Source organism: Pseudomonas sp. CCOS 191 (assembly GCF_001007005.1).
GTDB classification, from domain to species: Bacteria; Pseudomonadota; Gammaproteobacteria; order Pseudomonadales; family Pseudomonadaceae; genus Aquipseudomonas; species Aquipseudomonas soli.
On sequence record NZ_LN847264.1, the window covers coordinates 4,840,358 to 4,897,083 of the forward strand.

General features: G+C 63.3%; 55 protein-coding genes (3 of these 55 only partly in view). 25 read left to right on the forward strand and 30 right to left on the reverse strand.

Annotation, left to right across the window (positions count from 1 at the left end; genetic code table 11):
* Window positions 1-77, forward strand: partial view of a lysylphosphatidylglycerol synthase transmembrane domain-containing protein gene (locus tag CCOS191_RS21580; RefSeq protein WP_046856932.1) — the end only. It extends 916 nt beyond the left edge of the window; only the last 77 of its 993 coding nucleotides appear in the window; its start codon lies beyond the left edge, outside the window; its stop codon occupies window positions 75-77.
* On the opposite strand, the gene CCOS191_RS28485 is transcribed toward CCOS191_RS21580, so the two are convergent.
* On the reverse strand, window positions 1-216 hold the 5' portion of the coding sequence (locus CCOS191_RS28485) for a hypothetical protein (protein ID WP_082120475.1). The gene continues 18 nt to the left of window position 1, outside the view; the window shows 216 of its 234 coding nt (coding positions 1-216); its start codon is at window positions 214-216; the stop codon falls past the left edge of the window. The genes CCOS191_RS21580 and CCOS191_RS28485 overlap by 95 nt on opposite strands.
* A 15-nt stretch (window positions 217-231) precedes the next feature.
* A complete protein-coding gene (gene purU / locus CCOS191_RS21585) occupies window positions 232-1,083 on the reverse strand; it encodes a formyltetrahydrofolate deformylase (protein WP_046856933.1) in 852 nt (283 codons plus the stop codon).
* Window positions 1,084-1,384: 301 nt separating this feature from the next.
* Here purU and mvaT point away from each other — a divergent pair, with 301 nt between their 5' ends.
* Entirely contained in the window at window positions 1,385-1,762 is a 378-nt protein-coding gene (mvaT, locus tag CCOS191_RS21590) for a histone-like nucleoid-structuring protein MvaT (RefSeq protein ID WP_028690229.1), read from the forward strand.
* Between the two features lie 73 nt (window positions 1,763-1,835).
* Here the strand turns inward: mvaT and sbcB are convergent, their stop codons facing one another.
* The 3 genes from sbcB to CCOS191_RS21605 form a co-directional block, all read right to left on the reverse strand.
* A complete protein-coding gene (gene sbcB, locus CCOS191_RS21595; protein WP_046856934.1) occupies window positions 1,836-3,266 on the reverse strand; it encodes an exodeoxyribonuclease I in 1,431 nt (476 codons plus the stop codon).
* A 61-nt stretch (window positions 3,267-3,327) separates the two neighbouring features.
* Window positions 3,328-3,687: a PilZ domain-containing protein gene (locus CCOS191_RS21600; RefSeq protein ID WP_046856935.1), complete on the reverse strand. Its 360-nt coding sequence runs from the start codon at window positions 3,685-3,687 to the stop codon at window positions 3,328-3,330.
* A 123-nt stretch (window positions 3,688-3,810) separates the two neighbouring features.
* Window positions 3,811-4,197, reverse strand: coding sequence for a tetratricopeptide repeat protein (locus CCOS191_RS21605; protein WP_023631127.1), 387 nt, complete (start codon window positions 4,195-4,197; stop codon window positions 3,811-3,813).
* 181 nt (window positions 4,198-4,378) lie between these two features.
* Here CCOS191_RS21605 and pyk point away from each other — a divergent pair, with 181 nt between their 5' ends.
* Complete coding sequence (gene pyk, locus CCOS191_RS21610; protein ID WP_023631128.1) at window positions 4,379-5,833, forward strand: pyruvate kinase; 1,455 nt, start codon at window positions 4,379-4,381, stop codon at window positions 5,831-5,833.
* Between the two features lie 114 nt (window positions 5,834-5,947).
* Here pyk and CCOS191_RS21615 read toward each other — a convergent pair whose 3' ends face one another.
* Entirely contained in the window at window positions 5,948-6,868 is a 921-nt protein-coding gene (locus CCOS191_RS21615; RefSeq protein WP_046856936.1) for an iron-sulfur-binding ferredoxin reductase, read from the reverse strand.
* Between the two features lie 325 nt (window positions 6,869-7,193).
* On the opposite strand from CCOS191_RS21615, the gene CCOS191_RS21620 reads away from it, so the two are divergent.
* The gene (locus CCOS191_RS21620; RefSeq protein ID WP_046856937.1) at window positions 7,194-8,717 is read left to right on the forward strand and encodes a fumarate hydratase; all 1,524 of its coding nucleotides are present in this window, start codon (window positions 7,194-7,196) and stop codon (window positions 8,715-8,717) included.
* Window positions 8,718-8,799: 82 nt separating this feature from the next.
* Here CCOS191_RS21620 and CCOS191_RS21625 read toward each other — a convergent pair whose 3' ends face one another.
* From CCOS191_RS21625 to CCOS191_RS21655, 7 genes are all read right to left on the reverse strand, one after another.
* Entirely contained in the window at window positions 8,800-9,390 is a 591-nt protein-coding gene (locus CCOS191_RS21625) for a hypothetical protein (protein WP_046856938.1), read from the reverse strand.
* A gap of 156 nt (window positions 9,391-9,546) precedes the next feature.
* The gene (locus tag CCOS191_RS21630; RefSeq protein ID WP_046856939.1) at window positions 9,547-10,125 is read right to left on the reverse strand and encodes a DJ-1/PfpI family protein; all 579 of its coding nucleotides are present in this window, start codon (window positions 10,123-10,125) and stop codon (window positions 9,547-9,549) included.
* 236 nt (window positions 10,126-10,361) lie between these two features.
* Entirely contained in the window at window positions 10,362-11,519 is a 1,158-nt protein-coding gene (locus CCOS191_RS21635) for a phospholipase D-like domain-containing protein (RefSeq protein ID WP_046856940.1), read from the reverse strand.
* A 1-nt stretch (window position 11,520) separates the two neighbouring features.
* Entirely contained in the window at window positions 11,521-12,102 is a 582-nt protein-coding gene (locus CCOS191_RS21640; RefSeq protein WP_023632820.1) for a YceI family protein, read from the reverse strand.
* Window positions 12,103-12,146: 44 nt separating this feature from the next.
* Complete coding sequence (locus CCOS191_RS21645) at window positions 12,147-12,443, reverse strand: hypothetical protein (RefSeq protein WP_046856941.1); 297 nt, start codon at window positions 12,441-12,443, stop codon at window positions 12,147-12,149.
* Entirely contained in the window at window positions 12,440-13,516 is a 1,077-nt protein-coding gene (locus CCOS191_RS21650) for a serine hydrolase domain-containing protein (RefSeq protein WP_046856942.1), read from the reverse strand. The genes CCOS191_RS21645 and CCOS191_RS21650 overlap by 4 nt, the downstream gene beginning before the upstream one ends.
* Before the next feature lie 145 nt (window positions 13,517-13,661).
* A complete protein-coding gene (locus CCOS191_RS21655) occupies window positions 13,662-14,549 on the reverse strand; it encodes an acyl-CoA dehydrogenase (protein WP_046856943.1) in 888 nt (295 codons plus the stop codon).
* Window positions 14,550-14,682: 133 nt separating this feature from the next.
* Between CCOS191_RS21655 and olsB the strand changes: the two genes are divergently transcribed.
* Together olsB and CCOS191_RS21665 are read left to right on the forward strand one after the other, a co-directional pair.
* A complete protein-coding gene (gene olsB / locus CCOS191_RS21660; protein WP_046856944.1) occupies window positions 14,683-15,438 on the forward strand; it encodes an L-ornithine N(alpha)-acyltransferase in 756 nt (251 codons plus the stop codon).
* Entirely contained in the window at window positions 15,438-16,226 is a 789-nt protein-coding gene (locus CCOS191_RS21665; protein ID WP_046856945.1) for a lysophospholipid acyltransferase family protein, read from the forward strand. The genes olsB and CCOS191_RS21665 overlap by 1 nt, the downstream gene beginning before the upstream one ends.
* A 16-nt stretch (window positions 16,227-16,242) precedes the next feature.
* Here CCOS191_RS21665 and CCOS191_RS21670 read toward each other — a convergent pair whose 3' ends face one another.
* Window positions 16,243-16,821 (reverse strand): acyl carrier protein phosphodiesterase, encoded by a 579-nt coding sequence (locus CCOS191_RS21670; RefSeq protein WP_046856946.1) that lies wholly within the window; start codon window positions 16,819-16,821, stop codon window positions 16,243-16,245.
* 152 nt (window positions 16,822-16,973) lie between these two features.
* On the opposite strand from CCOS191_RS21670, the gene CCOS191_RS21675 reads away from it, so the two are divergent.
* Together CCOS191_RS21675 and CCOS191_RS21680 are read left to right on the forward strand one after the other, a co-directional pair.
* The gene (locus CCOS191_RS21675; protein WP_046856947.1) at window positions 16,974-17,276 is read left to right on the forward strand and encodes an ArsR/SmtB family transcription factor; all 303 of its coding nucleotides are present in this window, start codon (window positions 16,974-16,976) and stop codon (window positions 17,274-17,276) included.
* A gap of 24 nt (window positions 17,277-17,300) precedes the next feature.
* Window positions 17,301-18,350 carry an alkene reductase gene (locus CCOS191_RS21680; protein WP_046856948.1) on the forward strand — a complete coding sequence of 350 codons (1,050 nt, stop codon included), beginning with the start codon at window positions 17,301-17,303 and terminating at the stop codon, window positions 18,348-18,350.
* A 53-nt stretch (window positions 18,351-18,403) separates the two neighbouring features.
* On the opposite strand, the gene CCOS191_RS21685 is transcribed toward CCOS191_RS21680, so the two are convergent.
* The 6 genes from CCOS191_RS21685 to CCOS191_RS21710 all read right to left on the reverse strand — a co-directional run bounded on the left by CCOS191_RS21685 (window position 18,404) and on the right by CCOS191_RS21710 (window position 28,424).
* Entirely contained in the window at window positions 18,404-20,587 is a 2,184-nt protein-coding gene (locus CCOS191_RS21685; protein WP_082120476.1) for an autotransporter outer membrane beta-barrel domain-containing protein, read from the reverse strand.
* A gap of 152 nt (window positions 20,588-20,739) precedes the next feature.
* Window positions 20,740-22,914, reverse strand: a complete 2,175-nt coding sequence (locus tag CCOS191_RS21690; RefSeq protein ID WP_046856949.1) for a hypothetical protein — start codon at window positions 22,912-22,914, stop codon at window positions 20,740-20,742.
* A 60-nt stretch (window positions 22,915-22,974) separates the two neighbouring features.
* A complete protein-coding gene (locus tag CCOS191_RS21695) occupies window positions 22,975-25,092 on the reverse strand; it encodes a hypothetical protein (protein WP_156177681.1) in 2,118 nt (705 codons plus the stop codon).
* A 484-nt stretch (window positions 25,093-25,576) separates the two neighbouring features.
* A complete protein-coding gene (locus tag CCOS191_RS21700) occupies window positions 25,577-26,401 on the reverse strand; it encodes a hypothetical protein (protein ID WP_046856951.1) in 825 nt (274 codons plus the stop codon).
* Between the two features lie 87 nt (window positions 26,402-26,488).
* Window positions 26,489-27,484, reverse strand: coding sequence for an NAD-dependent epimerase/dehydratase family protein (locus CCOS191_RS21705; RefSeq protein WP_046856952.1), 996 nt, complete (start codon window positions 27,482-27,484; stop codon window positions 26,489-26,491).
* Between the two features lie 49 nt (window positions 27,485-27,533).
* Window positions 27,534-28,424: a LysR family transcriptional regulator ArgP gene (locus CCOS191_RS21710; protein ID WP_046856953.1), complete on the reverse strand. Its 891-nt coding sequence runs from the start codon at window positions 28,422-28,424 to the stop codon at window positions 27,534-27,536.
* A gap of 124 nt (window positions 28,425-28,548) precedes the next feature.
* Between CCOS191_RS21710 and CCOS191_RS21715 the strand changes: the two genes are divergently transcribed.
* The 9 genes from CCOS191_RS21715 to CCOS191_RS21755 all read left to right on the forward strand — a co-directional run bounded on the left by CCOS191_RS21715 (window position 28,549) and on the right by CCOS191_RS21755 (window position 42,073).
* Window positions 28,549-29,148, forward strand: a complete 600-nt coding sequence (locus CCOS191_RS21715) for a LysE/ArgO family amino acid transporter (protein WP_038705505.1) — start codon at window positions 28,549-28,551, stop codon at window positions 29,146-29,148.
* A 238-nt stretch (window positions 29,149-29,386) separates the two neighbouring features.
* A complete protein-coding gene (locus CCOS191_RS21720) occupies window positions 29,387-29,983 on the forward strand; it encodes a superoxide dismutase (protein WP_046856954.1) in 597 nt (198 codons plus the stop codon).
* Window positions 29,984-30,316: 333 nt separating this feature from the next.
* Window positions 30,317-32,368, forward strand: coding sequence for a putative bifunctional diguanylate cyclase/phosphodiesterase (locus tag CCOS191_RS21725; RefSeq protein WP_046856955.1), 2,052 nt, complete (start codon window positions 30,317-30,319; stop codon window positions 32,366-32,368).
* A gap of 159 nt (window positions 32,369-32,527) precedes the next feature.
* Window positions 32,528-33,862 carry an imelysin family protein gene (locus CCOS191_RS21730; RefSeq protein WP_046856956.1) on the forward strand — a complete coding sequence of 445 codons (1,335 nt, stop codon included), beginning with the start codon at window positions 32,528-32,530 and terminating at the stop codon, window positions 33,860-33,862.
* A 192-nt stretch (window positions 33,863-34,054) separates the two neighbouring features.
* The gene (locus CCOS191_RS21735; RefSeq protein WP_046856957.1) at window positions 34,055-35,482 is read left to right on the forward strand and encodes a di-heme oxidoreductase family protein; all 1,428 of its coding nucleotides are present in this window, start codon (window positions 34,055-34,057) and stop codon (window positions 35,480-35,482) included.
* 18 nt (window positions 35,483-35,500) lie between these two features.
* Window positions 35,501-36,565: an imelysin family protein gene (locus tag CCOS191_RS21740; protein WP_046856958.1), complete on the forward strand. Its 1,065-nt coding sequence runs from the start codon at window positions 35,501-35,503 to the stop codon at window positions 36,563-36,565.
* A gap of 2 nt (window positions 36,566-36,567) precedes the next feature.
* Window positions 36,568-37,665, forward strand: a complete 1,098-nt coding sequence (locus CCOS191_RS21745) for a DUF1513 domain-containing protein (protein ID WP_046856959.1) — start codon at window positions 36,568-36,570, stop codon at window positions 37,663-37,665.
* A gap of 219 nt (window positions 37,666-37,884) precedes the next feature.
* Window positions 37,885-39,027 carry an efflux RND transporter periplasmic adaptor subunit gene (locus tag CCOS191_RS21750; protein ID WP_046856960.1) on the forward strand — a complete coding sequence of 381 codons (1,143 nt, stop codon included), beginning with the start codon at window positions 37,885-37,887 and terminating at the stop codon, window positions 39,025-39,027.
* Window positions 39,028-39,040: 13 nt separating this feature from the next.
* Window positions 39,041-42,073 carry a multidrug efflux RND transporter permease subunit gene (locus tag CCOS191_RS21755; protein WP_046856961.1) on the forward strand — a complete coding sequence of 1,011 codons (3,033 nt, stop codon included), beginning with the start codon at window positions 39,041-39,043 and terminating at the stop codon, window positions 42,071-42,073.
* An 866-nt stretch (window positions 42,074-42,939) separates the two neighbouring features.
* Here CCOS191_RS21755 and hisC read toward each other — a convergent pair.
* From hisC to CCOS191_RS21805, 10 genes are all read right to left on the reverse strand, one after another.
* Complete coding sequence (gene hisC, locus CCOS191_RS21760) at window positions 42,940-43,989, reverse strand: histidinol-phosphate transaminase (protein WP_046856962.1); 1,050 nt, start codon at window positions 43,987-43,989, stop codon at window positions 42,940-42,942.
* Between the two features lie 2 nt (window positions 43,990-43,991).
* The gene (hisD, locus tag CCOS191_RS21765; RefSeq protein ID WP_023630428.1) at window positions 43,992-45,314 is read right to left on the reverse strand and encodes a histidinol dehydrogenase; all 1,323 of its coding nucleotides are present in this window, start codon (window positions 45,312-45,314) and stop codon (window positions 43,992-43,994) included.
* Between the two features lie 126 nt (window positions 45,315-45,440).
* Window positions 45,441-46,076, reverse strand: a complete 636-nt coding sequence (gene hisG / locus CCOS191_RS21770; RefSeq protein ID WP_023630427.1) for an ATP phosphoribosyltransferase — start codon at window positions 46,074-46,076, stop codon at window positions 45,441-45,443.
* Window positions 46,077-46,169: 93 nt separating this feature from the next.
* Window positions 46,170-47,435: a UDP-N-acetylglucosamine 1-carboxyvinyltransferase gene (murA, locus tag CCOS191_RS21775; RefSeq protein ID WP_046856963.1), complete on the reverse strand. Its 1,266-nt coding sequence runs from the start codon at window positions 47,433-47,435 to the stop codon at window positions 46,170-46,172.
* Window positions 47,436-47,458: 23 nt separating this feature from the next.
* On the reverse strand, window positions 47,459-47,698 hold the full coding sequence (locus CCOS191_RS21780) for a BolA family protein (protein ID WP_023630425.1): 240 nt from the start codon (window positions 47,696-47,698) through the stop codon (window positions 47,459-47,461).
* Between the two features lie 118 nt (window positions 47,699-47,816).
* Window positions 47,817-48,119 (reverse strand): STAS domain-containing protein, encoded by a 303-nt coding sequence (locus tag CCOS191_RS21785; protein WP_046856964.1) that lies wholly within the window; start codon window positions 48,117-48,119, stop codon window positions 47,817-47,819.
* Entirely contained in the window at window positions 48,116-48,769 is a 654-nt protein-coding gene (locus CCOS191_RS21790; RefSeq protein WP_046856965.1) for an MlaC/ttg2D family ABC transporter substrate-binding protein, read from the reverse strand. Before CCOS191_RS21790 ends, CCOS191_RS21785 begins: the two co-directional genes overlap by 4 nt.
* Before the next feature lie 9 nt (window positions 48,770-48,778).
* Window positions 48,779-49,264: an outer membrane lipid asymmetry maintenance protein MlaD gene (gene mlaD, locus CCOS191_RS21795; protein WP_046856966.1), complete on the reverse strand. Its 486-nt coding sequence runs from the start codon at window positions 49,262-49,264 to the stop codon at window positions 48,779-48,781.
* The gene (gene mlaE, locus CCOS191_RS21800; protein WP_031315029.1) at window positions 49,264-50,061 is read right to left on the reverse strand and encodes a lipid asymmetry maintenance ABC transporter permease subunit MlaE; all 798 of its coding nucleotides are present in this window, start codon (window positions 50,059-50,061) and stop codon (window positions 49,264-49,266) included. Before mlaE ends, mlaD begins: the two co-directional genes overlap by 1 nt.
* Window positions 50,061-50,870 carry an ATP-binding cassette domain-containing protein gene (locus tag CCOS191_RS21805; RefSeq protein WP_023630420.1) on the reverse strand — a complete coding sequence of 270 codons (810 nt, stop codon included), beginning with the start codon at window positions 50,868-50,870 and terminating at the stop codon, window positions 50,061-50,063. Before CCOS191_RS21805 ends, mlaE begins: the two co-directional genes overlap by 1 nt.
* 245 nt (window positions 50,871-51,115) lie before the next feature.
* Between CCOS191_RS21805 and CCOS191_RS21810 the strand changes: the two genes are divergently transcribed.
* The 8 genes from CCOS191_RS21810 to ptsN form a co-directional block, all read left to right on the forward strand.
* A complete protein-coding gene (locus CCOS191_RS21810; RefSeq protein WP_038707430.1) occupies window positions 51,116-52,090 on the forward strand; it encodes a KpsF/GutQ family sugar-phosphate isomerase in 975 nt (324 codons plus the stop codon).
* Window positions 52,091-52,615 (forward strand): KdsC family phosphatase, encoded by a 525-nt coding sequence (locus CCOS191_RS21815; protein WP_046856967.1) that lies wholly within the window; start codon window positions 52,091-52,093, stop codon window positions 52,613-52,615.
* A gap of 8 nt (window positions 52,616-52,623) precedes the next feature.
* Entirely contained in the window at window positions 52,624-53,196 is a 573-nt protein-coding gene (lptC, locus tag CCOS191_RS21820; protein WP_046856968.1) for an LPS export ABC transporter periplasmic protein LptC, read from the forward strand.
* Window positions 53,183-53,707 (forward strand): lipopolysaccharide transport periplasmic protein LptA, encoded by a 525-nt coding sequence (gene lptA, locus CCOS191_RS21825; RefSeq protein WP_023629083.1) that lies wholly within the window; start codon window positions 53,183-53,185, stop codon window positions 53,705-53,707. The genes lptC and lptA overlap by 14 nt, the downstream gene beginning before the upstream one ends.
* Window positions 53,708-54,433 (forward strand): LPS export ABC transporter ATP-binding protein, encoded by a 726-nt coding sequence (gene lptB / locus CCOS191_RS21830; protein ID WP_023629084.1) that lies wholly within the window; start codon window positions 53,708-53,710, stop codon window positions 54,431-54,433. It begins immediately after the preceding gene.
* A gap of 174 nt (window positions 54,434-54,607) precedes the next feature.
* Window positions 54,608-56,104, forward strand: coding sequence for an RNA polymerase factor sigma-54 (locus CCOS191_RS21835; protein ID WP_023629085.1), 1,497 nt, complete (start codon window positions 54,608-54,610; stop codon window positions 56,102-56,104).
* A 78-nt stretch (window positions 56,105-56,182) separates the two neighbouring features.
* Window positions 56,183-56,491, forward strand: a complete 309-nt coding sequence (gene hpf / locus CCOS191_RS21840) for a ribosome hibernation-promoting factor, HPF/YfiA family (RefSeq protein WP_023629086.1) — start codon at window positions 56,183-56,185, stop codon at window positions 56,489-56,491.
* A 12-nt stretch (window positions 56,492-56,503) separates the two neighbouring features.
* On the forward strand, window positions 56,504-56,726 hold the 5' portion of the coding sequence (gene ptsN / locus CCOS191_RS21845; RefSeq protein ID WP_046856969.1) for a PTS IIA-like nitrogen regulatory protein PtsN. Its footprint extends 242 nt past the window's final position; 223 of the gene's 465 nt are visible here — the first part of the coding sequence; the start codon lies at window positions 56,504-56,506; the stop codon falls past the right edge of the window.

Below are 56,726 nucleotides of genomic sequence, written 5' to 3' on the forward strand. Positions count from 1 at the left end.
TGCTGGCCGGGGGGCCGGTGTTCCTTTGTCTGCTGGCGCGTCCATTGCTGGAACGTCGCCGTCGACAGACGGGTTGAGCCGCCTCCAGAGTTCGGCGGCACCCGCAAACTCGGTGCCGTCCTCATCGCTCAACGCATCGGGGTCGAAACGGGCCAGGCAGCCCTCGCCCAAGGTCGGTGGCGCCGAAGCGCCGGCCTTGTCACGTGGATCCGCCATATGCCGACCCTCGACTCAGTTGAACACCACGGTCTTGTTGCCATGCACCAGGACGCGGTCTTCGAGGTGATAGCGCAGGCCACGGGCCAGGACCATCTTCTCCACGTCACGACCGAAGCGGACCATGTCCTCGATGCTGTCGGCATGGCTGACACGCACCACGTCCTGCTCGATGATGGGGCCGGCGTCGAGCTCCTCGGTCACGTAGTGGCAGGTCGCGCCGATCAGTTTCACGCCACGCAGCGCCGCCTGGTGGTAAGGCTTGGCGCCCACGAACGACGGCAGGAAGCTGTGGTGGATGTTGATGACCTTTTCCGCGTATGCCTGGCACAGCTGCGGCGGCAGGATCTGCATGTAGCGCGCCAGCACCACGGCATCGGCGCCGCACTCCTCGACCAGACGCGAGACTTCGGCAAACGCCGGCTGCTTGTCCTTCGGATCGACCGGCACATGGTGGAACGGAATACCGTGCCATTCGACCATGCTGCGCAGGTCGTTGTGGTTGGAGATCACGCATGGGATCTCGCAGTCCAGCTCGTCGGTGTGCCAACGGTGCAGCAGGTCTGCCAGGCAGTGCGACTCGCGGCTGGCCATCAACACCACGCGCTTCTTCTGTGCCGAATCGGTGATCCGCCAGGTCATGGAGAACTCTTCGGCGATCGGCGCGAAGGCCTCGCGGAAAGCCTCGATACCGAACGGCAGGGACTCGGCACGGATCTCATGACGCATGAAGAACCAACCGCTCTGCTCGTCGGAATGATGGCTGGCTTCGTTGATCCAGCCATTGTAGAGGGCCAGGAAATTACTGACTTTCGCCACGATGCCGACGCGGTCGGGGCAGGCAATCACCAGTCGATAGGTGCGCATGAGAGAGACTCCAGAACTTCGCAAAGGCGCATATTCTAGCGGCCTGCCGGGGAAAACGCAGTAATCATCTTTACCAGACCCCCTTGCCTGGAGGGCTTGATCGCACAGGGCCATTCCCTTTTTCTCAAGGGGGTAATCGGCATTGCCCCAGGAAATTTGTAAATTTTTCTTAACCTAATGACCGTGAAGTCATGCCCTACAATTAATTGAGTCTTCAATTTTAAATTGTTTACTTGAGAGTATCGTCTGTCTATTATTGCCCCACTGTCTCTCTCTCTGAACATGTACTAAGGAACACACCATGTCCCTGATCAACGAGTACCGCGCCACCGAAGAAGCTATCAAGGAACTTCAGGCCCGTCTGGCCAACCTGTCGCAAGACGGCAAACTGCAAAAAGAGCTGGAGTTCGAAAAGAAGCTGCGCGAGCTGATGGCCGAAAACGGCAAGTCGCTGCGTGACGTGATCGCCCTGCTCGATCCGGAAAGCAAACTGAGCAAAGCACCGCGCGGTGCAGTGAAGACCACCGGCACCAAGCGTGCACGCAAGGTCAAGCAATACAAGAACCCGCACAACGGCGAGGTTATTGAAACCAAGGGTGGCAACCACAAAACCCTGAAAGAGTGGAAAGCCAAGTGGGGCGGCGACGTCGTCGAAAGCTGGGCAACCCTGCTGGACTGATACCCTTAACGGGCGTATTGGTTTCAACATGAAAACGCCGGCACTTGCCGGCGTTTTTGTTTATCTGCACATTTCAAAGCTGGTATTGCACTTTCAGTTGTCGGATATGGCCCTGCCAGGCTTCCAGTACCTGGCGCCCTGCCTCGCTGGCGTCTGCCAGGCTGGCTTGGCATGCCTGCTCGAAATTGGCCAGGGTGTTCGGCGCACCAAAGGTAGGGTCTGTAAGACGTTGCTGACAGAATGCATGCCAACGTGCGCGCTCTTGTTCATCAAGGGTGTCGGAAAAGTTTCGCGCCCGATAGCGGAACAACAATTCCGGCATGCGCGGATCATCGAACATCCACTGCCCCTTGGCCAATTGCGCCGGATCGGAACAGCGCACTTGCTCGCTCAGGCGTTTGTCCCGCTCACCGAGGAAACCGTCATACAACTGTTGTTCCGGGTCTTCGCTGGCTGCAAAGCCCTCTTCCTGATAGATGATGTCCAGCTTGTCTCGCCAAACAGTTTGCTGGTTGGCCAACTGCTCCGCCTGTGCCTGCAGCACCGGCAACTCGAGCCCCAACCGTTGTTGATCGGCTGGGCGCAGTACCGATAGCGGCGCCAGCACCGGGCAGCGATTGATATGCACCAACTTCAGCGGCACCGGTAGTTCGCCCTGGGCCATCTCTTCATGCCGCGTGTACAAACGCTGACGCAATGCTTGCGCACTCTCCTGGAGCAGAGGCGAATTATCCTGTTGCAAGTCGCAGACTATCAGCGCGTTGCGATTACGCGGGTGCCAGGCCAATGGTAACACCACACCGATATAGTTGCGCTGGGCCGAGAAACGTCCGGATACATGTACCAGAGGCTGCAATAGACGGATCTGCTCCATGACCTTGTGCTTGCTGCGCAACTGGAACAACCAGTCATACAACCTGGGCTGCCGGTCACGAATCAACCGGGCCAGGGCAATGGTCGCCCGCACGTCGGAAAGCGCTTCGTGGGCATGGCCATGGTCGATGCCATTGGCCTTGCTCAACAGCTCCAGGCGCAAGCTGGTGCGCCCCTCCTGCTGTGGCCAGACGATGCCCTCCGGGCGCAGCGCATAGGCCGTACGCACCACATCAATCAAGTCCCAGCGGCTGTTGCCACCCTGCCATTCACGGGCATAGGGGTCGAAGAAGTTGCGGTAGAGGCTGTAACGGGTGACCTCATCGTCGAAGCGCAACGTGTTGTAGCCGGCGCCACAAGTGCCGGGCCGGGCCAACTGCTCATGGATCCGTGTCATGAATTCGGCCTCGCACAGCCCCTGGCTGGCCAGCTGCTGCGGAGTGATGCCGGTCACCAGGCAGGCCGCCGGGTGCGGAAGGATATCGTCGGAGGGGCGGCAATAGAGGCTGATAGGCGCCTCGATCTCGTTGAGGTCGAGGTCGGTGCGCACGCCGGCCACCTGCAGCGGGCGGTCGCAGCGTGGATTGATGCCGGTGGTTTCGTAGTCGTGCCAGAAGATGCTGGAGCTCACGGGGTCTTCCTGTAACAAGGTCGACCAGAGTCTAACGGCACGCGTGAGGGCTGGGCCAGCCTCACGCAGAGGCGTTCATGGGCCGGAAGCTGAAGAAATCGCGCAGCGAGCGAACAAAGCCGTCGTATTCCTGCGGCGCCTGCAACAGCATGAAACCGGCATCGAAATGCCCGGGCGTCTCATCTTCGCGGCACCACAGGCAACTGGCGGTCAGGTTGATGAACTGCAGGCCACCGCCGGCAAGGGGTACACGCAGTTGCAGCTCGAAGTCCGGCCCCACCAGCACCGGCAACTGGCTGATCAGCATCAGGCCGTCTTCGGAAGCGTTGCCCAGGTAGCCGATCTGCTGGTCGGTGCAGCGGTTGAAGACCTTGAGCACGCAAGGCAGTTGATGACGTTCTATATGTCGCTCGATAAACATGATCGAAGTGAAGTCCTGTACCTGGAGCCAGGAAGACAAGGTACTGGCGATGATCGTTACAACTCTCCAACAGATTAGCCCAGTCCGACGGACGGACTACATGAAATCATCGACACCTTGGGATTAACGCCAAGGTGTAGTGTTCACCGGGCTGGCCACCGCCGCTTCGCTGCCGCGCAGGTGGCCGAGCTTCTCCAGTGTCTGCAGGCGTGCCTGGGCGCGGTAGGCGTATTCGTTGCGCGGGTACTGCTGGATCAGGTACTGGTAGGTCTGCGCCGCGTCGACGTAGAGCTTCTGGCGCTCCAGGCACTGGCCACGCAGCAGCGACACTTCCGGGTGGATGAACGGCCGGGCACGGCTGGTGCGGTCGACCTGCGACAGCTCCAGCATCACCTTGGCGCAGTCGCCACGGTCATAGGCGCGATAGGCATTGTTCAGGTGGTGGTCCATGGACCAGCGGGTGCAGCCGACGACACTGGCCGCCATGGTCAAAACGATCAGGGTGCGCATGGGAACTCTCCTTTGATGGGCACTGTATCGGCCTTTCACGACAAATCTTCACAGGCTTTTGCAAGCATACCGCGACCGTTCAAACGCCACCCTCGCGACCGTACAGGTAGTGCAACGGAACAATGACTACAGCGCAATTGAGGAGTAGCCTTTCGCTGCGCTTCACTATAGGAGTCTGTGCATGACCATCCGCCGTACCAAAATCGTCGCCACCCTTGGCCCCGCCAGCAATTCGCCGGAAGTGATCGAACAGCTGATCCTCGCCGGCCTGGACGTGGCACGCCTGAACTTCTCCCACGGCACCCCGGACGAGCACAAGGCCCGCGCCCGCCTGATCCGTGACATCGCCGCCAAGAACGGCCGCCATGTCGCGCTGCTGGGCGACCTGCAGGGTCCGAAGATCCGCATCGCCAAATTCGCCAACAAGCGCATCGAACTGAAAGTCGGTGACAAGTTCACCTTCTCCACCGCTCACCCGCTGACCGAAGGCAACCAGGATATCGTCGGCATCGACTACCCCGACCTGGTCAAGGACTGCGGCGTCGGTGACGAACTGCTGCTCGACGACGGCCGCGTGGTCATGCGCGTCGAAACGGCCACCGCAGACGCCCTGCACTGCGTGGTGATCATCGGCGGCCCGCTGTCGGACCACAAAGGCATCAACCGCAAAGGTGGCGGCCTGACCGCACCGGCCCTGACCGAGAAGGACAAGGCCGACATCAAGCTGGCCGCGGAAATGGACCTGGACTACCTGGCCGTGTCGTTCCCGCGCGACGCCAGCGACATGGAATACGCCCGCAAGCTGCGTGACGAAGCCGGCGGCAGCGCCTGGCTGGTGGCCAAGATCGAACGCGCCGAAGCAGTGGCCGACGACGAGACCCTCGACCAGCTGATTCTCGCCTCCGACGCTGTCATGGTGGCCCGTGGCGACCTGGGCGTTGAAATCGGCGACGCCGAACTGATCGCGATCCAGAAGAAGATCATCCAGCACGCCCGCCGCAACAACAAGGCGGTGATCGTGGCGACCCAGATGATGGAGTCGATGATCCAGAACCCGATGCCGACCCGCGCCGAAGTGTCCGACGTGGCCAACGCCGTGCTCGACAACACCGACGCGGTGATGCTTTCGGCCGAGAGCGCCGCCGGCAGCTACCCGATCGAGGCGGTCCAGGCCATGGCCCGCATCTGCTCGGGCGCCGAGAAGCACCCGACCAGCCAGAAGTCCAGCCACCGCCTGCACACCACCTTCGAACGCTGCGACGAGAGCATCGCCCTGGCGGCCATGTACACCGCCAACCACTTCCCCGGCGTCAAGGCGATCATCGCCCTCACCGAAAGTGGCTACACCCCGCTGATCATGTCGCGCCTGCGTTCGCACGTGCCGATCTTCGCCCTGTCGCCGCACCGCGCCACCCAGGCCCGTGCCAACATGTTCCGCGGCGTCTACCCGATCGCCTTCGACCCGGCTTCGCTGCCGGCCGACAAGGTCAGTCAGGCGGCGGTCGACGAGCTGCTCAAGCGCGGCCTGGTGGAGCAAGGCGACTGGGTCATCTTGACCAAGGGTGACAGCTACCACACCATCGGTGGCACCAACGGCATGAAGATCCTGCATGTCGGTGATCCGCTGGTCGGCTGATCTGCCAGCAAAAGCCATCGCCGGGCAAGTCGGGTCGCCGCATCGCCGCTCCCACAGATATCGAGTGGGAGCAGCGATGCGGCGACCCGACTTGCCCCGCGATGCGTTCAGGCCTCAGGCGTGTTCGCTGAAAACATCCGCCAACACCTGATTCCGCGGTACCCCGGCAATGAACAGTCGACGGGCGAACCGCTCGACACTCCCCGGCGCCCCGCACAGCAATGCCATGGTCTGGCGCGACGCCAGGCGCAAACCGGCCAGCGCCTCATCCAACTGCTCGGCCAGCACCAACTCCACGCTCACCCCTTCCAACGCCTGCAACGCCTCCGCCAGGTAGTGCCCGGCTGGCGTGCGCGCCACATGCAGCAGCCGAATCTCGCCCTGATGCCCCTGGCGCAGCGCCTCGCGCAGGATGCCCCACAAGGGTGCCAGCCCGGTGCCCGCCGCCAGCAGCCACAAAGGCCGCGCCTGCCAGTCAGGGTCATAGTGCAGCGCCCCACCGCGCAGCTCGCCCAGCCTCAACGCATCGCCTGCGTGCAACTGCCGGGCCCTGTCGCAAAACGCGCCGGGGCGGCTGCAATCCAGGTGAAACTCCAGCGCCTCATCCTCTCCCGGCAGGCTCGCCAGCGAGTAGGGTCGGGCCACGTCGCCGCACCACAGCACCAGGTGCTGGCCAGCCTGGTAGCGCAGCGTCCGGCCTGGGCGCAGGCGCAGGCGCAGCACGTCGCCGAACCAATCCAGTGCAACCACCGTGGCCGGCAGGCCATCCTGCAGCGGATCGAACAGCGCCACCCGCAGGTCGCCGGCCACCGAGCACTGGCAGGCCAGGCGCCAGCCCTCGTCGCGCTGGGCCGCACTCAGGGCCTCGGGCCTGGCATCCACGGGCAGGCCATCGAGGCAACGCACCATGCAGGCGTGGCAGCTGCCGGCGCGGCAGCTATAGGGCACATTCAGGCCTGCCTCGTTGAGGGCATCGAGTAGATTACTGCCGCTTGGCACTGCCCATTGGCGCTCGCCCACGCAAAGTTCGGGCATTGTCAGGTTTCTCATTCGATTCAAGGTTTTCCAGGGGCGCTTTGCGCCCCATCGCCGGCAAGCCGGCTCCCACAGGGGCTGTGCGTTGCCGGCGAAACGCTCCCGATACAACAGCATCGCATGTCATCAGCAAAAAGGATGCCCCTTCCCTGCCGACCTTGGTCCAGACCACGTGCAGGTGTTTCCGCAGGCGGGGCACGGTATACTGCCGCGCCTTTTTGTGCCGGCCCGACCAGCCGGCGCCTTGCCAGGCGTTCCTGACATACAGGTGTGCACTGTCGGAATGCCTTTTCGAATGTTCCCGTCTTTAAGAGGAGCGCGCTGCATGACCGTGATCAAGCAAGACGACCTGATTCAGAGCGTCGCCGACGCCCTGCAATTCATCTCGTACTACCACCCCGTCGACTTCATCCAGGCGATGCACGAGGCCTACCTGCGTGAAGAGTCGCCTGCCGCGCGTGACTCGATCGCCCAGATCCTGATCAACTCGCGCATGTGCGCCACCGGCCACCGCCCGATCTGCCAGGACACCGGCATCGTCACCGTGTTCATCCGCGTCGGCATGGACGTGCGCTGGGACGGCGCCACCCTGAGCGTCGACGACATGATCAACGAAGGTGTGCGCCGCGCCTACAACCTGCCCGAGAACGTCCTGCGCGCCTCGATCCTGGCCGACCCGGCCGGTGCCCGCAAGAACACCAAGGACAACACCCCAGCCGTCATCCACTACTCAATCGTCCCAGGCGACAAGGTCGAGGTGGATGTCGCGGCCAAGGGCGGTGGTTCGGAAAACAAGTCGAAGATGGCCATGCTCAACCCGTCCGACTCGATCGTCGACTGGGTGCTCAAGACCGTCCCGACCATGGGCGCTGGCTGGTGCCCGCCTGGCATGCTCGGCATCGGCATCGGCGGCACCGCCGAGAAGGCCGCGGTGATGGCCAAGGAAGTGTTGATGGAATCCATCGACATCCATGAGCTGAAAGCCCGTGGCCCGCAGAACCGCCTCGAAGAGATCCGCCTGGAGCTGTTCGACAAGGTCAACCAGCTGGGCATCGGCGCCCAAGGCCTGGGCGGCCTGACCACCGTGCTCGACGTCAAGATCATGGACTACCCGACCCACGCGGCCTCCTTGCCGGTGTGCATGATCCCCAACTGCGCCGCCACCCGTCACGCCCACTTCGTGCTCGACGGCTCCGGCCCGGCCGAGCTGGAAGCGCCGTCGCTGGACGCCTACCCGGAAATCGTCTGGGAAGCCGGCCCAAGCGCTCGCCGCGTGAACCTCGACGCGATCACCCCGGAAGAAGTCGCCAGCTGGCAGCCGGGCGAGACCATCCTGCTCAACGGCAAGATGCTCACCGGCCGCGACGCCGCGCACAAGCGCATGGTCGAGATGCTCAACCGTGGCGAAGAGCTGCCGGTGGACCTCAAAGGCCGCTTCATCTACTACGTCGGCCCGGTCGACCCGGTCGGTGACGAAGTAGTCGGCCCGGCCGGCCCGACCACCGCCACGCGGATGGACAAGTTCACCCGCCAGATCCTCGAGCAGACCGGCCTGCTGGGCATGATCGGCAAGTCCGAACGTGGCCCGACCGCCATCGAGGCGATCAAGGACAACAAGGCCGTGTACCTGATGGCCGTCGGCGGCGCTGCCTACCTGGTGGCCCAGGCCATCCGCAAGTCGAAGGTGCTGGCCTTCGCCGAGCTGGGTATGGAAGCGATCTACGAGTTCGAAGTGAAGGACATGCCGGTCACCGTCGCGGTGGACAGCAAGGGTGAATCGGTGCACATCACCGGCCCTGCGCTGTGGCAGAGCAAGATCGCCGAAAGCCTGGCGGTGGAAGTGAAGTAAAGCACCGCTCACTGTCAACGGAACGCCCGGCCCACGCCGGGCGTTTTCGTTTACGGCGCTCGCTTGAGCGACTCAGCAAAGATCATGCAGGCAGCGCCTTGAGCCAGAACGACATGATCTTGGCCGACTGCGCCTGCTCGTCGAGATCCCGCCAACGGTAGGCAGTACGCAACGACGGTTCATGCAGAAAGCCACGGTTGCGCCAGAAACCTTGCAATGGCTTGTAGTCCGCCGGGCGCCGCGGGTGCCCGGAGGGGCGCTCCACCGCACAAAACGCACAGGCATCGAACTCGGCCAGCTTGTGCGCATAGGACTCGCGCTCGATGAAAAAACGTACGCCCAGCCCCCGCCCACGGTAAGCCGGCAGCAGCACCGATTCACCGAAGTAATAGATCGAGGCCGGATCGCGCCCCTGGGCAAGGAAGGGTTGCTGCAACTCGGGATCGGCATCCACCAACGGCAAGCCGGTGGCGGCGCCGACCACCTGACTGCCGTCGAGTGCCAGCACCACCAGGCTGCGCCCGGATTCGGCGTAGCTGGCCAGGTAATCCGCCTGGTGGCTCAAGGAGCTGTCCAGCAGATAGGGAAACTCACGAAACAGCGTCAGGCGTAGGCACGCGAGGTCATCGATGTAAGGCGCTATGGCGGCGCCATGGAGCAAACGTATTTCCATGCGGGGCGGTCCTCCTGTCGATGGCCATGACTGAGACCCACCCTAGCATCCCCCCTGCCCTGCGGCCTTTCCCCTACGCGACAGGTATTTCTCCATGACCGCTACCGAGTGGCTGCGCGCCCGCCACGTGACCGCTCGCACAGCGTTACGTCCGTCTTATTGAATCCGCGTTCCCAACACCTTGAGAAACGCCGCCAGCCACGTCGGATGCGCGGGCCAGGCCGGCGCCGTCACCAAGTTGCCGTCCACATGCGCCTGGTCCACCGCGATATCGATGAACTGCCCACCCGCCAGACGCACTTCAGGTGCGCACGCCGGGTAGGCACTGCACTCGCGCCCTTCCAGTACCCCGGCCGCAGCCAGCAACTGCGCGCCATGACACACCGCGGCGATAGGCTTGCCCGCATGATCGAACGCCCTGACCAGTTCCAGTACCTTGTCGTTCAGGCGCAAGTATTCCGGCGCCCGCCCGCCCGGGATCAGCAAGGCGTCGTAGCTCTCGGCGCGCACCTGGACGAAGTCGTAGTTCAGGGCGAAGTTGTGTCCGGGCTTCTCGCTGTAGGTCTGCTCGCCCTCGAAGTCGTGGATCGCCGTGCGCACCGTCTGCCCGGCGATCTTCTCCGGGCACACGGCATGGACGGTATGGCCGACCATGGCCAGGGCCTGGAACGGCACCATCACTTCGTAGTCCTCTACATAGTCGCCCACCAGCATGAGAATTTTCTTCGCCGTCATCGCATCCACTCCATCGGTTGTCTGGGAACAGTTCCAGCACGATAGTCTGCTTTGCGTGACGGCGATATACGTCGCTAGTGTCCTGTCTCGGAAATAAGCTGTTCACTTTTGGCGGCGTCTTGGGCGCCCGGCCCGCGTTGCCACTTCTCGCCATAGCCCTGCTATGACTCGTCGCGGCGCCTTGGCCGAACACCCAAGCCACTCGCCAAAAGAGAACGTATTTCCGAGACAGGACACTAGTCGCGGCGATCCAGCAGATTGGCCACCAGCCGGTCCAGCCAGCCCCACAGGCGCTGTTGCACCCGACGCCACAGTGGACGAGCATGCCAGCGCGCCAGGTCGACCTCCAGGCTCTGGGCGAAATCGCGCTCGAAGCTGGCGGCGACAGCAGCACTGAGCGGCGGATCGATGGCTTCTACGTTGGCCTCGAGGTTGAAGCGCAGGTTCCAGTGATCGAAGTTGCACGAGCCAACGCTGACCCAGTCGTCCACCAGCACCATTTTCAGGTGCAGGAAGCACGGCTGGTACTCGAAGATCCGCACCCCGGCACGCAGCAGCCTTGGGTAATAGCGGTGCCCGGCATAGCGCACCGCCGGGTGGTCGGTGCGCGGGCCGGTGAGCAGCAGGCGCACGTCGATCCCTTTCTGCGCGGCACGGCGTAGCGAGCGCCGCACGCTGAAGGTCGGCAGGAAGTACGGCGTGGCCAGCCAGATGCGCCGCTGGCCGCTGTTCAGGGCGCGCACCAGCGCATGCAGGATGTCCTTGTGCTGGCGGGCGTCGGCATAGGCTACCCGGCCCATGCCCTGGCCCTGCGCCGGCACCTGGGGCAGGCGCGGCAGGCCGAAGCCCTCGGGCGGGCGCCAGGCGGTACGGCGCTGGTTGGCGTGCCACTGGCGGTCGAACAAGAGTTGCCAGTCGGTGACGACCGGCCCCTCCATGCGCACCATCACTTCGTGCCACTCGCTGGTGTCGGCTTCGGGTGTCCAGAACTCATCGGTAACCCCGGTACCGCCGACCACCGCCCAGCGCTCGTCCACCAGCAACAGCTTGCGATGATCGCGATAGAGGTTGCGCAGGCCCCGGCGCCAGCGCAGGCGGTTGTACCAGCGCAGCTGGACACCCGCCGCCAGCAGGCGCTCACGCAAGGAGGAGGTAAAGGCCAGCGAGCCATAGTCGTCGAACAGGCAACGCACCCGCACGCCGCGCCGCGCGGCCTGCTCCAGGGCCTCGACCACCGCCTCGGCGCACGCCCCGGCCTCGACCAGGTAAAGTTCCAGGTCGACCTGGTACTCGGCACGCACGATCGCCAGGAGCATGCGCGGGAAGAACTCGGGGCCGTCGATCAGCAGTTCGAACTGGTTGCCATCCCGCCAGGGGAAGACCGGCCCCGGCATTTCAGCGGGCGGTGAAGATCAGCACCGCGCTCACCGGCACCGAGGGGTTGATCGACTTGAGCCCGGCCAGCTTGCGCAGGTTCTCCAGGCCCGGCAGCAGGCCGAACTCCGAGGCGCGCAGGATCAGCGGCTCCAGGGTCACCACCTGGAAACGCCGTTCGTCCAGACGCGTGGCCAGCAGCAGGGTGTTGTAACTGCGGGTCTGGCCGTGCAGGGTCACGCTCACCGGCAAGCGCAGCTCCAGCTGCGCGCCGTTGGCCAGGTCGTTGATCGGGCGCAGGTCGATCTGTGCCTGCACCGTGGCCTCGGGGAACTGCTCGAAGGCGAACAGGCCGTCGCGCATGCGCTCGTCACGCAGCGGGATGCCACTGCTGATCGAGTCCATCTCGATGCTGACCTCGGCCGCGCCTTTGCGGTCGACCTTGCCATGCAGCACCAGGAAACGGTTGACCTCGGCGATATTGCCATTCTTGCCGGTGACAAAGGACAGGCGCGAGGACTCGCCATCCAGGTGCCAGTTGGCATGGGCGGGCAGGCACAGGGCGAGCAGGAGGGCGGGCAGCAGACGGGACGGCTTGAACATGTGAAATCCTGTGAATCAAGGCCGTCAACCTTACCCGCACGGTTTCACGGCAGCAAGCGGCAGCCTTCGCGGTTACCCTGCCAGGCCGCCTGGTTGCGCCGGCCAAGGCCCTCGGCGGTGACCAGGCGCCGGGGGCTGTCCTCTTCCAGCAGGCCCAAGGGCAGGTACTGGCGCACATAGCCCCGGCAATAGGTCTCAGGGAAACCCATCACGAACCGGCACGAGCAGTACTCCTTCGCCGAGTAGGCCGAAAGGATACCCGGGAAGTCCACCAACGCCTGGCGCTCGTGCCATACCCAGGCAGACAGGGCCAGTAGCAGCAGGAGCACTACCCGCTTCATGCGCCCTCCCCGGCCACGGCGGCCAGCACCCGCTTGAGCAGTTCGTTGTGGCTGAAGCTGCCATCGCGGTCATCGGCGTAGCGCACGATCACCAGCTTTTGCGTGGGTAGCACATAGAGCGCCTGGCCCCAGTGGCCGAGTGCGGCGAACGTGTTGCTCGGCGCATCCGGCCACGGCACCGGCTGGCCGGGCAATGGCTGGTTGAGCCACCAGTGCCCGCCGGGGTTGGCTTCGCCCGGCACAGGCTGCGCGGCGCTGAACAAGGTGCGGTTGAACGCCACCCACTCGGCCGGCAGCAACTGTTGTTCGCGCCAGCGCCCGTCACGCTGCATGAGCAGGCCGATGCGCGCCAGATCGCGAGCACTGAGATAGAGGTACGAGGAGCCCACATAAGTGCCCGCGCCATCACGCTCCCAGACAGCGCTGTCGATCCCCAGCGGGGTGAACAGGGCTTGCCAGGGATAGTCGGCATAGCGCTCAGGCGCGAGCATGCCGCGCAGGCTGGAGGCCAGCAGGTTGCTGTCGCCGCTGGAGTAGACGAACTGTGTGCCGGGTGCACTGGCGGCGGGCCTGGCCGCAGTGTAGGCAGCCATGTCGGTGCGGCCACGGGTGTAGAGCATGGCCACCACCGACGACTTCAACGGCGCGTATTCGTAATCTTCCTGCCAGGCCAGGCCGCTGGCCCAATGCAGCAGGTCGGCCAGGCGCAACGTTGGGTGCGCCTGCAAGGCCGGGTAATAGCGGGAAGCCGGATCTTCGAGCTGGAAGCGCCTTTCGCCGTAGGCAACGCCCATAACCGTGGCCAGCACGCTCTTGCTCACCGACCAGGTCAGGTGCGCAGTGTCGGCACGGGTTGGCTCGGCGTAGCGTTCATGGAGAATGCGCCCGTCGCGGATGATCAACAACGCATCGGTGCGAATGCCGCCGCGCTCGGTATCGCTTGGTGCGAAGGCGTAGGTGTCTACGGCTTGCCAGTTGATGAGCGTGTTGTCGACCGGCCACTGCGCCGCAGGCCAGTCTTCGGCCCAGGCCGGGGCGGTGGTCATGGCCAGGGCAAGCATCACTGCCTTCATGGAGAGTCCTGCAAGGGGCTGCTTTGCAGCCCATCGCGGCTGAAGCCGCTCCTACAGAGGTTGCGCATGACCTGTAGGAGCGGCTTCAGCCGCGATGGGGCGCACAGCGGCCCAGGTTCAAAGGTACCCCCAGCCTCTCAGGCTTTCATGACAGTCCGGCGGCACTCCAGGCCTTGGCCAGGCGTTTGTCACGGGCCGCGCCGGCCAGCGCCAGCAGGCCCTGGTCGCGTTGCCACAATTGCGCCCAGTGCTCCGGCCCTGCGGCCAACGCCTGGTCGATCTCGCCTCGCAAGTCCTGGAACTGGGCAAACAGGCCACCCAGCAGCAGGTGGCAGGCCACGCTGTCCGGGCATTGCCGACTGCCCTCGGCGCACCCGGCGAGCAGGCCGATCAGCTTCAGGCGCAGGGCCTGCGGCCAGGCGCACTCCTGGGCAACGCCATGCAGCCAGGCCAACAGCGCGGCGAGCACATACAGGTCCTCGAGGGAGCGGAACGGCTTGACGTAGGCATCCCAGCCATCGCCGGCCAGCAACTCGCACGCGGCGTCCTTGAGCTGCAGGCGGCCATGGCCGACTTCAGGCATCAACGGCAGGGTCGGCAAGGCTTCGAGGCTGACCCCCGGCTCGCCCGGATAGACCACCGCCAGTTGCAAGCGCGGCGCCTCGCCCGCGCCTTCGTGGCGCGCGGCCACCAGCAGCCATTCGGCGTCCAGCCCGGCGGTGACGAAGTCCTTGTTGCCGGTCAGGCGCAGGCCGTCCAGCCGAGTGTGCATGTCCGCCGGGCGCACGCTGCGCCGCTCGGTGGCACACAACGCGCCCAGGCTGGCCGGCGCGCTGGGCCACAGCACCCGCAGCGCTGCCTGGTAGCCGAGCAAGAAGGCCAGGCCAGGCGTGGCCATGGCGCGCCCGCCCAGCACCGCCAGCTCGAACGGCATTACCGCGCCCAAGCGCTCGAGCACCGCCGCATAGGTTTCCCCCAGGGTCGCCGCCAGCGGGTGGCGCAGGGGATCGTTGAGTCGTTGCAACCAGGCCATCGCAAGCTCCTTTCAGGGGTGTCACGCAAGCATCACCAAAGATTCACGGGGGTGACACCGGGCGTACCTAGGCTGACTTTGCACAACAAAGCCGACCGGCCGCAACCCTTTGGCTGGCTTATGGAGACTCACGATGACCCGGATCGCTCGCTCTGGCGACACCAGTACTGAACGCCGTCTGCAAGCCGAACGCCTGGTCGGCGCCGCGGCCCTGCAGGAAGCACAGGCCCTGCGTTTCAAGGTGTTCAGCGCCGAATTCAAGGCCAAGCTCAAGGGCGCCGAACACGGCCTGGACATGGACGACTACGACATCCACTGCCGCCACATCGGCGTGCGCGACCTGGCCACCGGCCAGCTGGTCGCCACCACCCGCCTGCTGGATCACCAGGCCGCCAGCAGTCTCGGCCGCTTCTACAGCGAAGAGGAGTTCAGCCTGCACGGTCTGTTGCAGTTGCAGGGCCCGATCCTCGAACTGGGCCGTACCTGCGTCGACCCGGCCTACCGCAACGGCGGCACCATCGCCGTGCTCTGGAGCGAACTGGCCGAAGTGCTCAACGAGGGCCGCTACAGCTACCTGATGGGCTGCGCCAGCATCCCCATGCAGGACGGCGGCGTGCAGGCCCACGCAATCATGCAGCGCCTGCGCGACCGCTACCTGTGCACCGAGCACCTGCGTGCCGAACCGAAGAACCCGCTGCCCAGCCTGCCGCTGCCGAACAACGTCATCGCCGAGATGCCGCCGCTGCTCAAGGCCTACATGCGCCTGGGCGCGAAGATCTGCGGCGAGCCGTGCTGGGACGAGGACTTCCAGGTCGCCGACGTGTTCATCCTGCTCAAGCGCGACGACCTCTGCCCACGCTACGCCCGTCACTTCAAGGCGGCGGTCTGATGCCGCGCCTGCGGGCCGCTGCCCGCCTGCTGCGGCTGTTCCTGGTGCTGGCACTGGGGCTGGCCATGGCCAGTGTCATCGCACTGGGCGAGCGTCTTGGGCGGAATGCCTCGATAGAACAGCGCCAACGCTGGACTCGGATGTTCATGGGGCGCCTGGTCGCCGCGCTGCCCTTCGAGGTGGAGGTCAGGGGCGAGCTGCCGCAACAGCCGATGCTGTGGGTCTGCAACCATGTGTCGTGGACCGACATCCCACTGCTGGGCATGCTCACCCCGCTGTCGTTCCTGTCCAAGGCCGAGGTGCGCCACTGGCCGCTGGCCGGCTGGCTGGCCGAGAAAGCCGGTACCCTGTTCATTCGTCGCGGCGGCGGCGATGCACAGCGCCTGCGCGAGCAGATCAGCGAACAATTGGGCGAGCAACGCCCCCTGTTGATCTTCCCCGAAGGCACCACCACGGACGGTCGCAGCCTGCGTACCTTCCATGGGCGCCTGCTGGCCGGGGCGATCGACCAGGCCACGCCAGTGCAGCCGGTGGCAATCCAGTACCTGCGCGCGGGCCAGACCGATCCGATCGCGCCGTTCATTGGCGAGGACGACCTGGTTTCCCATTTGATGCGGCTGTTCGCGCAGGACCGCGGACAAGTGCTGATCCACCTGTTGCCGCCAATCGGCAGTGCAGGCAAGGAACGCGCGGTACTGGCTTTCGAAGCGCAACAGGCGGTCCATCTGGCGCTGTTCGGCGCAGAGAACGTCGAGTTGGCACCGAGGCGACAGGCTCGGGCAGCTTGAGTCCGCGATTGCGGACTCAAGCCGATTGGTGTCCCCGGGCAAATGCCTGCAGTTGCGGATAGAACTCGCGAAAGTCCGCCAGCAACGGCTCGTACAACCGCTCCAGTTCCACCATCACCCCCGCCATCCCCTCAGGTCGCGACAGGCGCCGGGCAATCCCGGCAAACACCTGCTCCAGGGTGGCGAAATCGCCATACGCTCCCAGCCAGTCGCCCGCCGCCATCAACGGCGCGATGCGCGCCAACCGCCCCGGCAACTCCGGTTCGGCGAGCAATACCTTGTAGAAATCATCGGTGAATTGCGCCAGCGGTTGCTCGGCATATGCCGCCCAGTGCCGCGCCAGGCAGTGGTCGAAGAACACATCCACGACGATCCCGGCGAACCGCCGCCGCTCGCGCGGGAAACGCGCCAGCGCCGCCAGCACCAGTGGGTGGCTGTCGGTGTAGCGATCGATGTGTCGGTGCAGCCGAATAGAAGCCTCCAGCGCAGGCGGGAAGCGCCCCGCAAGCTCGCCCTTGACGAAATCGCCATACAGGCTGCCAAGCAGTTGCTGCGGCGCGGGGCCGCCCAGATGAAGGTGCGCGAGATAATTCATGGCGCCAGTCTAGCACCGCTGGCAACTATATCGTCACAAGACGATATAGCTATCAAGACTTGCCTTATGACCACTTCATATTTGTATATCGCGATGCGGCGATTTATATTTCGCCCCATCGCGATATACCGCTACACACCACGAGCCCCACCATGCCCATCGATCTCGACGAAATAATAAAAGCCCTGGCCCACCCGGTCCGGCGAGACATCCTCAACTGGCTGAAAGACCCGGCCGCGCAGTTCCCCGAGCAGCACCACAGCACCGAACACGGTGTGTGTGCCGGGCAGATCGATCAACGCTGCGGCCTGTCGCAGTCGACCGTGTCCGCTCACCTGGCCACCCTGCAGCGCGCCGGCCTGATCAGCAGCCAGAAGATCGGCCAATGGAATTTCTTCAAACGCAACGAGGCGACCATCAAGGCGTTCCTCGAGCAAATGAGCCAAGAGCTCTGACCTGATCCAAGCGAGGCTTCGCACATGACTACGTTGTTCGACCCGATCACCCTGGGCGACCTGGAACTGCCCAACCGCATCATCATGGCCCCGCTGACCCGTTGCCGCGCCGACGAAGGCCGCGTGCCCAACGCGCTGATGGCCGAGTACTACGTGCAGCGCGCCAGCGCCGGGCTGATCCTCAGCGAAGCGACCTCGGTCACGCCGATGGGCGTCGGCTACCCCGACACCCCCGGCATCTGGAACGACCAACAGGTGCGCGGCTGGCACAACGTGACCAAGGCCATCCACGGCGCGGGCGGGCGCATCCTCCTGCAACTGTGGCACGTCGGGCGCATCTCCCACCCGTCGTACCTCAACGGCGAACTGCCAGTGGCCCCCAGCGCGATCCAGCCCAAGGGTCATGTCAGCCTGGTGCGCCCACTCAGTGACTACCCGACCCCGCGCGCGCTGGAAACCGAAGAGATCGCCGACATCGTCGAGGCCTACCGCAGCGGCGCCGAGAACGCCAAGGCCGCAGGTTTCGACGGTGTGGAGATCCACGGCGCCAACGGCTACCTGCTCGACCAGTTCCTGCAGAGCAGCACCAACCAGCGCACCGACCGTTATGGTGGCTCGCTGGAGAACCGCGCGCGGTTGCTGCTGGAAGTAACCGATGCCGCCATCGAGGTATGGGGCCCGGGCCGCGTGGGCGTGCATTTGGCACCACGCGCCGATGCCCACGACATGGGCGACGCCGACCGTGCCGAAACCTTCACCTATGTTGCCCGGGAGCTGGGCAAACGCGGCATCGCCTTCATCTGCTCGCGGGAGAAAGAGGCTGACGACAGCATCGGTCCGCTGATCAAGGCAGCGTTCGGCGGCCCCTACATCGTCAACGAGCGCTTTGACAAGGCCGGTGCCAACGCTGCCCTGGCCAGCGGTAAAGCCGATGCGGTAGCGTTCGGCATTCCGTTCATCGCCAACCCCGACCTGCCGGCGCGCCTGGCCGCCGATGCACCGCTCAATGCGCCGCATCCGGAGACGTTCTATGGCAAAGGCCCGGTTGGGTACATCGACTACCCACGGATGTAAGCGTACGCTGGGCCTGTAGGAACAGGCTCCAGCAAGTGGATGCCTACGGGCGATCAGAAGTTGTAGCGCAACCCCAGGTTGACCCCGTACGGCTGCTCGATATGCTCGCCGTTGCTGTACTGGAACTCGCCGTGCAGCTGCAGCACTTCCGAGACCTGCGCCACCAGGCCCACCGCCACCTCGCCACGGGTGCCGGACAGGTCGTTGGTGAAGTGGTTATCGTTGATCTTCACCTTGTTGCTGTTGATGAACTCGTGGGCCGCCGCGACCTTGAGGTACGGTTGCAGGATGCTGCCGTTGTCCAGCGCCAGGCTGCGCCCGACCTGCGCACCGACCTTGCCGAGCACCGAGTTGGCGCCATCGCTCTCGGCCCGCAGGCCGTTGTCCAGGGTGTAGCTGTCGCCATCGACCCACAAAGCGGACAGCTGGGTGAACGGCTCGACATACCAGCCATCGTCCAGCTTGAAGTGCCGGCCAACCTCAACCGAAGCCCCGAGGCCGTCGTTGTGATACTCGCCCTTGGTCTTGCGACCATCGCTCATCACCACATCGTTGCGGTTACGCAAGCGGTTGTACTTGAGCACGGCGTCGATGTAGTAACCACTGTCGGCCATCCAGGTGCTGTAGGCGCCAACATAGTAGCTTTTGATCTTGCCGGAAGAACCAAGGCTGTAATCCAGGTCTGACTCGCTGTAGCCGCCCATCACCCCGAGCAACCAGCGGCCATCGTAGCCAGGCAAGGCGCCGTCGGCGCCGAAGCTCACACCACTCTGGTCCTGCTGGTAGGCCACGGCGCTGCCCGCCGACAGGTTGTAGCGGTTGCCATAGCTGCGCATCCACAAGCCCTGACCCTGACCCAGGCGCAGTTCGCCCATGCGGCTGCGCAGCGACGACAGTTCGCCATACCACACGGTCGGCGCGGCGCTGAACATGCCCAGCACCGCATGGGCACTCGGGGTCAGCACGTTGCCGGGCTTCTGCTTCAGGTACCAGTTGTCCTCGCCGTCGCCTTTTTCCAGGGTGTAGAGGAAGGTTCCGAAATCAATATCGTGCAACAGGCCAAAAGTGGCATCGCCGCCACCGGTCTCGACGATACGATGCGGCGCCTGCCCCTCCACCGGGTCGACACCGGTGCTGGCGATGCTCAGTTGATGATTGCCCTCTGCCGTGCCCGTGATCTTCAGCAGGTCGCCGGTACCGCTGGCCAGGTCGATGCCCATCACGAACACGCCCGAGCCTTCGAGGCTGCCGAGCGTCAGCGTCTTGAAACCGGGCGTGGTGTCCCGATCGGTGAGATCGACGGTGCCGTCGTCCAGCGAGAGGTCTCCCACCTGGGCATCCTGAGTCAGGGTCCAGCGGCCACCGCTCTGCAGGGCCAGGCTCTGGACATTGACCAGGTTGCCCCTGAGCGAGGCATTGTTACGCAGGATCAGGTTGGCGCTGCTGCTGTCATCGACTACCACGTCACCGGACAACTGGCTGTTATCGGCGGTGAAATCGGCGGTCATGCCGCCGGTGACTTCGAGAATCTTGCCGTTGCCACCGATCACCTGACTTTTGTTGTTCACCTCGATAGTTGCCGTGCCGATGGTCCCGTCAGTGGCGGCCCGAACCAGTATGGCGCTTCCGGTCTCGCTCATGACCGTGGAGCCATCCAGCCTCACCTGCGAGCCGCCACCTCCGTCGGCGGCCAGGTCCTGAGTGACATTCAGGCCATTGGTCTTGCCACTGATGACAGTACCGCCGGAGGCGATCAGGGTTGAGCCATTGAGGTAGGCGCCCATCTGCCGGGTGCCGGTCAATGTGCTGCCTATGAGCTCGAGCACGCTGCCGTGGCTGAGTGCCGTGCCGCTACCGCCACTGATGGTGCTGCCCTTCGCGACAAGGGTGGAGGCGTTGATCCCACTGACCCCGTAGCCGGACGCTCCGGCGGTGACCGTCGCTCCGTCGAGTGACGCCTGAGTGCCTTCGCGCATTGCAATGCCCGCCGCCGCACCGGAGGCCGTTACCTGCCCACCGTTCACTGTAACCGTCGAACCGCTCTCAGCGATAATCGCCTCGGTACTACCACTGGCCGTGATCACCAGGTTCGATCCATTTATCAGGGTGTAATTGTCAGAGACCGGCGTGCTGACCGTTTCGTCCTGGCCATCGAGGTCCTTCGCCTCGGCCAGCCCCGTCCCGGCCATGGCACTGAACAGGCCCACCGCAACACTCAACGGCATCGCTGAAATCATCGATTTCACATTGCTCTCCTGTTGACATCGTTAACCGAGCGGTGAGCGATCGGTCGACCTCGGCACCGCGAAAAAGAGCGCGCAGTGTCGGCAAGAAGCCAAGGAACTTCTGTAGGACTTTTCTTCAATTGAGCGAAATACGCCGAATTTTCCTAGTCGGGCTGGAAGCTCGAGGCTGGCGAAAACTGTCTGGTTTCAGGTTTGCTCGGGTCCACGAGGATGGAGTAGTTGGCGAATACGGTTTTCCTGCGGTCGGCCTCGGCCCATGCCTTGTCGACGAGGATCAGGAAATACCGACCGTCCTGGTAGACCTCAACGGTTGCTTTCCTGTACTCACCACCTTCAGCCTGCCAATGGACGTCGACCTTGTCGTTGGCCTTGATGCCGTCGTAGCGCAGTGAGAACTTGGGCACATCACCGCCGAACGACATGTACTGCGGCGCCTGCAGATCGTCGCGAGCTTGCGGCAATACGTTGAGAGCGAGCACATCAGAGGGGTCTTCGTCTCCACCTCCTGCCGGTTTGACCAGGTAACTGACCGACACGGTCTTGCCGATGAAAGCCATCAGTACGCCGATGGGTACCTCGAAAACCAGGTCACCCGGTGTTACGACCCTCTTCCACGGTGATTGGTACGTGAAGTCCGTGCGTTTGAGGCCCCCCTTGCGCGCCCACCTGACGACGCGTGCCCAAACGCCGCTCTCTTCCTCCTCACCCACCCAGCGAACGGCAACCTCTTCGTTCTCCTTCATTCCGGGGTACCGGGCCACGGTGACCTTCACATGGGTTGCGTCGATAAAGTCCTGATGAAAATCCAGCTGGTCCTTGTCGTCACCGAATGCCTTCTCGACTTCCGGTCGGCGCAGTACATTGGGCACTCGCCAGCCACGCGAAGGTGAAAGCGAGACTGCACCGCCCTTGGAGGTCAAGGCATAGGACAATTCAAGCGACCCGCCCCGCAGTGCTTCTACCTTGTCCTTGCCGACAATCTGGTCGAACGGCCCGCCGTCCTTCACCTCCAGCGGCCATTGATCATTGATGGGTTTGTTATCTGCATTGCACCCGTGCCACTTCAGCAGGAGCTGGTCGCCGACCTTTATGTGCTTGCCAGGCAGGATACGTAACGTTGCGACCTGCTCAGGCAAGGCCTCGGGGTCAAGCCACTGATCGGGGGCCTCGACGATCTCGGGCGCCTCGAGTACGAAGGTTCCGGTCACCTTGACCGTATAGGTATCGGAAGTGCGCCAGGGCGCGCCGCTGATGCGATAGAGCACCGTGGCGCTGCCCTGCAGCGCCTGTGCCGCGTGGCTGTTGTCCAGCTCGAACTCCAGGTCAGCAGCGAGATCTTCCTCCGTCAGCGTTTCGATTCCGTCAAAGACCGGAGGCAGTGAGGTGTCATTGGCGGTAAGACCAACCCAGATCAGCTCCAGCGTCTTGCCGAGCCAGGCGGAGTCGGGCGTGACGATGACCTTGACGGGGGCATCGCCCAGCACATTGAAGTCGAGTTCATCGCGTTCATTGACGCCCTCTACCCTGGGCGCAAGCAGCGTCTCAGTCAGGCGCAGGGTCAGTGAATCATGGGCAAGCGAGACCACGGACACATTGCCTGTCAGGTCTTTCACCTGATAGGTGAAGCTGATCGGTATGCTGTCGAACAAGGCCTGCAATTTCTTCAACGATAGAGTGACCTCGGTGGGAGCAGTCTCGCTCTCGACCTTGAACGGGCCTTCGGAAACCGACTCGACGCCGTCGGCCATGGTAAGGGTGATCTGATCACCCAACTGCCGCCCAACGTAACCACTGACACTGATCCTGAGCACGCCATCAATGAAGTCGGACTCAAGGATATGTCCTCGCGCCTCCACTTCGTCAGGGAACACCACCTTGCCCAGAGCCCCCTCCGAGCCACCTGGTACCTGCCGGTCGATACGCACGTAAAAGGAGTTCTCGGCGAACTCCCAGTCATCACTACCAGCCTGCCGGGCCCCGTAGCCAAGCAAGAATCGCTTGTCCTCGCCTTCGGCGACGCTATCCCAGTAACTGGCAGGGATAGCGAGCGTGAAATCAGGGCCCGGCTCAATAGGAGGATTCGCTTCCTCCGGAGTGACAACATGGTAGGCCCCCGCGACACCTTCAAAGACTTGACCATCCCATCTCAATGCGATGACGTTGCCAGCGCCGACATGCTCCCACCAAGGCACTTTCACCGTGAGGGCCTCGTCCTGCCGTTCGACAGGCAAGAGTTCGGCGTTTCCATGACCGTCGTCCCGCAAATCGACAACCAGATCCGGGAGTGCAAGCGTCCCGTTTTCGCTAGATCCTGCCATGCGCTCACCCTCCACGGATCGTGGTCTCTTGGCTTGTCGAGGTGGCAATCAACTGCCGCTTCAGCGTCGCTTCCGGGCGCTGGAACGCAGCTCAGGGAACGGGCAGGAGGGTTCGCTTGGTTTTCTGATCGCTACAAAGATGCGCGCGTGGCCGGATCGTTTGGTCCCAATCGAGTTGTCCGCCGTGTATTCAACCGTCGCGGTGCCCAGACAGACCCTGTAGGCCCACTCCTCATCGATCGTGGCAGTGATCTGCCCAAGAATCACATCATCGCTACTGAGCTCACGCACAGGGAGATTCTGTGTAGCCGCTTCGATCGGATTGCCAGGGACATCCTTCGTCCCGTCATCCGCCTTGAGATGGATCTGGATCGTGTCGCCCTGCTTTGCTCCGCTAAACAGTCGGATGCTAATCGGCAGGCCATTCTTGGCAACGGTTCGATCGATGTTGAGTTGACTATTGAGGCGAGTGAATTCGAGGAAATCAAGTTCAGCACCATCACCTGGCAGATCTCCGGGGCGAACGACCTTGACAGGTTTGAAGGGCGCGAACGCAGGGTTGTTGTCAGCGTCCGGATCCGGGTTGAACTGCCGGGTGACAGTGATGGTCATCGGCACCTCGCCACTCGGTTGAGTCTCCAACGATTCCGGCAATACATCACGGGTAATATCTGCCGCTGCGTTTGCTTCGTCCTCGCTCACCGAATCAAGAGCAAAGACGTTGCGGAAGTTGTTATCGTCATCAACCTCATCTCCCCAGACAAACTGCAGTGCATCGCCCGTCTGAAGCAGATCGTTGCCATCCTGGTCGGTCCAGGGAATTGTCAACACCGCCCCCTGCTCGACATCCTCGGGCGTCAGATCATCGATCTGGTTTGATGCATTACCTTTGATGGTCGCCTGCTTCAGCTTACCGTGCCCCGGAATCTCCGGATCAGGGTCAGGCCCACCAGGCAGTCGCAGGTCCACATTGACCACGTTCGGGGTTGTCGTTTCGGCGATCTTGGAGTCGGCGCGCCACAGCTGATAGTCGACCTTGACCGCATCGTTCTCCGGGCCACCACTGGTAAGCGCATACAACAACGTGATCTCCATCAGATCACCTGAAGGTGGTGGAAACGGCACAGTGTGTTCGTCGGATGGTTTTCCCTCCCACAGCACGACAATCTTGTCGTTGGCGTGAATGCCGGTAATCTCCGGGATCACAACTTTAACCCCTGCCCAGGCATCCTTGTCGAGCAACACCTGAGGCGTTGCCTCCTCATCGCCAAACTTCGGCACCTTCAATTTATCAAGCGTGACCGGGATATCCTTCAGCAAGAGTTTCAAAGTATCGTGCGACACTGAAGTAACTGAAGAATTACCGGCCCGATCAGTCACAATATATGAGAAGGTGATGGCCACTTCATCTGCCAACGTAGCAAATGCCGCCAATGGCAACTGCACGACCGTCGCATCACTACTACTAACAACCTTGGCTGACTGTGGCGGACTGGTATTGGTGCCGTCAGTGATGGTCACGACAATTGCGTCATATTGACGCTGCTCCGTATATCCCGGAACGGTTGCCTCCAGCACACCTGCAACAAAGTCCTGCTGCAGAATGTATCCCTTGGCCTCAATTGCATCAGAGAATTTTATCTTCGCCAGGGTACCCTCGCTGCCTCCCGGGGCATGCTTGTCGATCCGCACGGGCCGAACGGGGCCATCGGACCAATCATCGGAGCCCACTTGCCTGACTGAATACCCCAGCATGACCGTTTTCTCCGTTCCTGGGGGAATTGCATTCAGGTACTTGACAGGCACTGAGAGTTGGAACTTGAAGGTACTATCTTCGGCCTCTACCGGAAGTACATCGTGCCAGGCGATGTCCTCCTCATCATCCTCCAACAACAGCTCCCCATCTAACATAAGAGCGATAGTCTGACCAGCCAGGGCGTTTTCCCAGATAAGGACCGCCGTTGCCAGATTAGTGCCCTGTGCTGTTACGGGCAGAACTACACCGGGTGTTCCTGGAGCGGCATCGGGATCTTCCGGGATCAGGCTAGCAACTTCCAACGGATGATAGGCATCCACCAAGAACACACCGCGGTGATAAACAGCCGTGGAGCGTTTAGGGAGTGCCTTTGAAGATTGAAAAAGTTGTTTACTACCCTGAGCGGACACTGGCTTATTCATGAAGATCTCCCGAATCGATACATTCCAAGAAACAAATATCCACGCCTTTATCATTGGCCATCAGGCTAGTACGGCTGCCCAATCGACTATATAAACTTTCACACTCGACCCTTACCTGCAGCTCTGTCGACGTTCGGCAATAGATTTAACAAACTTGGAAAAATTCGGCACCTGGCAAAAATGCTAGGTGGCAGGCTACGCGTGTCTGTAGTTGAGAAGAGGCACGCATTGAGGGGGGCTATTCGGTCCGCTGCATGTCTGAACACTCCACTCAAACATATCGTGGCGTTCGTGAGCGCAGCGCAGATAACTTGTGGGAGCAGGCTTGTGCGAACGCCGCACTGCGGCGCAAGCCCGCTCCCACGCTGGTGATGCTTGCAACGCTGCGCCCTTTGCGACAGCGCAGTCCGGAAGGCTGAGCAGTCTGCTATGGAGGTCCGTCACATCAGAAAAAAACGTACCGGCAGGCAAACAGCTACCTGGCTCACGGGCGTGTATTGATCTGCTGCTGCAGGTTCTGGATCTGGCTCTGCAGCGTGCTGATATTGCGCGTTACCTGCCCGCGGAAGGCATCGAACTCCTGCACCGAGGCGCCGCCGGCCGTGGGCGTCGGGCGATTGTCCACCTGGCTCTTGAGCACCAGCATATCCTGCTCCAGGCTCTCGATGGCGGCACTCAGGTTGCCCTGTTTCTTCAAAGCCGCCACGTCGTTGCTCAGGCTCTTGAGCTGGCCATCGAGCTTACCGCCATCCACCTGCCCCGACTTGAGTGCGGCCAGCTCGGCATTGACGGCCTTGAGTTGCGCCTGCAACTGGCTTTGCAGTTCGGTGACCGCCTTCTGCTGTTCACGGGTATCGGCCAGCACCTGTTCAAGGCGCTTGCCCAGGTCTCCCGCCTGTCCGGCGACGCCCAGCTGCTGCTTGCCCTGCTCGGCCAGGGAAGCCTGCAACTGGCGAATCTGCAACTTCAATGCCTCGCTGCCGGTGTTGCTGCTGGACTCACTGGCATCGACCTTGCCGCTGATCACCTGCAGGCGCCCGGCGGCCTCTTCACTGATACGGGCAAAGCTTTCCTGGGTCGCGACCAGTTGCTGCTCCATCAGGGTGATCTGCTGGAAGCTCCACCAGCCAAGCCCGGCCAGGGCGATGAACGAGGCGCCCAGCAATGTCCACAGCGGGCCATTGCTACGCGGCCGCACCGCCTTTTGGCGGCTACGGGCCACATGGGCAGGCAGCAATTCATCGTCATCAGGGGTGCCGGCACGAAGGGTCGGCACATCATCGAAATCATCGTGGGCGTCGTTACGCATGGGTGCATTCAACCGCGGTAGTAGCAAAGAGGCATGAGTATAAACCGCCTGGGCGGCGCACTGATGACCATCATCCCACGCACAGGTTCAGCGTTGCCCAGGTTGCGCCTGCCACCAGCTGCAGAATTCATCCAGCGCCGCCCACACATCGGTGCCGGGCCGGTAGTCCAGATACTGGCGCGCGCGGTTGATATCGAGGGTGAAATCCGTGCTCATCACCTGCACCGCGGTGCGGCTCAGGGTCGGTTGCGGGCGCCCGGGCCAGAGCAGGCAGGCGCCTTCGTTGAGCGCCGCCAGGCTGTAGGCCAGGCCGGGTGAGCGATAGCGGGTGACCTGGGGCAGTTGCATACGGCGCATCACGTAGTTGACCACATCCCACAGCGGCAGTGGCTGGCCGTTGCTGATGTTGTAGGCCTGGCCCAGGGCCTGGTCCTCGACGAACAGTGCGCTGAGCAGTGCCTCGTTGAGATTGTGCACACTGGTGAAATCGACCTTGTTCAGGCCATTGCCGATGATCGCCACGCGCCCCTTGGCCTGCATGCGCATCAGTCGTGGGAAGATGCTCGCGTCGCCGGCACCGGTGACGAAGCGCGGGCGCAGCGCCAGCACCTCCAGGCCGAACTCCTGGGCGCCGAACACTTTCTGCTCGGCCAGGTGCTTGGTCAGCGCGTAATGGTCATGGAAGCGACGCGGTACCTGGTCTTCGCGGATGTCCATACGCGAGCGACCGGTGAAGTAGATCGACGGCGACGACAGGTGTACCAGGCGCCGCACATGCTCCTTGATGCAGCCTTCGACCACGTTCTCGGTGAGCACCACGTTGCCTTGGTGGAAGTCCTGATAGCGGCCCCAGGTGCCCACGGCGCCGGCGCAGTGCACCACCGCGTCCATGCCCTGGCACAGGCGCCGGGCAAGTTCGGCGTCGCCCAGGTCGCCGGGGATGAACTGCGCCCCACGCTTGACCAGATGCTCCACACCCTCTGCCCGCCGGCCATTGACCCGCACATCCAGGCCCTGCTCCAGGGCAAAACGCGCAAAGCGCCCGCCGATGAAGCCGCTCGCGCCGGTGACCAGAATTCGCATGTAAGACTCCGCCTTGCTCTATTTCAGATGCAGCTGACGCTTGAAGTGCCTACAAGGGCACCAGCCAGTTCTGCGCCGAATGGCGCAGGTGGTCGGTCAACTGGGCGAGCAACTGCCCGCCGTTGCGCCAATGATGCCAGTACAGCGGCACATCGATGGGGGTATCGGCACAGATTTCCACCAGCTCGCCACGTGCCAGCTGCTTGGCCACCTGCCGCTCCGGCACCAGCCCCCAGCCGAGGCCGGCCTCGGTCATGCGCATGAAACCTTCGGACGAGGGGCACAGGTGATGCAGGAAACCCTCCTGTACACCCAACGACGCCAGGTAGCGATGCTGCAGGAAATCGTCCGGCCCGAACACGATTGCCGGGGCACGGGCCAAGCGCTCGACCGCGAACCCGGTGGGAAAGTAACGCGCCATGAACATGGGGCTGGCCAGCGCCCGATAGCGCATCGAGCCCAACGGCAGACTGCGCGCTCCGGCCACCGGCCGTTCGCTGCCACACAGGCAGGCCGCGACTTCACCGGCGCGCATGCGTTTCAGGCCGACGTCCTGGTCCTCGACCACCAAATCGAGCAGCACCTGCTGCTCGGCACAGAACGGCCCCACCGCACCGGCCCACCAGGTTGCCAGACTGTCGGCGTTGAGGGCGATGCGCAGGCGCTCGGGCGTGCCTTCCTCGTCCAGTGCCGGCACCTGGCGTTGCAGGTCGCGCTCGAGCAGGCGCACCTGCTGCACATGGTTGAGCAACTGGCGCCCGACTTCCGTCGGGCTTGGTGGCGTGGCGCGCACCAGCACCGGCTGGCCAACCCGTGCCTCGAGCAGCTTTATGCGTTGCGAAACGGCCGATTGCGACAACCCCAGCACCTGGGCCGCGCGCTCGAAACCACCTTGCTCGATCACTGCGGCGAGGGCAGCGAGCAGTTTGTAATCGAACATCTATTTCTCTAATGACTGATCAGCTCTATTTGTTTTTCTTATAGCGCCACAGCAGCCACAATAGCCACATCTTTCTTGGCAACCCGCGCCGATCTCGCATCGGCGCCAGTGGAGTGTTCCCGCTATGTGGCAAAGCTATCTCAACGGCATGCTGGTGGCCTTCGGCCTGATCATGGCCATCGGCGCGCAGAACGCCTTCGTCCTGGCACAAAGCCTGCGCCGTGAACACCACCTGCCAGTGGCGGCACTGTGCATCGTCTGCGATGCGCTGCTGGTCGCCGCCGGGGTGTTCGGCCTGGCCACGGTGCTGGCGCACAACCCGACACTGCTGGCCGTGGCCCGCTGGGGCGGTGCGCTGTTCCTGATCTGGTACGGCGCCAAGGCCCTGCGCAGCGCCTGCTCGAAACAGAGCCTGCAGCATCAGGAAGGCCAGGGCATGCGTTCGCGCCGCGCGGTGCTGCTCAGCGCCCTGGCGGTGACCCTGCTCAATCCGCACGTCTACCTCGATACCGTGTTGCTGATCGGCTCCTTGGGCGCCCAGCAGACCGTGCCCGGCGCCTACGTGGCCGGCGCCGCCAGTGCCTCGCTGGTATGGTTCTCGACCTTGGCGATCGGCGCCGCCTGGCTGGCGCCATGGCTGGCACGTCCGGCGACCTGGCGCATGCTGGACCTGATGGTGGCGGTGATGATGTTCGCGGTGGCGGCGCAGTTGATCTTCAACTGACTCCGCGAAAAAACCGGGTATCCCACGCTGAGCCGCGACAGTCACGCAGCCCACCTGTCGGCCCCAGCCAACCGCTCTGGAACCTCTATTCCCTATAGATGTTGCGTGGTTAAGCGCCGAGGCCGGTGCTATGATCCAGCCCTTGCGTCGCAAAGAGTACAAACTCGCCGACGCTCACCGGGCCGCCCGTGATCGGCCTTGCGCATACCGCGAACAGACCTGAATCAGGAGATCCACCATGGCTTTTGAATTGCCGCCGCTGCCATACGCCCACGATGCCCTGCAGCCGCACATCTCCAAGGAAACCCTGGAGTATCACCACGACAAGCACCACAACACCTATGTCGTGAACCTGAACAACCTGGTCCCAGGCACCGAATTCGAAGGCAAGACCCTGGAAGAGATCGTCAAGAGCTCTTCGGGCGGCATCTTCAACAACGCCGCTCAGATCTGGAACCACTCCTTCTACTGGGAATGCCTGTCGCCAAACGGCGGCGGCCAGCCGACCGGTGCCCTGGCTGACGCCATCACCGCTGCTTTCGGCTCCTTCGACAAGTTCAAGGAAGAGTTCACCAAGACTTCGGTCGGCACCTTCGGTTCCGGCTGGGGCTGGCTGGTGAAGAAGGCCGACGGCTCCCTGGCCCTGGCCAGCACCATCGGCGCCGGCTGCCCGCTGACCAGCGGCGACACCCCGCTGCTGACCTGCGACGTCTGGGAACACGCCTACTACATCGACTACCGCAACCTGCGTCCGAAGTACGTCGAGGCGTTCTGGAACCTGGTCAACTGGAAGTTCGTTGCCGAGCAGTTCGAAGGCAAGGTCTTCACGGCCTGATTGTTCGCCAAGCCTGCAAAAAGACCCGGCCTCGTGCCGGGTTTTTTGTTGCCTGGCATGACGCTAGCGCCAAGCAAGCTCGCTGCCACCAGGGCCAACCTGACAGAATTGCCTGCAACCCATCCGCGCGCTCTTGCTCAGCCCGCATAGCGCGCTAACATCAACCTTCTGGAAAGTTGACGCAGCGCACTCAAGTCGCATGACCGCTCAACCGATATAGAGCCAAGGGCAGATCCGTCGACGGACGTGTTGCCTGCCGGGGCATTCGGTCGATAGTCTGTCGCCATGGTTGATGGCAAAATAATGGCATGCGCATGGATTAAGGAAACCCCATTGAAGCTGGAATTCCGAAACAGCTTATCGGTCAAGTTGCTGCGGGTCGTACTGCTCTCGGCATTGGCTGTCGGCGTCGTACTCAGCTGTGCGCAGATCGTCTATGACGCCTACAAGACCCGCCAGTCGGTGAACAACGACGCCCAGCGCATCCTCGACATGTTCCGCGACCCCTCGACGCAGGCGGTGTACAGCCTCGACCGGGAAATGGGCATGCAGGTGATGGAAGGCCTGTTCCAGGACGGCTCAGTACGCATGGCCTCCATCGGCCACCCCAACGAAACCATGCTCGCGGAAAAGTCCCGGCCACTGCAGGACATGTCCATGCGCTGGCTGACCGACCTGATCCTCGGCCAGGAGCGCACCTACACCACGCAACTGGTTGGCCGCGGCCCCTACAGTGAATATTACGGCGACCTGAGCATCACCCTCGACACCTCCGCCTATGGCGAGGGTTTCCTGGTCAACGCGGTGATCATCTTCATCTCCGGCGTGCTGCGCGCCCTGGCCATGGGCCTGGTGCTGTACCTGGTGTACCACTGGCTGCTGACCAAGCCGCTGTCGAAGATCATCGAGCACCTGACGCAAATCAACCCCGACCGCCCCAGCCAGCACCAGATCCCCTTGCTCAAGGGGCACGAGCGCAACGAACTGGGCATCTGGGTCAACACCGCCAACCAGTTGCTGGCCTCCATCGAACGCAACACCCACCTGCGCCACGAGGCCGAGAACAGCCTGCAGCGCATGGCCCAGTACGACTTCCTCACCGGCCTGCCCAACCGCCAGCAACTGCAACAGCAACTGGACAAGATCCTCGTCGACGGTGGCCGCCTGCAACGCCGTGTCGCCGTGCTGTGCGTGGGCCTCGACGACTTCAAGGGCATCAACGAGCAGTTCAGCTACCAGGTCGGCGACCAACTGCTGCTGGCCCTGGCCGACCGCCTGCGCGCCCACAGCGGCCGCCTCGGCGCCTTGGCCCGATTGGGCGGCGACCAGTTCGCCCTGGTCCAGGCCAATATCGAGCAACCCTACGAAGCCGCCGAGCTGGCCCAGAGCATCCTCGACGACCTCGAGGCGCCCTTCGACCTCGACCACCAGCAGATCCGCCTGCGCGCCACCATCGGCATCACCCTGTTCCCCGAGGACGGCGACAGCACCGAGAAGCTGCTGCAAAAGGCCGAGCAGACCATGACCCTGGCCAAGGCACGCTCGCGCAACCGCTACCAGTTCTACATCGCCAGCGTCGACAGCGAGATGCGCCGCCGTCGCGAACTGGAAAAAGACCTGCGCGAAGCCCTGCCGCGCAACCAGCTGTACCTGGTGTACCAACCGCAGATCAGCTACCGCGACCACCGCGTGGTCGGCGTCGAAGCCTTGCTGCGCTGGCAGCACCCGGAGCTGGGCATGGTCCCGCCCGACCAGTTCATCCCCCTGGCCGAGCAGAACGGCAGCATCATCAGCATCGGCGAGTGGGTGCTCGACCAGGCCTGCCGGCAATTGCGCGAATGGCATGATCAGGGCTTCAGCGAACTGCGCATGGCGGTCAACCTGTCCACCGTGCAACTGCACCACAACGAGCTGCCACGGGTGGTCAACAACCTGCTGCAGGCCTACCGCCTGCCACCGCGCAGCCTGGAGCTGGAAGTCACCGAGACCGGCCTGATGGAAGATATCAGCACCGCCGCCCAGCATTTGCTGAGCCTGCGCCGCTCCGGGGCGTTGATCGCCATCGACGACTTCGGCACCGGTTACTCCTCGCTCAGCTACCTGAAGTCGCTGCCGCTGGACAAGATCAAGATCGACAAGAGCTTCGTCCAGGACCTGCTTGACGACGATGACGACGCCACCATCGTTCGCGCCATCATCCAGCTGGGCAAGAGCCTGGGCATGCAGGTGATCGCCGAAGGCGTGGAAACCGCCGAACAGGAGACCTACATCATCGCCCAGGGCTGCCATGAAGGTCAGGGCTACCACTACAGCAAACCGTTGTCCGCACGCGAACTGACCAACTTCCTCAAGCAGGCCCAACGCAACCAGGTTTCCGCGCTGTAACCCCACGCCAACCTGGCCAAGCAGCGCAAACGGGCGTTTGCATGAAATGCGCGCCCGCCCCTTTACAGCAAATGCAAATCTTTCGCATGATGTTGCGGTTTCGCGTGCCACGGCGCACGGTCCACCCATGGTCCAACCACACGACGCAGGAAACCAACAATGATTCGAATGCCTCTGGCCTCCGCCAGTCTGCTGGCCATCGCCATCGCCCTCGCCGGTTGCGGCGAAGGCAAGGACGACAAGGCCGCCGCACCGCAAGCCCAGGCACCTGCCGCTGCCACCACCACCGCGGCACCAGGGGCTGTCGATGAAGCCGCCGCCAAGGCCGTGGTCAAGCACTACGCCGAGATGGTCCATGCCGTGTACAGCGACTCGCTGAGCACCGCCAAGCAGTTGCAGACCGCCGTCGACGCCTTCCTCGCCAAGCCCGATGACCAGACGCTCAAAGCCGCCCGGGACGCCTGGGTCGCCTCGCGCGTACCGTACCTGCAGAGCGAAGTCTTCCGCTTCGGCAACACCATCATCGACGACTGGGAAGGCCAGGTGAACGCCTGGCCCCTGGACGAAGGCCTGATCGACTACGTCGACAAGAGCTATGAGCACGCCCTGGGCAACCCGGCGGCCAACGCCAACATCATCGCCAACACCGAGATCCAGGTGGGCGAAGACAAGATCGACGTCAAGGACATCACCCCCGAGAAGCTGGCCAGCCTGAACGAGCTGGGCGGTTCCGAAGCCAACGTCGCCACCGGCTACCACGCCATCGAATTCCTGCTCTGGGGCCAGGACCTCAACGGCACCGGCCCAGGCGCGGGCAACCGCCCGGCCTCCGACTACCTCGAAGGCAAAGGTGCCACCGGCGGGCACAACGACCGTCGCCGTGCCTACCTGAAGGCGGCCACCGACCTGCTGGTCAAGGACCTTGAGGAAATGGTCGGCAACTGGGCGCCGAACGTCGCCGACAACTACCGCGCCAGCCTGGAAAAAGAGCCGGCCAACGATGGCCTGCGCAAGATGCTGTTCGGCATGGGCAGCCTGTCGCTGGGCGAACTGGCGGGCGAGCGCATGAAGGTCTCGCTGGAGGCCAACTCGCCGGAAGACGAACATGACTGCTTCAGCGACAACACCCACTACTCGCACTTCTACGACGCCAAGGGCATCCGCAACGTCTACCTGGGCGAGTACACCCGTGTCGACGGCAGCAAGCTGAGCGGCCCGAGCCTGTCGTCGCTGGTGGCCAAGGCCGACCCGGCCACCGACGCCACCCTCAAGGCCGACCTGGAAGCCACCGAAGCCAAGATCCAGGTGATCGTCGACCACGCTCTCAAGGGCGAGCACTACGACCAGCTGATCGCCGCCGACAACGCCGCCGGCAACCAGATCGTGCGTGATGCCATCGCCTCCCTGGTCAAGCAGACCGGCGCGATCGAGCAGGCCGCGGGCAAGCTGGGCATCGACAACCTGAACCCGGACACCGCCGATCACGAATTCTGATCAGCGTTGCGGTTCAGCAGAGGCGGCCTTCGGGCCGCCTTTTTCATTTCCGTGTCATGCCTTCGGGAGCGCAATGGGTGGGCGCGGACATTTCCAGGTAAAGCCAATTTCATCTGGCAATTGCAAATTGCTCTTATTCAATCACCCCCGGCCTGATAAGCTTGCACGCCGGTTTTTCGCCCATGCCCAGGATTGTCGATGTCCTTGCTCCGCCTAAGCCCCCTGCTGCTGGCCTTCGCCCTCGCCGCCTGTGACGACGCCCCGCGTTTCACCCAGGCCGAGCCCGGCGAGGCGCTCTCCGGCGGCAAGGCGACGGTGCAGCGCAGCGATCGCAACGCCTACTCGCTGCCCTCGGCCAATCTCACGCCCGAACGACGCCTGGACTTCGCCGTGGGCAACAGCTTCTTCCGCAACCCCTGGGTGATCGCCCCCTCCACCACCACTGCCCGCGATGGCCTCGGCCCGTTGTTCAACACCAACGCCTGCCAGAACTGCCACGTGCGCGATGGTCGCGGCCATCCGCCGGAGCCAGACGACAGCAACGCGGTGTCGATGCTGGTGCGCCTGTCGATCCCTGACCAGCCGTACTACGCCCAGGTGATCGAGCGCCTGGGCGTGGTCCCAGAGCCCGTCTACGGTACCCAGTTGCAGGACATGGCCATCCCCGGCGTGGCCCCGGAAGGCAAGGTCCGCGTGACCTACGACAACCACAGCGTCGCCTTCGCGGACGGCCACCAGGTCGAGCTGCGCCGCCCGACCCTGCAGATCAGCCAGCTCGGCTACGGCCCGCTGCACCCGGACACCCGCTTTTCCGCCCGGGTCGCCCCGCCGATGATCGGCCTGGGCCTGCTCGAGGCCATCCCCGAAGCCGACCTGCTGGCCAACGAGGACCCGGACGACCACAACCGCGACGGCATCCGTGGCCGCGCCAACCGAGTGTGGGACGATGCCCAGGGCAAGACCGTGGTCGGCCGCTTCGGCTGGAAGGCAGGACAGCCCAACGTCAACCAGCAGAACGTGCACGCCTTCGCCGGCGACATGGGCCTGACCACCACCCTGTTGCCCAAGGACGACTGCACCGCAGCGCAGGTCGACTGCCTGGCCGCGCCCAATGGCGATGGCCAGGGCGGCGAAAAGGAGGTCAGTGACAATATCCTGCGCCTGGTCACCTTCTACACCCGCAACCTTGCCGTACCGGCCCGGCGCAACGTCGATGCGCCGCAGGTACTGGCCGGCAAGAACCTGTTCTACCAGGCCGGTTGCCAGGGCTGCCACACCCCGCAATTCACCACCGCCGCCAATGCGGCCGAGCCGGAACTGGCCAACCAGGTGATCCGCCCCTACAGCGACCTGCTGCTGCACGACATGGGCCCGGGCCTGAGTGACGAGCGCACCGAATTTGCCGCCAACGGCCAGGATTGGCGCACCCCACCGCTGTGGGGCATCGGCCTGAGCGAAACCGTCAGCGGCCACAGCCAGTTCCTGCATGACGGCCGCGCCCGCAACCTGCTCGAGGCCGTGCTCTGGCACGGCGGCGAAGCCCAGGCGGCGCGCGACCATGTACTGACCTTCAATGCCGAGCAGCGCGCCGCGCTGCTGGCGTTCCTGAATTCACTTTAAACGCACAAGGAGCCGGGCATGTTCCGACCCAAACTGTTGTTCACCAGCCTCGCCGCACTCGCCTTGGGCGCCTGCTCGCCGCAGGACCCACAGGCAGTGACCTCCGCGGCCATCGCCAAGCAGGTGATCCTGCCGACCTACAGCCGCTGGGTCGAGGCTGACCGACAACTGGCCGCCAGCGCCCTGGCCTACTGTGAGGGCAAGCAGGACCTCGAGACCGCCCGCGCCGACTTCCTCAGCGCGCAAAAAGCCTGGGCCGAATTGCAGCCATTGCTGGTCGGCCCGCTGGCCGAAGGCAACCGTGCCTGGCAGGTGCAGTTCTGGCCAGACAAGAAAAACCTGGTCGGCCGCCAGGTCGAGCAACTGGTCAACGGCGAGCAGGCGGTCACCGTCGAGTCGCTGGGCAAGGCCAGCGTCGTGGTCCGTGGCCTGTCCGCCTACGAATACATCCTGTTCGACAGCAAGCCGGACATCGCCAGCGCCGAACAGAAGGCCCGCTACTGCCCGCTGCTGGTCGCCATCGGCGAACACCAGAAGGCCTTGGCCGAAGAGATCCTCAAAGGCTGGAACAGCACCGACGGCATGCTGTCGCAGATGACCAAGTTCCCCAACCAGCGCTACGCCGACTCCCACGAGGCGATCGCCGACGTACTGCGTGCCCAGGTCACCGCCCTGGATAGCCTGAAGAAAAAGCTCGGCGCGCCGATGGGCCGGCAGAGCAAGGGCATTGCGCAACCGCTGCAGGCCGAGGCCTGGCGCAGCCACTCCTCGATCAAGAGCCTGGAAGCCTCGCTCAAGGCCGCCCAGACCGTCTGGGTCGGGGTCGACAACCAAGGCCTGCGCGGACTGCTGGGCAAGGACCAGGCGGCACTGGCACAGAAGATCGACGACGCCTATGCTGCTGCGCTCAAGCTGCTGGCCGACAACCAGAAGACCCTCGGCGAACTGCTGGCCGATGACGCTGGCAAGCAGACCCTCAACCAGATCTACGATGCCCTCAACGTCGTCCACCGCCTGCACGAAGGCGAGCTGGCCAAGGCGCTGAACATCCAGCTGGGCTTCAACGCCAACGACGGTGACTGATCATGCTGCGACGCCAGGCCCTGAAACTCGGTAGCGTTCTGCTCAGCGCCCTGACCTTGGGCGGCTGGAGCCTGTTCCGCGGCAAAGGCAGCGAACCCTTGCTGCTTTCGGCCCGCGACGACGGCGACGGCAAGCACTACGCCGTCGGCTTTCGCCTGGACGGCAGCCAGGTGTTCAGCACCCAGGTGGCCCAGCGTTGCCATGCGATCATCAACCACCCGACGCTGCCGATCGCGCTGTTCGTCGCCCGCCGGCCCGGCACCGAGAGCTATCTGGTCGACCTGCGTGACGGGCGCCTGCTGCAGACCCTCGCCTCACAGCCCAGCCGGCACTTCTACGGCCACGCAGTGATCCACAAGGGTGGCGAGTGGCTGTATGCGACCGAGAACGACACCAGCGACCCGGGCCGCGGCGTATTGGGCGTCTACCGCTTCGAGGGCGAGCGCCTGGTGCACAGCGGCGAGATCCCCACCCACGGCATCGGGCCCCACGAAGTGGCCTGGCTGCCCGACGGCGAGACCCTGGTGGTGGCCAACGGCGGCATCCGCACCGAGGCCGAGAGCCGCGTGGAGATGAACCTCGACGCCATGGAGCCGAGCCTGGTGCTGATGCAGCGTAACGGAACACTGCTGAGCAAGGAGACCCTGGCCCAGCAGATGAACAGCGTGCGTCACCTGGCAGTTGGCGAAGATGGCACCATCGCCGCCTGCCAGCAGTTCATGGGTGGCTCGGAAGAAACCGCCGAACTGCTGGCGATCAAGCGCCCGGGCGAGCCGTTCCAGGCCTTCCCGGTGCCGGAGCGTCAGCTGCAATCGATGGCCCAGTACACCGCCAGCGTCGCCATCCACAGCGACCTGCGCCTGGTGGCGCTGACCGCGCCGCGGGCCAACCGCCTGTTCATCTGGGACCTGGACAGCGGCGCAGTCAAACTTGATGCGCCGATGCCCGATTGCGCCGGGGTCGGAGCGGTGAAGGATGGTTTCGTCGTCACCTCCGGGCAAGGCCGCTGCCGCTTCTATGATTGCCGCCAGGCGCAGTTGATCGGGCAACCGATGGACCTGCCTTCAGGCTTCTGGGATAACCATCTGCACCTGGTCTGATCGTTCTATTGCCTGCACCGGCCCCATCGCCGGCAAGCCGGCTCCCACACCAGCAACACCCTCCTGTGGGAGCCGGCTTGCCGGCGATGAGGCCACAACAGGCAATCTATCTCCTCCCCTTTTCCAGAAAACCGACAATACTTGCCCCATCGCACGTGGGCCGGATCGCCCGTGGTCGTGCCCGACGAACAACAAAATCCACTTCCAGGGAACCGGACCATGTTGCGCCGCCGCATGCTGATCATGTTGGCCGTCGTCCTGCTGATCGTGTTGATCCTGGGGGGCATCAAGGCCTTTTCCATCTACCGGCAAGTGCAGATGTTCTCGCAGCCCAGGCCCCCGGTCAGCGTTGCCGCGGCCCAGGCCGAGCTACGCCAGTGGCAGGAGCGCCTGCCGGCGGTCGGTAGCCTCAAGGCCTACCAGGGCGTTGAGTTGAGCCTGGAAGTGGCCGGCACGGTGAAGTCACTGCATTTCGAGTCCGGGCAGCAGGTCAAGGCTGGCCAGTTGCTGCTGCAGCTGGACAGCGACCAGGAAACCGCACTGCTCGGCACCGCCCAGGCTGACCTGGGACTGGCCAAGGTCGACTTCGGCCGTGGCAGCCAACTGGTCGGCGACTCGGCGATCTCCCGTGGCGAGTACGACCGCCTGACCAGCCAGTACCGGCGCAACCAGGCCGTGGTCGACCAGCTCAAGGCATCGCTGGCGAAAAAGAGCATCAGCGCTCCGTTCAGCGGCACCATCGGCATCCGCCAAGTGGACGTCGGCGCCTACCTGCCCAGCGGCACGGTGATCGCCACCCTGCAGGATCTGTCCAGCCTCTACGTCGATTTCAATGTGCCCGAGCAGGCCCTACCGCACCTGAGCCTGGGCCAGCGGGTGCTGGCCCAGGTGGCCGCCTACCCTGACCAGACCTTCCCCGCCAGCCTCAGCGCGATCAACCCCAAGGTCGAGGAAAGCACGCGTAACCTGCTGGTCCGCGCCACCCTGGCCAACCCCGAGGGCAAGCTGCTACCGGGCATGTTCGCCAGCCTGCAACTGTTGCTGCCCGACCCGCAACCGCAGGTCGTGGTGCCGGAAAACGCCATCACCTACACCCTCTATGGCAACTCGGTGTATCGCGTCAGCCCGAAAAAGGGCGAGGACGGCCAGCCGCTGCGCGATGCCAACGATCAGCCGCAACTGATCGCCGAACAACTCACCGTGCAGACCGGCGAACGCCGCGAGGGTTGGGTCGTGGTGCTCAAGGGCCTGCAGGCCGGCGACCAGGTCGTCACCGCCGGCCAGCTCAAGCTGAACCCGGGCGCGGCGATCCGCATCAGCGCCGATTCGGCCCTGAAGCCCGCCGCGCCTGGCGTGCAGTGAACGGGAGGCGCCTATGGCATTCACCGACCCGTTCATCCGCCGCCCAGTGCTGGCCTGCGTGGTCAGCCTGTTGATCCTGCTGCTGGGCCTGCAGGCCTGGAGCAAGCTGCAGATCCGCCAGTACCCGCAGATGGAAAACGCCCTGATCACGGTGACCACCGCCTACCCCGGGGCCAACGCCGAGACCATCCAGGGCTACATCACCCAGCCGCTGCAGCAGAGCCTGGCCAGCGCCGACGGCATCGACTACATGACCTCGGTGAGCCGGCAGAACTTCTCGATCATTTCGGTCTACGCGCGGATCGGCGCCGACACCGACCGCCTGTTCACCCAGTTGCTGGCCAAGGCCAACGAGGTGCGCAACAAGCTGCCCCAGGACTCCGAGGATCCGGTACTGAGCAAGGAGGCCGCTGACGCCTCGGCGCTGATGTACATCAGCTTCTACAGCAAGGAAATGAGCAACCCGCAGATCACCGACTACCTGTCACGGGTCATCCAGCCCAAGCTGGCCACGTTGCCGGGCATGGCCGAGGCCGAGATCCTCGGCAACCAGGTGTTCGCCATGCGTATCTGGATCGACCCGGTGAAGCTGGCCGGCTTCGGCCTGTCGGCGGTGGACGTGACCAACGCCGTGCGCCGCTACAACTTCCTCTCCGCGGCCGGCGAAGTGAAGGGCGAGTACGTGGTCACCAGCATCAACGCCACCACCGAGCTCAAGTCCGCCGAGGCCTTCGCCGCCCTGCCGGTGAAGACCAGCGGTGACAGCCGGGTGCTGCTGGGTGACGTGGCCCGGGTGGAAATGGGTGCGGAAAACTACGACACGGTCAGTTCGTTCGACGGCACGCCCTCGGTGTACATCGGCATCAAGGCCACGCCGGCGGCCAACCCGCTGGAGGTGATCAAGGAAGTGCGGCGGATCATGCCGCAGCTCGAAGAAGAACTGCCCTCCAGTCTGAAGGTGTCCATTGCCTACGACGCCACCCTGTTCATCCAGGCCTCCATCGACGAAGTGATCAAGACCCTCGGCGAAGCGGTGCTGATCGTCATCGTCGTGGTGTTCCTGTTCCTCGGCGCCCTGCGTTCGGTGGTGATCCCAGTGGTGACCATCCCGCTGTCGATGATCGGCGTACTGTTTTTCATGCAGATGATGGGCTATTCGCTGAATCTGCTGACCTTGCTGGCGATGGTACTGGCCATCGGCCTGGTGGTGGATGACGCCATCGTCGTGGTGGAAAACATCCACCGCCATATCGAAGAAGGCAAGACGCCCTTCGAAGCGGCCCTGGAGGGTGCCCGCGAGATCGCCCTGCCGGTCGTGTCGATGACTATCACCTTGGCTGCTGTGTACGCTCCCATCGGCTTTCTTACCGGGCTGACCGGCGCCCTGTTCAAGGAGTTCGCCTTGACCCTGGCCGGTGCCGTGGTCATCTCCGGGATCGTCGCCCTCACCCTCTCCCCCATGATGTGCGCCGTACTGCTGCGCCACGAACAGAACCCCAGCGGCCTGGCCCACCGCCTGGACCTGATCTTCGAATCGCTCAAGGTCCGCTACCAGCGCCTGCTGCACGGCACGCTGAACAGCCGCCCGGTGGTGCTGGTGTTCGCCGTGCTGATCCTGTGCCTGATCCCGGTGCTGCTGATGTTCACCCGCAACGAGCTGGCGCCGGAGGAGGACCAGGGGGTTATCTTCATGATGAGCAGTTCGCCGCAAACCGCGAACCTGGACTACCTCAACGCCTATACCGACCAGTTCACGCCAATCTTCAAGGGCTTCCCCGAGTACTACTCGTCATTCCAGATCAATGGCTTCAACGGCGTGCAGAGCGGTATCGGCGGCTTCCTGCTCAAACCCTGGAGCGAACGCGAGCGCACGCAGATGCAGCTGCTGCCACTGGTGCAGGCCGAACTCGAACAGATTGGCGGCCTACAGATCTTCGGCTTCAACCTGCCATCGCTGCCCGGCACTGGCGAGGGCCTGCCGTTCCAGCTGGTGATCAACACCGCCGGTGACTACCCGGCGCTACTGGAAGTGGCGCAACGGGTCAAGGAGCGCGCCCAGGCCTCGGGCAAATTCGCCTTCCTCGACATCGACCTGGCCTTCGACAAACCCGAGGTGGTGATCGACATCGACCGCGCCAAGGCGGCGCAGATGGGCGTGTCGATGGACACCCTGGGCAGCACCCTGGCGACCTTGCTGGGCGAGGCCGAGATCAACCGCTTCACGCTGGAGGGTCGCAGCTACAAGGTCATCGCCCAGGTCGAACGGCCCTACCGCGCCAACCCCGGTTGGCTGAACAACTATTACGTGAAGAACGAGCAAGGCCAGCTGTTGCCATTATCGACCTTGATCACCCTGAGCGACCGGGCCCGGCCGCGACAGCTCAACCAGTTCCAGCAGCTGAACTCGGCGATCATCCAGGGCGTTCCGCTGGTGAGCATGGGTGAAGCGCTGGAAACCGTGCGCGCCATTGCCCGCGAAGAGGCGCCGGAAGGCTTTTCGCTGGACTATGCGGGGACAGCGCGGCAGTTCGTCCAGGAGGGCAGCGCGTTGTGGGTGACCTTCGGCCTGGCACTGGCGATCATCTTCCTGGTGCTGGCGGCGCAGTTCGAGAGTTTCCGCGATCCGCTGGTGATTCTGGTGACCGTGCCGTTGTCCATCTGCGGGGCGCTCTTGCCGCTGTTCCTTGGGGTCTCGAGCATGAACATCTATACCCAGGTGGGGTTGGTGACACTGATCGGGTTGATTACCAAGCATGGGATTCTCATTGTCGAGTTTGCCAATCAGCTACGGGACGAGCGGGGGCTTGGGGTACGTGAGGCGATCGAAGAAGCCGCTGCGATTCGCCTGCGGCCGGTGCTGATGACCACGGCGGCCATGGTGTTTGGCATGGTGCCTTTAATTCTGGCTACCGGGGCCGGGGCGGTCAGCCGGTTTGATATCGGGATGGTGATTGCTACCGGGATGTCGGTGGGGACTTTGTTTACCTTGTTTGTTTTGCCTTGTATTTATAGTGTTTTGGCGCATAAAAGTGTTGCTGGGGCTTGAGGGTGATTGTTTTTGGTTTTGTGTGCGTATTCGTAGACGATATCGACATTTAGTCACCTTTCCGCCCTTACGGCGGCCGACTTTTGTCTTGGCAAAAGTCGGCAAAACCGTTCGGCTCCGTTCATCCGGCCCCTACGCTTCGCTCCGGGGTTCCCTCGCTCCGTTCTTGCTCCCGTGGGTACCGCGCTGTACGCCCCATCCTGGGGCGCAGCGCTCGACGGCCATCCATGGCCGTCGCCCCACTACGCAAGAACTCCGCTCGGCCTCCTGAAGTCGCAATTGGCGGCGCCTGAACTGTCGCGCGCTTAGAAGCAACAGCAACAGCAAGAGCAAGAGCAAGAGCAAGAGCAAGAGCAGGAAATGCGAAGTTTACTGTTTCAAAGTAAGTTATATATTGGCTGTTCCGGCCTATCGCGGGGCAAGCCCGCGAAACAATCGAGAGATTAATTGCGCTCCAACTAGCGACAGCTGCGCCAGTCCAGGCGCCGCCCGTAACTTCGCGACTTCAGGAGGCCGAACGGAGGTCTTGCGGAGGGAGGTGACGGGCATGGATGCCCGTCAAGCGCTGCGCCCCAGGATGGGGCGTTCAGCGCGGTCCTCCCGGGAGCAAGACCGGAGTGAGGGAACCCGGAGCGAAGCGGAGGGCCGGATGAATGGAGCGCAACGGCTTTGCTTACTTTGGCCAAGACCAAAGTAAGCCGCCGTAAGGGCGGAAAGGTGAATAAGCGTCGACATCACAAATGAATGCGCATACAACTCCCAAAACCACCAAACAACAACAACAACAACAACAACAACAACAACAAGGGGCGAATCAGAAGTCAGAACAACCACCCCCAATCCGCCCCCCTGTCAAACCCCTGATATCAATTCAAAGCATCAAGCAAAGCCTGATTCATCTCCGGCGTCCCAATGGTAATCCGCAGGAACTGCGCAATCCGCTCCTGCTTGAAGTGCCGAACAATCACCCCCTGCTCACGAAGCCGCGCCGCGATCCCGGCAGCATCCTGCCCGGGATGCCGGGCAAAGATAAAGTTCGCCGCCGAAGGCAGCACTTCGAACCCACGCGCCACCAACTCAGAAACCAGCACTTCCCGGCTGTCGATAACCTTGCGGCAGGTCTCATCGAAATACTCCCGGTCGTCGAACGCCGCCGCGGCCCCGACAATCGCCATACGATCCAACGGATAGGAGTTGAAGCTGTTCTTGATCCGCTCCAACGCCTCGATCAGGTCAGGATGCCCCACCGCCAGCCCGACTCGCAGCCCGGCAAGCGAACGCGACTTGGACAAGGTCTGGGTCACCAGCAGGTTGTCGTAGCGATCAACCAGGCTGATGGCCGTTTCGCCACCGAAATCGATGTAGGCCTCATCGACCACCACCACCGAATCCCGGTTGGCCTGCAGCAGTTGCTCGACCGCCTCAAGCGGCAACAGGCAGCCGGTCGGCGCATTGGGGTTGGGGAAAATGACCCCGGCATTAGGCTTGCTGTAGTCCGAAACACGGATCTGGAACTGCTCATCCAGCGCCACCTGGTCGAACGCGATACCGTACAAGCCGCAATACACCGGATAGAAGCTGTAGCTCACGTCCGGGAACAGCAGCGGCCCGCGGTCATGCTGGAACAGACCGTGGAAAATGTGCGCCAGCACCTCGTCCGAGCCATTACCGACGAACACCTGGGCCGGCGTCACTCCGTAGTACTCGGCCACCGCCTGCTTGAGCCGGTCACCGTTCGGGTCCGGATACAGCCGCAGGTTATCGTTGAGCTCACCGCGCATGGCTTCCAGCGCCTTGGGCGACGGGCCATAGGGGTTCTCGTTGGTGTTGAGCTTGACCAGCCGCGCCAGCTTTGGCTGCTCACCCGGCACGTAAGGCACCAGGCCCTTGACGAAGGGACTCCAGAATCGACTCATGCTCAGTTCCCCTTCTCGTTGAGGATGCGGTATTCGGCGCTGCGCGCGTGGGCGGTCAGCGATTCGCCTCGGGCCAGCACGGAAGCGGTATGACCCAGCTCGGACGCGCCCTGCTCGGAGCAGAAGATGATCGACGAACGCTTCTGGAAGTCATACACGCCCAGTGGCGAAGAGAAGCGCGCGGTGCCGGAGGTCGGCAGCACGTGGTTGGGGCCGGCGCAGTAGTCGCCCAGCGCCTCGCTGGTGTGGCGGCCCATGAAGATCGCGCCGGCATGGCGGATCTGCGGTAACCAGGCCTGCGGGTCGGCCACCGACAGCTCCAGGTGCTCAGGGGCAATGCGGTTGGCCACCTCGATGGCCTGCTGCATGTCACGCACCTGGATCAGCGCGCCACGGCCATTGATCGACTTCTCGATGATCTCGGCACGCTCCATGGTCGGCAGCAGCTTGTCGATGCTGGCAGCGACGCGATCGAGGAAAGCGGCGTCCGGGCTGACCAGAATCGCCTGGGCATCCTCGTCGTGCTCGGCCTGGGAGAACAGGTCCATGGCGATCCAGTCCGGGTCGGTCTGGCCGTCGCAGACCACCAGGATCTCCGAAGGTCCGGCGATCATGTCGATGCCGACCTGGCCGAACACATGGCGCTTGGCGGTCGCCACATAGATGTTGCCCGGGCCGACGATCTTGTCCACCTGCGGCACGCTCTCGGTACCGTAGGCCAGGGCTGCCACGGCCTGGGCGCCACCGACGGTGAACACACGGTCGACCCCGGCGATGCAGGCCGCGGCAAGTACCAGTTCGTTGACCTCGCCACGCGGGGTCGGCACTACCATCACCACTTCGCTGACGCCCGCGACCTTGGCCGGAATGGCATTCATCAGCACCGACGACGGGTACGACGCCTTGCCACCAGGCACATACAGCCCGGCGCGGTCCAGCGGCGTGACCTTCTGGCCGAGGACAGTGCCGTCAGCCTCGGTGTACTGCCACGAGTCCTGCTTCTGCCGCTCATGGTAGATGCGCACGCGGTTGGCGGCCTTTTCCAGGGCCTCGCGCTGTACCGGGGTAATGCGCGTCAGTGCCAGCTCCAGGCGCTCGCGATCGAGGATCAAGTCGTCGATCGTCTTGGCATCAACACCATCGAAACGCTGGGTGAACTCCACCAGTGCCTGGTCACCGCGCTCACGCACGGCCTTGATGATGTCGAGCACGCGCTGGTTGACCGCGTCATCGGACACACTTTCCCAGCTCAGCAGATGATCCAGATGTCGGGCGAAATCCTGGTCAGCGGCGTTGAGACGGGCAATTGCAGTGGACACGGTCATGGCGAGGGCCTCGTTATTAGCGGATGTTCAGGCGCCCTAAAGCTACCACTCCATCCGCGCGGGCACCTGAGAAAAAAGGCTATGACGCGGATAGACGGGCGCGACAGCGGAGGTCGCGCGCAGAGGTCAGCCGCGGTGTCGCGATTCGACGGCGTTGCGCAGGGTGTCGATCAGGCTCTGGATACGGGCGTGCTGCATCTTCATGGAGGCCTTGTTGACCACCAGGCGCGAGCTGATCGTGGCGATCAGGTCCTGGGGCTCGAGGCCGTTGGCGCGCAGGGTATTGCCGGTGTCGACCACGTCGATGATCTTGTCGGCAAGGTTGATCAGTGGCGCCAGCTCCATGGAGCCGTACAGCTTGATGATGTCGACCTGGCGGCCCTGTTCGGCATAGTAGCGCTTGGCTACATTGACGAACTTGGTAGCCACGCGCAGGCGGCCTTTGGGCTCTGGTGCGCCGGTTACGCCAGCGGTCATCAGCTTGCACTGGGCGATCTGCAGGTCCAGGGGTTCGTACAGGCCCTGGCCACCGTATTCCATCAGCACGTCCTTGCCGGCCACACCGAGGTCGGCGGCGCCATGCTCGACATAGGTCGGCACATCGGTGGCACGCACGATGAGCAGGCGCACATCATCCTGCGTGGTGGGGATGATCAGCTTGCGGCTCTTGTCCGGATTCTCGGTCGGCACGATACCGGCCTCGGCCAGCAGTGGCAGGGTATCGTCGAGAATACGGCCTTTGGATAGCGCGATGGTCAACATTGGAACGTCGGTCCTTAAGCGTCTACTGCCGGCCGGGCTCAGCAGCCCGACCGCATAGGATTCGGCTGGCGCGTCCCTGCGCCACGATGACTGCTAGCCCGGTACGCGACGGATCTTCGCGCCCAGCATCTGCAGTTTCTCCTCGATGCACTCGTAGCCACGGTCGATGTGGTAGATGCGATCGATCAGGGTGTCGCCTTCGGCGACCAGCGCCGACAGCACCAGGCTGGCGGAAGCACGCAGGTCGGTGGCCATTACCGGCGCACCTTTGAGCGCCTTGACGCCAGTGACGATGGCGGTGTTGCCCTCGACCTGGATCTGCGCGCCCATGCGGTGCATTTCATACACGTGCATGAAGCGGTTTTCGAAGATGGTCTCGATCACCGCGCCAGTGCCTTCGGCGATGGCGTTGAGCGAAATGAACTGCGCCTGCATGTCGGTCGGGAATGCCGGGTACGGAGCGGTACGCAGGTTAACGGCCTTCGGCCGCTTGCCGTGCATGTCCAGCTCGATCCAGTCTTCGCCGGTGGTGATGTCGGCGCCGGCTTCCTTGAGCTTCTCGAGGACAGCTTCGAGGATGGTCGGGTCGGTATCCTTGACCTTGACGCGGCCACCGGTCACGGCAGCGGCGACCAGGTAGGTGCCGGTCTCGATACGGTCGGGCATGACACGGTAGTTGGCCGAGTGCAGGCGCTCGACGCCATCGATAGTGATGGTGTCGGTACCGGCGCCCTGGATCTTCGCACCCATGGCGATCAGGAAGTTGGCCAGGTCGACCACCTCCGGCTCACGGGCGGCGTTCTGCAGCACGCTGCGGCCCTTGGCCAGGGCGGCGGCCATCATGATGTTCTCGGTGCCGGTGACGCTGACGGTATCGAAGAAGAAATGCGCGCCGCGCAGGCCGCCTTCGGGGGCCTTGGCCTTGATGTAGCCGCCTTCGACGTCGATCTTCGCGCCCATGGCCTCGAGGCCGCGGATGTGCAGGTCGACCGGACGCGAACCGATGGCGCAGCCACCCGGCAGGGCCACTTCGGCCTCACCGAAGCGGGCTACCATGGGGCCGAGCACCAGGATCGAGGCGCGCATGGTCTTGACCAGCTCGTAGGGGGCGACCAGGGTCTTGATGGTACGCGGGTCGATCTCCACCGAGAGCTTTTCGTCGATCACAGGCTCGATGCCCATGCGGCCGAACAGCTCGATCATGGTGGTGATGTCGTGCAGGTGCGGCAGGTTGCCGACCGTGACCGGGCCATCGCACAGCAGGGTGGCCGAAAGGATCGGCAGGGCGGAGTTCTTTGCGCCGGAAATGCGGATCTCGCCATCGAGACGCGCGCCACCAGTGATAATCAGTTTGTCCATACGTATCTCGCCGCCAAGTAGGCTCAGGTGCGCTCAGCCCAGGCTGCGCTGCTGAAGAATTTCATGGTTACCGCGTGAATGCTGCCGTTGGCGATCCACGGATTGAGGTGAGCATAGATCGCCTGCTGACGCTTGACCGGGCTCTGGCCGGCCAGCTCGTCGCTGATCACGTTCAACTGGAAGTTGCAGCCTTCGCCTTCAACTTCGACCTGGGTTCCCGGCAATTTCTCTTCCAGAAAGCTTTTAACTTCTACGGCCTGCATGCTCAACCTCGATCGGCGCCCAACGCGCGCGGGTCGGCCATCATACAAAAAAGCCCCTCGCCTGCGAAGCCCATGAAGGGGCGCACTGACCGAGGGGCCTTTCCCGAACGGCAGGGCATCAGCCCGCCAATACCTCATCGAGGTCATAGACCCCGGCAATTTCCTGCATGTTCTCGGGGATACCGCGCAACTCCCAGGTTTTTCCGGCCGTCTGGGCATCGCGCATGAACCCCAGCAGCAACGACAGGCCAACGCTGCTCGACTTGACCACCGCAGTGCAATCGAACACCAGGCGCGACTCGCCACTGGCGGCGATCAACGCCTTGCCCTGTTTGCGCAGGGCCGGGCCGCTGCGGTAATCCAGCACGCCGGCCAGGGCAAGAACGCCCGGCGCGGCCATGCTCACGGCGGCGTCGCTCATTTGACTTCCTTATCCGGCGAGCTGTCGGCCGTTTCCTTGGCCTTGGCCACTTCACCAGCCCAACCGTCGATGGTCTTGTCCAGGTTGTTGCCGTTACGCTGCATGGCATCCTGGAACTGGTCGCGGAACAGCTTGCCGATATTGATGCCGTTGACGATGACGTTACGCACCTTCCACTCGCCGTCCAGCTTGACCATGGTGTACTGCACCGGATAGACCGCGCCGTTGGTGCCGGTGATCTTCATGCCGACGCTGGTGCGATCATCACCCTCGGCCTTGGCCGGATCGACGGTGATGCCCTGGTTGTTGTACTCCAGCAAGGCGTTGCCATAGAACTGCATCAGGCTGCGCTTGAAGTTCTCCTGGAAGCGCTGCATCTGCTCGGGCGAGGCCTTGCGCGAATACTTGACCGTCATGATGCTCTTGGAGATGCCGTCGGCATCGACCACCGGGCCAAGGTTGGCGTTGAGCGCGTTGTAGAACGCATTGGGGTCGGCCTTGTACTGCTCCTTGTTGCTCTTCAGGTCGCTGAGCAACTGGGTGGTGGTGCCCTGGATCACATCACGGGCAGACTGCCCAGGCGCCGCCAGGGCCAGCAGGGGGAAAGCCGCCAGCAGAACCAGCAGGCCACGTCGCAGGATCGAAATCATGGAAACTCCTTAATTAGCCGGTTGAGCTTCTTTCGGTTCCTTGCCCACCGAGTTGAGCAGGAACTTGCCGATCAGATCTTCCAGCACCAGCGCCGACTGCGTGTCGTGGATGGTGCCGCCATCCTTGAGAACCACGTCCTCGCCACCCACGCTGATGCCGATGTACTTCTCGCCCAGCAGGCCGGCGGTCAGGATCGAGGCAGTGGAGTCGGTCGGCAGGTTGTCGACATGCTTGTCCAGCTGCAGCGTCACCCGACCGGTATACGAGTCGCGGTCCAGATCGATGGCCGTGACCTTGCCGATGGTCACACCGGCCATGGTCACTTTAGCTCTGACCGTCAAACCGGCGATATTGTCGAAGTACGCATAAACTTTATATGTGTCGCTGCTCGGGCTGGCCGACAGCCCGCTGACACGCAGGGCCAGCAGCAGCAGCGCCAGGATCCCGGCCAGGAGGAACAGGCCGACACCGATTTCCAGGGTGCGGTTTTGCATCAGAAATCTCCAAACATCAAGGCGGTCAGAATAAAGTCCAGACCCAGGACTGCCAACGAGGCATAGACCACGGTCTTGGTGGTGGCACGGCTGATCCCTTCTGAAGTGGGCTCACAGTCGTACCCCTGGAATACGGCGATCCAGGTGACGACGAAGGCGAACACCAGGCTCTTGATCAGCCCGTTGAGCACGTCGTCGCTGAAAGAGACGCTGTTCTGCATGTTGCCCCAGAACGAGCCTTCGTAGACGCCCAGCCAGTCCACGGCGACCCACGAGCCGCCCCAGATGCCCACCACACTGAAGATCAGCGCCAGCAGCGGCAGCGAAATGAAGCCGGCCCACAGGCGTGGCGCCACGATGTACTTGAGCGGGTCGACGCCGATCATTTCCAGGCTCGACAGCTGCTCGGTGGATTTCATGTTGCCGATTTCGGCGGTCAACGCGGAACCCGCGCGACCGGCGAACAGCAAGGCAGTGACCACCGGCCCAAGCTCGCGCAGCAGGGTCAGGGCGACCATCTGCCCCACCGCCTGTTCCGAGCCGTACTTGTTGAGAATGCTGTAGCCCTGCAGGGCCAGCACCATGCCGATGAACACGCCGGACACGACGATGATCGCCAGCGACAGCACGCCCACCGAATACAGCTGCTTGACCAGCAGCTGGAAACCGCCGCCGATACCACTGCGCCCGCCCAGCGAATGGCCGAGGAACAGGCACGAGCGTCCCAGCACGGCCAGCACATCGATGGCCGAACGACCGAACAGACGGATACGTTCGAGTAAGGATTTTCTGCGCATCAACGCGTCCCCAGCAGATCGGCGCGGTAGTCAGGCGCAGGGAAGTGGAAGGGTACCGGGCCATCCGGGTCGCCTTTCATGAACTGGCGGATGCGCGGGTTGTCCGAGCCCATCAGTTCGTCCGGCGTGCCCTGCCCCAGCACCTGGCCATCGCCGACCACATAGATGTAGTCGGCAATGCTCGCGGTTTCCGCAAGGTCATGGGACACCACGATGCTGGTGATGCCCAGGGCATCGTTGAGCAGGCGGATCAGGCGCACCAGCACGCCCATGGCGATCGGGTCCTGGCCGACGAACGGCTCGTCGTACATGAGGATCTGCGGGTCCAGGGCGATCGCGCGGGCCAGCGCCACACGGCGCTTCATGCCACCGGACAGCTCGTCGGGCATCAGGTCGATGGCGCCGCGCAGGCCCACGGCCTGCAGCTTCATCAGCACGATGTCGCGGATCATCTCGTCCGACAGCTGCGTATGCACCCGCAGCGGGAAGGCCACGTTCTCGAACACATCCAGGTCGGTGAACAGCGCACCGCTCTGGAACAGCACGCCCATCTGCTTGCGCGCATCGAACAGGTCGCCCCGCGACAGCGCGGGCAGGTTCTGCCCATTGACCCAGACTTCGCCGCCGGCCGGGCGCAACTGTGCGCCCATCAGGCGCAGCAAGGTGGTCTTGCCGCACCCCGAAGGCCCCATGATGCCGGTGACCTTGCCGCGGGGAATGCGTATGTCCACGTTGCTGAAAATGCTGCGCGAACCGCGCTTGAAGGTGACGCCCTTCAACTCGACCGCGTAGGCGCTATCCACACTCATCTAGACTCCTTGCTAGTGCAGCCTCGTCATAGTGGACGCCTGCCTTCATCTTGAAGGCACACAGGTCCCCGGCGGGCCGAATAGCGGCGAACTATAGCACCGCTGATAGGCCCGCCCCAAGGCCGTCACCCCACTCGTTCAGGGCGCAGACAGGCAGGCGCGGCATCCATATGACATTCGAAGGATGAGCCTTTCACACATTGCGGCTATAATCGCCGCCTTTTCATCAGGCATTGCGTTTCGACATGACCCAATCCAGCGAGCTGATCCAATCCGCCCAGCGCACCCTGCGCCTCGAACTCGAGGCCGTGGAGGCCCTGCTGGCCCGCATCGACGGGGACTTCGTCAAGGCCTGCGAACTGATCCTGGCCAGCAAGGGACGGGTCGTGGTGGTAGGCATGGGCAAGTCGGGGCACATCGGCAACAAGATCGCCGCCACCCTGGCCAGCACCGGCACCCCGGCGTTCTTCGTGCACCCGGCCGAGGCCAGCCATGGCGACATGGGCATGATCACCCGTGACGATGTCATTCTTGCCCTGTCCAACTCCGGCAGCACCGCCGAGATCGTCACCCTGCTGCCCTTGATCAAGCGCCTGGGCATCCAGATGATCAGCCTCACCGGCAAACCGGACTCGCCCCTGGCCCAGGCCGCCGAGGTCAACCTCGACGCCAGCGTCGCCCAGGAAGCCTGCCCGCTCAACCTGGCACCGACCTCCTCCACCACCGCGGCGCTGGCGCTGGGCGACGCCCTGGCCATTGCCCTGCTGGAGGCTCGTGGCTTCACCGCCGAAGACTTCGCCTTCTCCCACCCGGGCGGCGCGCTGGGCCGTCGCCTGCTGCTGAAGGTCGAGAACGTCATGCATGCCGGCGAAGAGCTGCCCGTGGTAAAGAGCGGCACCCTGCTCAAGGACGCGCTGTTTGAAATGTCTCGCAAAGGTTTGGGCATGACCGTGGTGCTGGGTAACGACGGCAAGCTGGCCGGAGTCTTCACCGACGGTGACCTGCGCCGCAGCCTGGACCGCAACATCGACGTGCACAAGACGCTCATCGACGAAGTCATGACCGTGCACGGCAAGACCGCCCGCGCCGAGATGCTCGCCGCCGAGGCACTGAAAATCATGGAAGACCACAAGATCAGCGCGCTGGTGGTTGTCGACCAGGACGACCGCCCGACCGGCGCCCTGAACATGCACGACCTGCTGCGCGCCGGAGTGATGTAAATGACCCAGGACCTGATGCAACGCGCCAAGGCCATCAAGCTGGCGGTGTTCGACGTCGACGGCGTGCTCACCGATGGCCGCCTGTACTTCCTCGAGGACGGCAGCGAGTTCAAGACCTTCAACACCCTCGACGGCCACGGCATCAAGATGCTCATGGCCTCGGGCGTGACCACCGCGATCATCAGCGGGCGCAAGACCCCCGTGGTCGAGCGCCGGGCGAAGAACCTCGGTATCCCGCACCTGTTCCAGGGCCGCGAGGACAAACTGGTGGTGCTGGACGGCCTGCTCGCCGAACTCAATCTAAGCTATGAACAGGTCGCCTACCTCGGCGACGATCTGCCCGACCTGCCGGTGATCCGCCGCGTCGGCCTGGGCATGGCGGTGCAGAATGCCGCGGCCTTCGTTCGCCAGCACGCCCACGGCGTTACCCAGGCCCGCGGCGGCGAAGGCGCCGCCCGCGAGTTCTGTGAACTGATCATGCAGGCCCAGGGCACCCTGGACGCTGCCAACGCCCATTACCTGTAAGGCTGCCCATGCTCAGCAAGAAGATCAGAAATGTCGCGCTGCTAGGCGGGATTGCCGCCGTGCTGGTTGCTGTTGGCTATTGGAACATCAGCCCGGAAAGCTTCCTCGAACAGCCCCAGGCCCAGGTCGACCAGAGCGCCATCGACTACTACGCGATCAACGCCCACAGCCTGCAGTTCCTGCCCGACGGCAAGCTGCAGTACGAGATGACCGCCGCCAAGGTCGAGCACCTCAAGGCCAGCGAGGTCACCCTGGTGACCACCCCCGACCTGCACATGTACCGTGGCACCGAGTACCCCTGGCATGTGCAGAGCAAGCGCGCCGAGGTCAACCCGGACGGCACCGAGGTGGAGCTGATCGACGAAGTGCGCGTGGCGCGCACCGACGAGAAGCAACGCGAAACCATCATCACCAGCACACGCATGACCGTGTTCCCGCAGAAGCAATATGCGCAGACCGAGCAAGCCGTTAGAATCGACGGCGCCGGTGGCACGACTACGGGCAAAGGAATGAAAGCGTATTTGAAAGAAGGCAGGATGGACCTGCTCTCTAACGTAAGAGGACAGTATGAGGCTCGTTAAAACCATCCCCCTTCTGCTCAGCCTGGGCGTAGCACTGGGAAGCGCGAGCGCCTTCGCCCTGCCGAACGACCGTGACCAGCCGATCCGCATCCAGGCGGACAACGCCCACCTGGACGACAAGCAGGGCGTCGCCACCTACACGGGCGACGTGATCATCACCCAGGGTTCGATGATGATCAAAGGCAACACCGTGACCATGACCCGCGCCGCCAACGGCGATATCGACGTGGTCACCTCGGTGGGCAACCTGGCCTACTTCGAGCAGCAGCAGAGCGCCGCCAAGCCCGACAAGATGAAAGGCTGGGCCGTGACCATCCAGTACCAGGCGCAGAAAGACGTGGTGATCCTCACCGACCGCGCCAAGGTCGAGAACGAAGGCAACACCACCGAAGGCGAGAAGATCGTCTACAACACCAAGACCCAGGTGGCTACCGCCGGGCGCGGTGGCAACGTGACTGCACCGCGTCAGCGTATCGACATGGTCATTCAACCGAAGAAAAAGGCCGAGTAAATGGCAACCCTCAAAGCCCAGCACCTGGCCAAGAGCTACAAGGGCAGGCAAGTCGTGCGCGACGTCAGCCTGTCCATCGACAGCGGCCAGATCGTCGGCCTGCTCGGCCCCAACGGCGCCGGCAAGACCACCTGTTTCTACATGATTGTCGGCCTGGTCCAGGCCGACCAGGGCCGTGTACTGATCGACAGCCTCGACGTCAGCCACCAGCCGATGCACGGGCGCGCCCAGGCCGGTATCGGCTACCTGCCGCAGGAAGCCTCGATCTTCCGCAAGCTGTCGGTGGCCGACAACATCATGGCCATTCTCGAGACCCGCAAGGACCTCGACCGCGAAGGCCGACGCAAGGAGCTGGAAAGCCTGCTGCAGGAATTCCACATCAGCCACATCCGCGACAACCTGGGCATGAGCCTGTCCGGTGGTGAGCGTCGCCGGGTCGAGATCGCCCGCGCCCTGGCTACCGCACCCAAGTTCATCTTGCTGGACGAACCGTTCGCCGGTGTCGACCCAATTTCCGTCGGCGACATCAAGCAGATCATCCACCACCTCAAGAACAAGGGCATCGGTGTACTGATCACCGACCACAACGTTCGCGAGACCCTGGACATCTGCGAGACGGCCTACATCGTCAACGATGGCCAACTGATCGCCGAAGGCGATGCCGAGACCATCCTGGCCAACCAGTTGGTCAAGGAAGTTTACCTGGGGCATGAGTTCCGACTCTGACCGCAGGCCTGCCCGGAGCACTGGCGAATGCGCCTGATCGGGGCTTAAGTTGTTACAGTGCTCTAGGCAAACGCTGCAATTTCAGGCATATAACTTGCTTAAAGTCGGCGCCCAAGCGCCCTACGTGTAGTGGATGGCGCATGCGCGCCGGCAACAAGGTATTAAGCCCCAGCCATGAAACCATCGCTCGTCCTAAAAATGGGCCAGCAACTGACGATGACACCTCAGTTGCAACAGGCCATCCGCCTGCTTCAGCTCTCCACCCTGGACCTCCAGCAGGAAATCCAGGAAGCGCTGGAGTCCAACCCGATGCTCGAACGTCAGGAAGACGGCGAGGACTTCGACAACAGCGACCCGATGGCGGACAACGCCGAGAACAAGCCGGTCGCCGAAGCCCAGGACAACAGTTTCCAGGAAACCTCCAGCAGTAACACGGAAAACCTCGAGGACGGCGAGTGGGCCGAGCGGATCCCCAACGAATTGCCGGTCGATACCGCCTGGGAAGACATCTACCAGACCAGCGCCAGCAGCCTGCCCAGCAACGATGACGACGAATGGGACTTCACCACTCGCACATCGGTGGGCGAGAGCCTGCAAAGCCACCTGCTATGGCAGCTCAACCTGGCGCCGATGTCCGACACCGACCGCCTGATCGCCGTTACCCTGATCGACAGCATCAACGCCCAGGGCTACCTGGAAGACACCCTCGAAGAAATCTGCGCCGGTTTTGACCCCGAGCTGGACATCGAGCTGGACGAGGTCGAGGCGGTACTGCACCGCATCCAGCAGTTCGAGCCTGCCGGCATCGGCGCCCGCACCCTCGGCGAATGCCTGTTGTTGCAACTGCGCCAGCTGCCGGCCTCGACACCCTGGATGAGCGAGGCACAGCGCCTGGTCACCGACTTCATCGACCTGCTCGGCAGCCGCGACTACAGCCAGCTGATGCGCCGCATGAAGCTCAAGGAAGACGAGCTGCGCCAGATCATCGAACTGGTGCAGAGCCTCAACCCGCGCCCAGGCTCGCAGATCGAGTCCAGTGAACCCGAGTACGTCGTGCCCGACGTCATCGTGCGCAAGGACAGCGAGCGCTGGCTGGTCGAGCTCAACCAGGAGGCAGTGCCGAAGCTGCGCGTCAATCCGCAGTACGCCGGCTTCGTCCGGCGCGCCGACACCAGCGCCGACAACACCTTCATGCGCAACCAGTTGCAGGAAGCGCGCTGGTTCATCAAGAGCCTGCAGAGCCGCAACGAGACGCTGATGAAAGTGGCGACGCAGATCGTCGAACACCAGCGTGGCTTCCTCGACCATGGCGACGAGGCCATGAAGCCGCTGGTCCTGCATGACATCGCCGAGGCGGTGGGCATGCACGAATCGACCATCTCCCGGGTGACCACGCAGAAATACATGCATACCCCGCGCGGCATCTACGAACTGAAATACTTTTTCTCGAGCCACGTGAGCACCGCCGAAGGCGGCGAATGCTCGTCCACGGCAATCCGCGCGATCATCAAGAAACTGGTGGCTGCGGAAAATCAGAAAAAGCCATTGAGTGACAGCAAGATCGCTGGTTTACTGGAGGCACAAGGCATCCAGGTAGCCCGTCGCACCGTCGCCAAGTATCGCGAGTCGTTGGGGATCGCCCCCTCGAGCGAGCGCAAGCGGCTGATGTAGCCCCCGGATGTGCCACAGCGTTTCAGTGGCAGGTGCAACACCTGCCTCTTTATGCACGGGCAACAAAGGAGAAGCTGTATGCAAGTCAACATCAGTGGACAGCATGTAGAAGTCACCCAACCACTGCGCGATTACGTGCTCGAGAAGCTCGCCCGGGTGGAGGGTCATTTCGACAAGATCACCAACGTGACGGTGATCATGAAAGTCGAGAAGCTTCAGCAGAAGATCGAAGCCACGCTCCAGATTCCCGGCGGTGAGGTGGTTGCAAACGCCGAACACCAAGACATGTATGCAGCCATCGATGCCCTGGCCGACAAGCTCGACCGCCAACTGAAAAAACACAAGGAAAAACAGCAAAGCCTGCTGCAAGGCGCAGCCGCCCGCTGATCCCCCTCATCCATGATCCGACTTGAAACCATCCTGACCCCCGGCCGTTCCCTCGTGAACGTGCCGGGCGGCAGTAAGAAGCGCGCCCTGGAAAAGGTCGCCAACCTGATCGCCGAGCAAGTACCCGAGCTGGAGATGCAAGACGTCTTCGACAGCCTGTGGGCTCGCGAAAAACTGGGCTCCACCGGTTTTGGCAATGGCATCGCCATTCCCCACTGCCGCCTGGCAGGTTGCA

Coding starts and splice junctions, on each gene's coding strand:
- purU (WP_046856933.1), bottom strand. CDS start 1,083: ATGCGCACCTATCGACTGGTGATTGCCTGCCCCGACCGCGTCGGCATC.
- mvaT (WP_028690229.1), top strand. CDS start 1,385: ATGTCCCTGATCAACGAGTACCGCGCCACCGAAGAAGCTATCAAGGAA.
- CCOS191_RS21600 (WP_046856935.1), bottom strand. CDS start 3,687: ATGTTTATCGAGCGACATATAGAACGTCATCAACTGCCTTGCGTGCTC.
- CCOS191_RS21605 (WP_023631127.1), bottom strand. CDS start 4,197: ATGCGCACCCTGATCGTTTTGACCATGGCGGCCAGTGTCGTCGGCTGC.
- pyk (WP_023631128.1), top strand. CDS start 4,379: ATGACCATCCGCCGTACCAAAATCGTCGCCACCCTTGGCCCCGCCAGC.
- CCOS191_RS21615 (WP_046856936.1), bottom strand. CDS start 6,868: ATGCCCGAACTTTGCGTGGGCGAGCGCCAATGGGCAGTGCCAAGCGGC.
- CCOS191_RS21620 (WP_046856937.1), top strand. CDS start 7,194: ATGACCGTGATCAAGCAAGACGACCTGATTCAGAGCGTCGCCGACGCC.
- CCOS191_RS21625 (WP_046856938.1), bottom strand. CDS start 9,390: ATGGAAATACGTTTGCTCCATGGCGCCGCCATAGCGCCTTACATCGAT.
- CCOS191_RS21630 (WP_046856939.1), bottom strand. CDS start 10,125: ATGACGGCGAAGAAAATTCTCATGCTGGTGGGCGACTATGTAGAGGAC.
- CCOS191_RS21635 (WP_046856940.1), bottom strand. CDS start 11,519: ATGCCGGGGCCGGTCTTCCCCTGGCGGGATGGCAACCAGTTCGAACTG.
- CCOS191_RS21640 (WP_023632820.1), bottom strand. CDS start 12,102: ATGTTCAAGCCGTCCCGTCTGCTGCCCGCCCTCCTGCTCGCCCTGTGC.
- CCOS191_RS21645 (WP_046856941.1), bottom strand. CDS start 12,443: ATGAAGCGGGTAGTGCTCCTGCTGCTACTGGCCCTGTCTGCCTGGGTA.
- CCOS191_RS21650 (WP_046856942.1), bottom strand. CDS start 13,516: ATGAAGGCAGTGATGCTTGCCCTGGCCATGACCACCGCCCCGGCCTGG.
- CCOS191_RS21655 (WP_046856943.1), bottom strand. CDS start 14,549: ATGGCCTGGTTGCAACGACTCAACGATCCCCTGCGCCACCCGCTGGCG.
- olsB (WP_046856944.1), top strand. CDS start 14,683: ATGACCCGGATCGCTCGCTCTGGCGACACCAGTACTGAACGCCGTCTG.
- CCOS191_RS21665 (WP_046856945.1), top strand. CDS start 15,438: ATGCCGCGCCTGCGGGCCGCTGCCCGCCTGCTGCGGCTGTTCCTGGTG.
- CCOS191_RS21670 (WP_046856946.1), bottom strand. CDS start 16,821: ATGAATTATCTCGCGCACCTTCATCTGGGCGGCCCCGCGCCGCAGCAA.
- CCOS191_RS21675 (WP_046856947.1), top strand. CDS start 16,974: ATGCCCATCGATCTCGACGAAATAATAAAAGCCCTGGCCCACCCGGTC.
- CCOS191_RS21680 (WP_046856948.1), top strand. CDS start 17,301: ATGACTACGTTGTTCGACCCGATCACCCTGGGCGACCTGGAACTGCCC.
- CCOS191_RS21685 (WP_082120476.1), bottom strand. CDS start 20,587: ATGATTTCAGCGATGCCGTTGAGTGTTGCGGTGGGCCTGTTCAGTGCC.
- CCOS191_RS21690 (WP_046856949.1), bottom strand. CDS start 22,914: ATGGCAGGATCTAGCGAAAACGGGACGCTTGCACTCCCGGATCTGGTT.
- CCOS191_RS21695 (WP_156177681.1), bottom strand. CDS start 25,092: ATGAATAAGCCAGTGTCCGCTCAGGGTAGTAAACAACTTTTTCAATCT.
- CCOS191_RS21700 (WP_046856951.1), bottom strand. CDS start 26,401: ATGCGTAACGACGCCCACGATGATTTCGATGATGTGCCGACCCTTCGT.
- CCOS191_RS21705 (WP_046856952.1), bottom strand. CDS start 27,484: ATGCGAATTCTGGTCACCGGCGCGAGCGGCTTCATCGGCGGGCGCTTT.
- CCOS191_RS21710 (WP_046856953.1), bottom strand. CDS start 28,424: ATGTTCGATTACAAACTGCTCGCTGCCCTCGCCGCAGTGATCGAGCAA.
- CCOS191_RS21715 (WP_038705505.1), top strand. CDS start 28,549: ATGTGGCAAAGCTATCTCAACGGCATGCTGGTGGCCTTCGGCCTGATC.
- CCOS191_RS21720 (WP_046856954.1), top strand. CDS start 29,387: ATGGCTTTTGAATTGCCGCCGCTGCCATACGCCCACGATGCCCTGCAG.
- CCOS191_RS21730 (WP_046856956.1), top strand. CDS start 32,528: ATGATTCGAATGCCTCTGGCCTCCGCCAGTCTGCTGGCCATCGCCATC.
- CCOS191_RS21740 (WP_046856958.1), top strand. CDS start 35,501: ATGTTCCGACCCAAACTGTTGTTCACCAGCCTCGCCGCACTCGCCTTG.
- CCOS191_RS21745 (WP_046856959.1), top strand. CDS start 36,568: ATGCTGCGACGCCAGGCCCTGAAACTCGGTAGCGTTCTGCTCAGCGCC.
- CCOS191_RS21750 (WP_046856960.1), top strand. CDS start 37,885: ATGTTGCGCCGCCGCATGCTGATCATGTTGGCCGTCGTCCTGCTGATC.
- CCOS191_RS21755 (WP_046856961.1), top strand. CDS start 39,041: ATGGCATTCACCGACCCGTTCATCCGCCGCCCAGTGCTGGCCTGCGTG.
- hisC (WP_046856962.1), bottom strand. CDS start 43,989: ATGAGTCGATTCTGGAGTCCCTTCGTCAAGGGCCTGGTGCCTTACGTG.
- hisD (WP_023630428.1), bottom strand. CDS start 45,314: ATGACCGTGTCCACTGCAATTGCCCGTCTCAACGCCGCTGACCAGGAT.
- hisG (WP_023630427.1), bottom strand. CDS start 46,076: ATGTTGACCATCGCGCTATCCAAAGGCCGTATTCTCGACGATACCCTG.
- murA (WP_046856963.1), bottom strand. CDS start 47,435: ATGGACAAACTGATTATCACTGGTGGCGCGCGTCTCGATGGCGAGATC.
- CCOS191_RS21780 (WP_023630425.1), bottom strand. CDS start 47,698: ATGCAGGCCGTAGAAGTTAAAAGCTTTCTGGAAGAGAAATTGCCGGGA.
- CCOS191_RS21785 (WP_046856964.1), bottom strand. CDS start 48,119: ATGAGCGACGCCGCCGTGAGCATGGCCGCGCCGGGCGTTCTTGCCCTG.
- CCOS191_RS21790 (WP_046856965.1), bottom strand. CDS start 48,769: ATGATTTCGATCCTGCGACGTGGCCTGCTGGTTCTGCTGGCGGCTTTC.
- mlaD (WP_046856966.1), bottom strand. CDS start 49,264: ATGCAAAACCGCACCCTGGAAATCGGTGTCGGCCTGTTCCTCCTGGCC.
- mlaE (WP_031315029.1), bottom strand. CDS start 50,061: ATGCGCAGAAAATCCTTACTCGAACGTATCCGTCTGTTCGGTCGTTCG.
- CCOS191_RS21805 (WP_023630420.1), bottom strand. CDS start 50,870: ATGAGTGTGGATAGCGCCTACGCGGTCGAGTTGAAGGGCGTCACCTTC.
- CCOS191_RS21810 (WP_038707430.1), top strand. CDS start 51,116: ATGACCCAATCCAGCGAGCTGATCCAATCCGCCCAGCGCACCCTGCGC.
- CCOS191_RS21815 (WP_046856967.1), top strand. CDS start 52,091: ATGACCCAGGACCTGATGCAACGCGCCAAGGCCATCAAGCTGGCGGTG.
- lptC (WP_046856968.1), top strand. CDS start 52,624: ATGCTCAGCAAGAAGATCAGAAATGTCGCGCTGCTAGGCGGGATTGCC.
- lptA (WP_023629083.1), top strand. CDS start 53,183: ATGAGGCTCGTTAAAACCATCCCCCTTCTGCTCAGCCTGGGCGTAGCA.
- lptB (WP_023629084.1), top strand. CDS start 53,708: ATGGCAACCCTCAAAGCCCAGCACCTGGCCAAGAGCTACAAGGGCAGG.
- CCOS191_RS21835 (WP_023629085.1), top strand. CDS start 54,608: ATGAAACCATCGCTCGTCCTAAAAATGGGCCAGCAACTGACGATGACA.
- hpf (WP_023629086.1), top strand. CDS start 56,183: ATGCAAGTCAACATCAGTGGACAGCATGTAGAAGTCACCCAACCACTG.